Source organism: Actinomycetota bacterium (assembly GCA_014360645.1).
GTDB lineage: Bacteria > Actinomycetota > Geothermincolia > Geothermincolales > RBG-13-55-18 > Solincola_B.
Window position 1 is genome coordinate 115,343 of record JACIXD010000004.1, and the last position, 57,671, is coordinate 173,013.

52 protein-coding genes (2 of these 52 running past the window's edge) are annotated in these 57,671 nt (G+C 66.7%); 22 read left to right on the forward strand and 30 right to left on the reverse strand.

The genetic code is table 11. The features are described 5' to 3' along the window. Window positions 1-263, forward strand: partial view of an AMP-binding protein gene (locus H5T74_04665; GenBank protein MBC7229668.1) — the final stretch only. It extends 1,597 nt beyond the left edge of the window; the window shows 263 of its 1,860 coding nt (coding positions 1,598-1,860); its start codon lies off the left edge, out of view; it ends in the stop codon at window positions 261-263. Between the two features lie 19 nt (window positions 264-282). Further along, window positions 283-1,521 carry a thiolase family protein gene (locus H5T74_04670; GenBank protein MBC7229669.1) on the forward strand — a complete coding sequence of 413 codons (1,239 nt, stop codon included), beginning with the start codon at window positions 283-285 and terminating at the stop codon, window positions 1,519-1,521. Between the two features lie 213 nt (window positions 1,522-1,734). Here the strand turns inward: H5T74_04670 and H5T74_04675 are convergent, their stop codons facing one another. After that, window positions 1,735-2,070 carry a prepilin-type N-terminal cleavage/methylation domain-containing protein gene (locus tag H5T74_04675; GenBank protein MBC7229670.1) on the reverse strand — a complete coding sequence of 112 codons (336 nt, stop codon included), beginning with the start codon at window positions 2,068-2,070 and terminating at the stop codon, window positions 1,735-1,737. A gap of 589 nt (window positions 2,071-2,659) precedes the next feature. On the opposite strand from H5T74_04675, the gene trpE reads away from it, so the two are divergent. The 10 genes from trpE to H5T74_04725 all read left to right on the forward strand — a co-directional run bounded on the left by trpE (window position 2,660) and on the right by H5T74_04725 (window position 12,858). Continuing rightward, the gene (gene trpE / locus H5T74_04680; protein ID MBC7229671.1) at window positions 2,660-4,216 is read left to right on the forward strand and encodes an anthranilate synthase component I; all 1,557 of its coding nucleotides are present in this window, start codon (window positions 2,660-2,662) and stop codon (window positions 4,214-4,216) included. Next, window positions 4,213-4,791: an aminodeoxychorismate/anthranilate synthase component II gene (locus tag H5T74_04685; protein ID MBC7229672.1), complete on the forward strand. Its 579-nt coding sequence runs from the start codon at window positions 4,213-4,215 to the stop codon at window positions 4,789-4,791. The genes trpE and H5T74_04685 overlap by 4 nt, the downstream gene beginning before the upstream one ends. Further along, the gene (trpD, locus tag H5T74_04690) at window positions 4,788-5,864 is read left to right on the forward strand and encodes an anthranilate phosphoribosyltransferase (protein MBC7229673.1); all 1,077 of its coding nucleotides are present in this window, start codon (window positions 4,788-4,790) and stop codon (window positions 5,862-5,864) included. Before H5T74_04685 ends, trpD begins: the two co-directional genes overlap by 4 nt. Next, complete coding sequence (gene trpC, locus H5T74_04695; GenBank protein ID MBC7229674.1) at window positions 5,851-6,753, forward strand: indole-3-glycerol phosphate synthase TrpC; 903 nt, start codon at window positions 5,851-5,853, stop codon at window positions 6,751-6,753. Before trpD ends, trpC begins: the two co-directional genes overlap by 14 nt. After that, window positions 6,750-7,487, forward strand: coding sequence for a phosphoribosylanthranilate isomerase (locus H5T74_04700; GenBank protein MBC7229675.1), 738 nt, complete (start codon window positions 6,750-6,752; stop codon window positions 7,485-7,487). Before trpC ends, H5T74_04700 begins: the two co-directional genes overlap by 4 nt. A gap of 196 nt (window positions 7,488-7,683) precedes the next feature. Beyond that, the gene (gene trpB, locus H5T74_04705; protein MBC7229676.1) at window positions 7,684-8,895 is read left to right on the forward strand and encodes a tryptophan synthase subunit beta; all 1,212 of its coding nucleotides are present in this window, start codon (window positions 7,684-7,686) and stop codon (window positions 8,893-8,895) included. Between the two features lie 70 nt (window positions 8,896-8,965). After that, the gene (locus tag H5T74_04710; protein ID MBC7229677.1) at window positions 8,966-9,829 is read left to right on the forward strand and encodes a tryptophan synthase subunit alpha; all 864 of its coding nucleotides are present in this window, start codon (window positions 8,966-8,968) and stop codon (window positions 9,827-9,829) included. A gap of 435 nt (window positions 9,830-10,264) precedes the next feature. Continuing rightward, window positions 10,265-10,924 (forward strand): hypothetical protein, encoded by a 660-nt coding sequence (locus tag H5T74_04715; protein ID MBC7229678.1) that lies wholly within the window; start codon window positions 10,265-10,267, stop codon window positions 10,922-10,924. Window positions 10,925-10,984: 60 nt separating this feature from the next. Further along, window positions 10,985-11,428: a DMT family transporter gene (locus H5T74_04720; GenBank protein ID MBC7229679.1), complete on the forward strand. Its 444-nt coding sequence runs from the start codon at window positions 10,985-10,987 to the stop codon at window positions 11,426-11,428. A 122-nt stretch (window positions 11,429-11,550) separates the two neighbouring features. Further along, entirely contained in the window at window positions 11,551-12,858 is a 1,308-nt protein-coding gene (locus tag H5T74_04725; protein ID MBC7229680.1) for an MFS transporter, read from the forward strand. Window positions 12,859-13,051: 193 nt separating this feature from the next. Here H5T74_04725 and H5T74_04730 read toward each other — a convergent pair whose 3' ends face one another. The 17 genes from H5T74_04730 to H5T74_04810 form a co-directional block, all read right to left on the reverse strand. After that, window positions 13,052-13,528, reverse strand: coding sequence for a PaaI family thioesterase (locus H5T74_04730; GenBank protein MBC7229681.1), 477 nt, complete (start codon window positions 13,526-13,528; stop codon window positions 13,052-13,054). Between the two features lie 87 nt (window positions 13,529-13,615). After that, window positions 13,616-14,392, reverse strand: a complete 777-nt coding sequence (locus tag H5T74_04735) for a hypothetical protein (protein MBC7229682.1) — start codon at window positions 14,390-14,392, stop codon at window positions 13,616-13,618. Between the two features lie 271 nt (window positions 14,393-14,663). Then, window positions 14,664-15,890, reverse strand: coding sequence for a DUF2088 domain-containing protein (locus tag H5T74_04740; GenBank protein ID MBC7229683.1), 1,227 nt, complete (start codon window positions 15,888-15,890; stop codon window positions 14,664-14,666). Between the two features lie 341 nt (window positions 15,891-16,231). Next, window positions 16,232-16,543 (reverse strand): hypothetical protein, encoded by a 312-nt coding sequence (locus H5T74_04745; protein MBC7229684.1) that lies wholly within the window; start codon window positions 16,541-16,543, stop codon window positions 16,232-16,234. Between the two features lie 73 nt (window positions 16,544-16,616). Further along, the gene (gene purH, locus H5T74_04750) at window positions 16,617-18,161 is read right to left on the reverse strand and encodes a bifunctional phosphoribosylaminoimidazolecarboxamide formyltransferase/IMP cyclohydrolase (protein ID MBC7229685.1); all 1,545 of its coding nucleotides are present in this window, start codon (window positions 18,159-18,161) and stop codon (window positions 16,617-16,619) included. Window positions 18,162-18,301: 140 nt separating this feature from the next. Further along, window positions 18,302-18,919, reverse strand: coding sequence for a phosphoribosylglycinamide formyltransferase (locus H5T74_04755; GenBank protein ID MBC7229686.1), 618 nt, complete (start codon window positions 18,917-18,919; stop codon window positions 18,302-18,304). Between the two features lie 20 nt (window positions 18,920-18,939). Then, complete coding sequence (locus H5T74_04760) at window positions 18,940-20,013, reverse strand: phosphoribosylformylglycinamidine cyclo-ligase (protein MBC7229687.1); 1,074 nt, start codon at window positions 20,011-20,013, stop codon at window positions 18,940-18,942. Between the two features lie 118 nt (window positions 20,014-20,131). Next, entirely contained in the window at window positions 20,132-21,556 is a 1,425-nt protein-coding gene (purF, locus tag H5T74_04765; protein ID MBC7229688.1) for an amidophosphoribosyltransferase, read from the reverse strand. Between the two features lie 169 nt (window positions 21,557-21,725). Further along, entirely contained in the window at window positions 21,726-23,912 is a 2,187-nt protein-coding gene (gene purL / locus H5T74_04770; GenBank protein ID MBC7229689.1) for a phosphoribosylformylglycinamidine synthase subunit PurL, read from the reverse strand. Window positions 23,913-23,918: 6 nt separating this feature from the next. Continuing rightward, a complete protein-coding gene (purQ, locus tag H5T74_04775; protein MBC7229690.1) occupies window positions 23,919-24,617 on the reverse strand; it encodes a phosphoribosylformylglycinamidine synthase subunit PurQ in 699 nt (232 codons plus the stop codon). Between the two features lie 42 nt (window positions 24,618-24,659). Further along, window positions 24,660-24,902, reverse strand: coding sequence for a phosphoribosylformylglycinamidine synthase subunit PurS (purS, locus tag H5T74_04780; protein MBC7229691.1), 243 nt, complete (start codon window positions 24,900-24,902; stop codon window positions 24,660-24,662). Between the two features lie 131 nt (window positions 24,903-25,033). Next, the gene (locus H5T74_04785) at window positions 25,034-26,344 is read right to left on the reverse strand and encodes an adenylosuccinate lyase (protein ID MBC7229692.1); all 1,311 of its coding nucleotides are present in this window, start codon (window positions 26,342-26,344) and stop codon (window positions 25,034-25,036) included. A gap of 134 nt (window positions 26,345-26,478) precedes the next feature. Next, on the reverse strand, window positions 26,479-26,931 hold the full coding sequence (gene purE / locus H5T74_04790) for a 5-(carboxyamino)imidazole ribonucleotide mutase (GenBank protein ID MBC7229693.1): 453 nt from the start codon (window positions 26,929-26,931) through the stop codon (window positions 26,479-26,481). A gap of 71 nt (window positions 26,932-27,002) precedes the next feature. Continuing rightward, window positions 27,003-28,277: a phosphoribosylamine--glycine ligase gene (purD, locus tag H5T74_04795; protein MBC7229694.1), complete on the reverse strand. Its 1,275-nt coding sequence runs from the start codon at window positions 28,275-28,277 to the stop codon at window positions 27,003-27,005. A gap of 380 nt (window positions 28,278-28,657) precedes the next feature. Beyond that, window positions 28,658-29,071, reverse strand: a complete 414-nt coding sequence (gene rnk / locus H5T74_04800) for a nucleoside diphosphate kinase regulator (protein MBC7229695.1) — start codon at window positions 29,069-29,071, stop codon at window positions 28,658-28,660. A gap of 187 nt (window positions 29,072-29,258) precedes the next feature. Further along, entirely contained in the window at window positions 29,259-30,590 is a 1,332-nt protein-coding gene (locus H5T74_04805; GenBank protein MBC7229696.1) for an adenylosuccinate synthase, read from the reverse strand. Between the two features lie 204 nt (window positions 30,591-30,794). Beyond that, on the reverse strand, window positions 30,795-32,174 hold the full coding sequence (locus tag H5T74_04810; GenBank protein ID MBC7229697.1) for an NAD(P)/FAD-dependent oxidoreductase: 1,380 nt from the start codon (window positions 32,172-32,174) through the stop codon (window positions 30,795-30,797). 336 nt (window positions 32,175-32,510) lie between these two features. On the opposite strand from H5T74_04810, the gene H5T74_04815 reads away from it, so the two are divergent. Next, entirely contained in the window at window positions 32,511-33,584 is a 1,074-nt protein-coding gene (locus H5T74_04815) for a hypothetical protein (GenBank protein ID MBC7229698.1), read from the forward strand. A gap of 287 nt (window positions 33,585-33,871) precedes the next feature. On the opposite strand, the gene clpB is transcribed toward H5T74_04815, so the two are convergent. The 8 genes from clpB to H5T74_04855 form a co-directional block, all read right to left on the reverse strand. Continuing rightward, complete coding sequence (gene clpB / locus H5T74_04820; GenBank protein ID MBC7229699.1) at window positions 33,872-36,487, reverse strand: ATP-dependent chaperone ClpB; 2,616 nt, start codon at window positions 36,485-36,487, stop codon at window positions 33,872-33,874. Window positions 36,488-36,721: 234 nt separating this feature from the next. Beyond that, window positions 36,722-37,159, reverse strand: coding sequence for a MerR family transcriptional regulator (locus H5T74_04825; GenBank protein MBC7229700.1), 438 nt, complete (start codon window positions 37,157-37,159; stop codon window positions 36,722-36,724). Window positions 37,160-37,169: 10 nt separating this feature from the next. Then, window positions 37,170-38,303: a molecular chaperone DnaJ gene (dnaJ, locus tag H5T74_04830; GenBank protein MBC7229701.1), complete on the reverse strand. Its 1,134-nt coding sequence runs from the start codon at window positions 38,301-38,303 to the stop codon at window positions 37,170-37,172. A gap of 186 nt (window positions 38,304-38,489) precedes the next feature. After that, complete coding sequence (locus tag H5T74_04835; protein ID MBC7229702.1) at window positions 38,490-39,119, reverse strand: nucleotide exchange factor GrpE; 630 nt, start codon at window positions 39,117-39,119, stop codon at window positions 38,490-38,492. An 88-nt stretch (window positions 39,120-39,207) separates the two neighbouring features. Further along, window positions 39,208-39,675: an Hsp20/alpha crystallin family protein gene (locus H5T74_04840; protein ID MBC7229703.1), complete on the reverse strand. Its 468-nt coding sequence runs from the start codon at window positions 39,673-39,675 to the stop codon at window positions 39,208-39,210. 61 nt (window positions 39,676-39,736) lie between these two features. Next, window positions 39,737-41,575 carry a molecular chaperone DnaK gene (gene dnaK, locus H5T74_04845; GenBank protein MBC7229704.1) on the reverse strand — a complete coding sequence of 613 codons (1,839 nt, stop codon included), beginning with the start codon at window positions 41,573-41,575 and terminating at the stop codon, window positions 39,737-39,739. Between the two features lie 709 nt (window positions 41,576-42,284). Then, window positions 42,285-43,202, reverse strand: a complete 918-nt coding sequence (locus H5T74_04850; protein MBC7229705.1) for a UbiA prenyltransferase family protein — start codon at window positions 43,200-43,202, stop codon at window positions 42,285-42,287. A gap of 250 nt (window positions 43,203-43,452) precedes the next feature. Further along, window positions 43,453-44,055 carry a hypothetical protein gene (locus H5T74_04855; protein MBC7229706.1) on the reverse strand — a complete coding sequence of 201 codons (603 nt, stop codon included), beginning with the start codon at window positions 44,053-44,055 and terminating at the stop codon, window positions 43,453-43,455. Window positions 44,056-44,565: 510 nt separating this feature from the next. On the opposite strand from H5T74_04855, the gene sigH reads away from it, so the two are divergent. Together sigH and H5T74_04865 are read left to right on the forward strand one after the other, a co-directional pair. Beyond that, window positions 44,566-45,168: an RNA polymerase sporulation sigma factor SigH gene (gene sigH, locus H5T74_04860; protein ID MBC7229707.1), complete on the forward strand. Its 603-nt coding sequence runs from the start codon at window positions 44,566-44,568 to the stop codon at window positions 45,166-45,168. Between the two features lie 421 nt (window positions 45,169-45,589). Further along, window positions 45,590-46,924, forward strand: coding sequence for a 4-hydroxybutyrate CoA-transferase (locus H5T74_04865; protein MBC7229708.1), 1,335 nt, complete (start codon window positions 45,590-45,592; stop codon window positions 46,922-46,924). Between the two features lie 452 nt (window positions 46,925-47,376). On the opposite strand, the gene H5T74_04870 is transcribed toward H5T74_04865, so the two are convergent. Continuing rightward, entirely contained in the window at window positions 47,377-48,324 is a 948-nt protein-coding gene (locus H5T74_04870; GenBank protein ID MBC7229709.1) for a hypothetical protein, read from the reverse strand. 493 nt (window positions 48,325-48,817) lie between these two features. On the opposite strand from H5T74_04870, the gene H5T74_04875 reads away from it, so the two are divergent. Further along, window positions 48,818-49,192: a hypothetical protein gene (locus H5T74_04875; protein ID MBC7229710.1), complete on the forward strand. Its 375-nt coding sequence runs from the start codon at window positions 48,818-48,820 to the stop codon at window positions 49,190-49,192. Window positions 49,193-49,405: 213 nt separating this feature from the next. Here H5T74_04875 and H5T74_04880 read toward each other — a convergent pair whose 3' ends face one another. Continuing rightward, the gene (locus H5T74_04880; GenBank protein MBC7229711.1) at window positions 49,406-49,603 is read right to left on the reverse strand and encodes a hypothetical protein; all 198 of its coding nucleotides are present in this window, start codon (window positions 49,601-49,603) and stop codon (window positions 49,406-49,408) included. 144 nt (window positions 49,604-49,747) lie between these two features. Here H5T74_04880 and H5T74_04885 point away from each other — a divergent pair, with 144 nt between their 5' ends. From H5T74_04885 to H5T74_04895, 3 genes are all read left to right on the forward strand, one after another. After that, window positions 49,748-50,152: a hypothetical protein gene (locus H5T74_04885; protein MBC7229712.1), complete on the forward strand. Its 405-nt coding sequence runs from the start codon at window positions 49,748-49,750 to the stop codon at window positions 50,150-50,152. Window positions 50,153-50,247: 95 nt separating this feature from the next. Beyond that, on the forward strand, window positions 50,248-52,509 hold the full coding sequence (locus tag H5T74_04890) for an FAD-dependent oxidoreductase (protein MBC7229713.1): 2,262 nt from the start codon (window positions 50,248-50,250) through the stop codon (window positions 52,507-52,509). Continuing rightward, window positions 52,496-53,308 (forward strand): metallophosphoesterase, encoded by an 813-nt coding sequence (locus H5T74_04895; protein MBC7229714.1) that lies wholly within the window; start codon window positions 52,496-52,498, stop codon window positions 53,306-53,308. Before H5T74_04890 ends, H5T74_04895 begins: the two co-directional genes overlap by 14 nt. A gap of 72 nt (window positions 53,309-53,380) precedes the next feature. On the opposite strand, the gene H5T74_04900 is transcribed toward H5T74_04895, so the two are convergent. Beyond that, window positions 53,381-53,761: a response regulator gene (locus H5T74_04900; protein MBC7229715.1), complete on the reverse strand. Its 381-nt coding sequence runs from the start codon at window positions 53,759-53,761 to the stop codon at window positions 53,381-53,383. A 522-nt stretch (window positions 53,762-54,283) separates the two neighbouring features. Between H5T74_04900 and H5T74_04905 the strand changes: the two genes are divergently transcribed. Beyond that, window positions 54,284-55,732, forward strand: a complete 1,449-nt coding sequence (locus H5T74_04905; GenBank protein ID MBC7229716.1) for a B12-binding domain-containing radical SAM protein — start codon at window positions 54,284-54,286, stop codon at window positions 55,730-55,732. A gap of 186 nt (window positions 55,733-55,918) precedes the next feature. Beyond that, the gene (locus tag H5T74_04910) at window positions 55,919-56,644 is read left to right on the forward strand and encodes a DUF72 domain-containing protein (GenBank protein ID MBC7229717.1); all 726 of its coding nucleotides are present in this window, start codon (window positions 55,919-55,921) and stop codon (window positions 56,642-56,644) included. An 81-nt stretch (window positions 56,645-56,725) separates the two neighbouring features. On the opposite strand, the gene H5T74_04915 is transcribed toward H5T74_04910, so the two are convergent. After that, window positions 56,726-57,127, reverse strand: coding sequence for a hypothetical protein (locus H5T74_04915; protein MBC7229718.1), 402 nt, complete (start codon window positions 57,125-57,127; stop codon window positions 56,726-56,728). Between the two features lie 148 nt (window positions 57,128-57,275). On the opposite strand from H5T74_04915, the gene H5T74_04920 reads away from it, so the two are divergent. Continuing rightward, window positions 57,276-57,671 carry the beginning of a diaminopimelate epimerase gene (locus tag H5T74_04920; protein MBC7229719.1) on the forward strand. It continues 468 nt past the right edge of the window, so 396 of the gene's 864 nt are visible here — the first part of the coding sequence; its start codon is at window positions 57,276-57,278; its stop codon lies off the right edge, out of view.

Here is a 57,671-nt window from a genome sequence, read left to right on the forward strand (position 1 = left end):
ACCCCGCCGTCTTCGACGCCGCGGTGGTGAGTATGCCACACCCCGACCTGGGCGAGGTAGCGGTAGCCTGTGTGCAGCTGCACGAGGGGGCGGAGGCGAGTGAGGAGGAGATCCTGGCTTTCTGCCGCGAGTATGGCCTGCACGGCTACCTGCTCCCGGCCAAGGTGGAGATACTGGAGGAGCTCCCGCGACACATCGACGGCAAGATCATCAAGCGGGAGCTGGAAAAACGCTACTGGAAGGACGTGGAAAGAAAGGGCTGAGAGAAAAGGGGGAGGTTACATGGAGCTCAGGGAAGTGGTGGTGGTTGAGGCGGTGCGCACGCCCACCGGCAGATCCGGCTGGGCGGGGGCGGCGAAGGGCGGGGCGTTCTCCAACGTTTCGGCCCAACACCTGCTGGCGACCGCCCTGCGCGGGCTGGTGGACCGCGTGAAGGAAAGGGCCCCGGGCTTCGAGGAGGCGTCCATCGAGGACGTGGCGGTGGGCTGCCTGAGCCAGATCGGCGAGCAGGGCCTCAACGTGGGCCGTATCGGGGTACTCGCCGCCGACCTCCCGGAGGAGGTGGCGGGATGGACCTGCAACCGCTACTGCAACGCGGGACTGCAGGCCATCAACTCCCAGGCCCACGCCCTCATGTGCGGCGCGGGGGACATCGCCATCGCCGCCGGCGTGGAGAGCATGAGCCATTACGGCATGGGCTCGGACTTCCAGGTGGCGCTGCAGGCAGGCCTCCCGGTTTCCATCCACCCCCGGGCAATGGAAAGGGCCGCCCTCGCTCCCATGGGCGTAAGCGCCCAGATGCTCGCCGACCGCTACGACCTGAAACGCGAGGATATGGACCGCTTCGCCCTCTGGAGCCACCAGAAGGCGGTGCTGGCCATGCGCGACGTGGAGGAATACCGCAAGCGCGTGGTGCCGGTGGAGGTGGAGGGCGAGGATGGCGAGAAGAGGCTGGTGGAGTTCGACGAGCCTCCTCGCGCCCAGGCGGTGGACGACCCAGAGGCGGCGCTGGAGAAGATACGCTCCCTGCCGCCGCGCTTCCGCGACGACGGCACGGTCACCGCGGCGACATCGTCGGCCATCGTGGACGGGGCGGCGGCCACCATGCTCATGACCGCCGAGAAGGCCGAGGAGTTGGGGCTCGAGCCCATGGCCCGCATCGTCTCCACCGCCGTGGCCGGGTCGGAGCCCCTGATCATGCTTCTCGGCCCGGTCCCCGCCATGCGCAAAGCCCTGGAGAGGGCGGGCATCACCATGGAGGACGTGGGCGTCTTCGAGCCCAACGAGGCCTTCGTCTCCCCCGTGCTGGCCTTCTGCATAGAGTTCGGACTGGAGTTCGACGACCCGCGCATCAACCCCACCGGAGGGGCCTGCGCCATCGGGCACCCCATCGGGTGCACGGGGGTGCTCTACTTCACGGAGATGGTACACTACATGCGCCGGCATGGGGCGAGATACGGCCTCCAGACCCTCTGCGGAGGCGGCGGGGTGGGCATCGCCACGGTGGTGGAGAGGCCGTGAAAGGCGGTGCAACGGTCGCATAAGAACGATTCTCCACATAGACGGCCTTCAGTAAGGCGACCAGGGCCCAAAAACCGGGGCGGAACCGCCTCGTAAGGCATATTCTCTACCGTCGTTTTTGCATGGACTCCATGCATGGGTCGCCCATGCCGGGGAGATACAGCAACCACCGCACGGTCCGCTATCGCGGGCAAGGCGTGGGGACCTCCCGGTTCAGAGCGCGAAATGGTGGAAGGTGCAGGAAAAGACGGGTATGGTGTCCCCTCCCCCCGAGGCCACGACATAGGATCCCGCGCGGTCGGCGGGGCATACGGGTATTTCCTGTACGTAATCGGGGTAAAGGTCCGAGACCGAGGCGGGATAGGATCCGCATGAGGCGCCATAGGCGGCGGCCGCCGACTTCATGGTCCTGAGATTGGCCTGACAGACCTTGCTCTCGCTCGAATCGCGCGCGCTCAAGAACACGGGCACGGCGATGCCCACCAGGATGCCGACGATCAGGATGACGATCATCAGCTCTACGAGCGAAAAAGCGCCCTCTCTGTTCATCTGCCCATGCCGGTAGCAGGAAGCTCCTCCATCGAGTTATTGCATGTATCGGCAGCCGCGGCATGCAAATAAAGACCATCCCTGTCGACCTGTATAAACTCCCCGCAAGATCCCCTGCCGAATGCCGTCGGGATGCGCCCGGGTCCCTTTGACCATCACGGAAAAGCCATGTAAGAGCGGAGCGAGGGCGGCGTACCGCTCTCCCTTCGGCATTTGAGAGGCGGTGGCGTCCTCCCCACCCGGGTTAAACGGAGACAAAGGTGATATGATATGTCCGTTGATCGGAGCCGCCGTTTTCCTGAAGAACCCGTAAAAAGAATGTCCCATGTCCGGGGCTGACCCCATTGAGGTTGACAGGGGGCGGGGCTTGCCTTAAAATCCCCATCACTATGAACGGATCTATGCGCGACCTCCGATGGTGGTGGAGCCCCTCGTAGAGAGGGCTCCGGTCGTCGCGTACCATCACTCACACGTCAAGCAGGCCGTGAACCCTCTCTAGGGGTCACGGCCTCGGTCTTTCCCACCCTCACCAGGCCGTGTACCCGGGGTGCACGGCCTGAAATTTTATCGGGAGGTCAAGGAGGTAAAGATGGCGGACAAAAGCATCGCTCGAAACGGCAGAGTGGGCGGCAGGGGGATCTACCGCCCGAGCGAGGAGGAATTCGTGTCCCTGGCGCGGAGCCACCGCGTGGTGACGGTATCCCGGACGGTGAGCGCCGACACCGAGACGCCGGTGACGGCGTTTCTCAAGCTGGCCCGCGGAGAGCACGCCTTCCTCCTGGAGAGCGCGGAGGGGGGAGAGCGCTGGGGACGGTATTCCTTCATCGGCCGCGAACCCCAGATGGTGATGAGCTTCCGGGAGGGCGCCCTCGAGCTGCCCCGGGGAAAGGGGTCTCCGCTTGAGGGCGTCAACCCCGTCTCCTATCTCTGTGAGCTCATGGCCGGCTTCGGCTCCGCGTGGTGCGGGGAGGAACTTCCCTTCGCGGGAGGCGCGGTGGGATATCTCGCCTATGACCTCCTCCCCTACCTGGAAAACATAGAGCTGCACGCGCGAGGCGGCCTGGACGTGCCGGAGATGATGTTCATGCTCACGCGTTGCTGCGCCGCCTTCGACCATCTCACGGGGCGCCTGATCCTCCTGTGCAACGTGCATGTGGAGGAAGGAGGCCGCGACGACGTGCTGCGGGAGGAATACCGCCGGGCTATATCGGACCTGGAATCCATGGCACGGGACCTGGGCGCCGGCCCGCCGCACCGCGGCGCCGCGGAGGTCTACTTCCTCTCCGAGGAAGCGGATTTTAATGACGCGAGCTGCAACTTCTCCCGCGCCGAGTACGAGGCCGCGGTGGAGCGGGCGCGTGAATACATCCACGCCGGCGAGGCCTTCCAGGTGGTGCCCTCGCAGCGTTTCACCGTGCCCCTGCGCTGCTCCCCCTTTTCCGTCTACCGCAGCCTGAGGTCGGAGAACCCCTCCCCTTACATGTTCTTCCTCCGCTTCGGAGACCTGTACCTCATCGGCTCCTCGCCCGAGCCCATGGTCCGCCGCCGCGGAGACCGGGTGGTGATCCGCCCCATCGCCGGGACCAGGCCCAGGGGAGCGACGCCCGACGAGGACCGGAGGCTCGAGGAGGAGCTGCTGCGCGACGAGAAGGAGCAGGCAGAACACGTCATGCTCGTGGATCTCGCCCGCAACGACCTGGGTAGAGTGTGCGCCCCGGGATCGGTGCGCGTGGAGCGCATGATGGAGGTGGAGAGGTTCTCCCACGTCATGCACCTGGTGAGCGAGGTCAGCGGCCGGCTCCGTCCCGGCTGCGGCAACTTCGAGCTCCTGCGCGCCACCTTCCCGGCCGGCACCGTCTCGGGAGCGCCCAAGGTCCGCGCCTGCCAGATCATCGACGAGCTGGAAAAGGACCGGCGCGGCCCCTACGCGGGAGCGGTGGGGTACATATCCTACGGCGGAGACTTGGACACCTGCATAGCCATACGCACCATCGTGGCCAGGGGCGGCCTCGCCCACGTGCAGGCGGGAGGCGGGGTGGTGGCGGACTCCGTTCCCGCCCGGGAATACGAGGAGAGCCGCAACAAGGCCCGGGCGCTCCTCCGTGCCATACGCCTCGCGGAAGCGAGGGAGGGGGTGCTGGTATGAGCAGGGTGCTGCTGGTGGACAACTACGACTCCTTCACCTACAACCTCGCCCAAGCGCTGGAGGTTCTGGGAGCCGAGGTGGTGACGGTGCGCAACGATGCCGTTCCCGCCGGGGAGCTCCCCTCCTTCTCCCCCACCCATCTCGTCATCTCTCCCGGACCGGGGATACCCGCGGGATCGGGCGTCACCCTGGATGCGGTGCGGCTCTTCGCGGGACACATCCCGGTGCTGGGGGTCTGCCTAGGGCACCAGGCCATCGGCCAGTGCTTCGGGGCGCGCCTGGTTCGGGCTCCCCGGCCGGTCCACGGCAAGGTCTCCCTCATCGCCCACGACGGGGAGACCATCTTCCAGGGGCTGGCAAATCCCTTCCAGGCCACGCGTTACCACTCCCTGATGCTGACGGAGGTACGGCCTCCCCTTACGGTCAGCGCGCGTTCGGAAGACGGCTTGGTCATGGCGGTGAGGCATCGCGACCTCGGCATCGAGGGAGTGCAGTTCCATCCCGAATCCATCCTCACGCCGGAGGGCGGAAAGCTCCTGGCCAACTTCATCGCCATGGAGGTGAACGGAAGATGATCGCCGAGACCATCGCCAGAGTGGTGGCGGGGGAGCGCCTCAGCCGAGAAGAGGCCTATGCCGCCATGCTCCATCTCATGCGGGGAGAGGCCACCGACGCACAGATCGCAGCTCTCCTGACCGCCCTGCGCATGCGCGGAGAGTCGGCGCAGGAGCTCGCGGGCTTCGCCCGCGCCATGCGCGATTCCGCCACCGCCATAAGCCCCTCCGCGGCGCCGCTGGTGGATACCTGCGGCACCGGTGGGGATAGGCTCTGTACCTTCAACATATCCACCGCCGCCGCTCTGGTCGCCGCCGGAGCGGGGGTGTTCGTGGCCAAGCACGGGAACCGCGGCGTCTCCTCGGCCTGCGGGAGCGCGGACGTGCTGGAAGCCCTGGGCGTGAACATAGAGATGGAGCCCGGGGAGGTGCAGGAATGCATCGAGACGGTGGGGATAGGCTTCCTCTTCGCGCCCCGTTTCCACCCCGCCATGCGCCACGTCATGCGCGCCCGCCGCGAGATGGGCATACCCACCGCCTTCAACCTCCTGGGTCCGCTGGCCAATCCCGCGGGCGTGCGCTCGCAGGTCCTGGGAGTGGGGATGGAGGGCAGGGCTCCCCTGGTCGCGGAGGCCCTGGCGGAGATGGGGGCGCGAAGAGCCATGGTGGTGCGGGGCGAGGACGGTATGGACGAGCTCTCGATGACCTCCCCGAGCAGGATATGGGAGGTGAGGAACGGGGAGGTGCATGACTATGCATGTGATCCGCGCGAGCTGGGGATGGAGCCCTGCACCCTCGCTGACTTGGCGGGAGGAAGCGCTCTGGAGAACGCCCGCATCATCAGGGACGAGGTCCTGGCAGGCGTGAAGGGGCCGCGGCGCGACGCCGCGGTGCTCAACGCGGCGGCCGCCCTGGTGGTGGCAGGGAGAGCCGGGGACCTGGAGGAGGGCGTTGAGCTGGCGCGAAGGTCCATCGATTCCGGCGCGGCCCTGCAGGTGCTGGAAAAATGGATAGAGTTCGGGGAATCCCGCGCCTCTCGGGCAGAACATGCCGGCGCAGCGGGCGGGGAAGGGGGCCGGGATGTTCCTGGATAGAGCGGCCGCCCTCGCGAGGGAGCGCGTGGAGGCGGCCATGCGCCGATCCCCTCCTCGCCTCCTGCGGGAAGCCTGCGAGGAGCTGGAAAGTCCTCCCTCGCTCGCCGCGGCGGTGAGAAGGAGCGGCGGCGAGGGGGTAGGGGTCATCGCGGAGGTCAAGCGCTCCTCCCCCTCCAGGGGCTCCATCAGGCCGGGGCTGATGGTGGAGGAGCTGGTGAGGGCATACGAACGGGGCGGGGCGCGCGCCCTCTCCGTCCTCACCGAGCCCGTTTTCTTCGCGGGCAGCATGCGCGATCTGCATGAAGCGGTGCGCGCATCGAGACTTCCGGTGATGCGCAAGGATTTCATCGTACATCCATACCAGCTCCTGGAAGCCCGCGCCGCGGGGGCGAGCGCGGTGCTCCTCATCGCCGCTCTGCTGGACGAGAAAGGGCTGGCGCGCATGCTGGACGAGACCCGGCTCCTCGGGCTCGAGGCGCTGGTGGAGGTGCACGACGAGCGCGAGGCCGAACGCGCCCTGCGGGCCGGCGCGAGCATGCTGGGGATAAACAACCGCGACCTTCGTACCCTGCGCGTCGACCTGGATACCACCCGCAGGCTGGCCTCTCTGATACCCGCGGAGGCAGTGCTGGTCAGCGAGAGCGGCTATTCGCGCGCGGAGGAGTTCGCGGGCCTCGCAGAGCTGGGTGTGGACGCGGTGCTGGTGGGGGGACACCTGGCGGGCAGCGACGACCCCGAGGCCGCGCTGCGGGAGCTGGTGCGTCCCGCGCCCCCGTCCCCGTCCGACCCCTTCTCCGGAAGAGGCGGAGAGCGCCCGGGAGAGGCGGGCGCGCCAATCCGCGAGATCCGCGCTCCGGCGCGGCGGGACCATGGAGGTGAAGCGAGATGAGGGGAGACCTGATAAAGGTGTGCGGCATCACCCGCCCCGAGGACGCGCTGGCGGCTGCCGAGGCGGGCTTCCACGCCGTGGGTATGGTCTTCGCGGAGAGCCCGCGTCGCGTGGACCCGCGCATCGCGAGGAAGATCTCCTCCCTCCTCCCTCCCTCCGTGTACAGGGTGGGGGTATTTCTGGGACAGACGCACGCCGAGGTAAGGGGATTGATGGAATACTGCGGACTCGACCTGGCGCAGATCCACCGGGCGGAAGACACCGCCCTGCCCGAGCTCCTGGGGGAACGGGCGGTGGTTGCGCTGCGCCCACGCCGCCCGGAAGAGCTGGAGGACCTGGAGAGGTACCGCGGTTCGTACGCGGTGCTCATCGACGCCTGGCACCCCGAGCTAGCGGGAGGCACCGGCATACCCTGCGACTGGGAACTCGCGGCCCGGGCCGCACGCGAGGCGCGGGTCATCCTGGCCGGCGGGCTGAGTCCGGACAACGTGGCCGAGGCCATTGCCCGCGTGCGCCCTTTCGGGGTGGACGTCTCCAGCGGAGTGGAATCGTCGCCGGGCGTAAAGGACCCCCTCCGCCTCCGTCGCTTCGCACGCGCCGCCGGGGAGGCGTTCGCGACCCTGCAGGAGGAAGACCAACGGGAGAGGGAACCGAAGGGACGTGAAGGTGGTGGTGAAGGAAGGCGCGGCACCGCGCCGGACGCGAGGGGCGAGGGGCTCGCGCCCGCGAGATGAGGCCGTAGAGGAACGGAAAGAGCGGCGAAGTGGGGGTGAACTCTCAGGCCTGAGGGCGGCGGGGTCGGGCGGAACGGAAGGACATGGCGAAGAGGAGGAGGGGTTCGCGGCCCTGGGGCATAGAACCCTCGGGGCGGCGGGGTGGGGCGGAACGGAAGGACAGCGTGAAGAGGATATGAAAGGTCGTGGAAGGACGATGCAGACGGGAGAGAAAGAGAGGCATGAAGGCCTTGATTCGCGGGGGTGCTTCGGGGAGTTCGGGGGGAGGTTCGTGCCCGAGACGCTGATCGCCCCCCTGGTGGAGCTGGAAGAAGCGTACCTGCGAGCCCGGGAAGATGCCGCGTTCCAGCGCGAGCTCCACCTCTACCTACGGGATTACGCCGGCCGTCCCACCCCTCTCTACGAGGCACGGCGCCTCTCGCGAGAGCTGGGAGGAGCTACCATCTTCCTCAAACGCGAGGACCTGTGCCATACCGGATCCCATAAGATCAACAACACCCTCGGGCAGTGCCTGCTCGCCCGGCGCATGGGGAAACGACGGGTGATAGCAGAGACGGGGGCCGGCCAGCACGGGGTGGCCACCGCCACCGCCGCCGCCCTCCTCGGCCTGGAGTGCGAGGTTTTCATGGGAGAGAAGGACATGGCGCGCCAGGAGCTCAACGTCTTCCGCATGGAACTCCTGGGCGCCCGGGTGAGACCGGTGCGCGCCGGCTCGCGCACCCTCAAGGACGCGGTCAACGAGGCCCTGCGGGACTGGGTGTCCACCTCCGACCATACTCACTACTGCATGGGATCGGTGGTGGGACCTCATCCCTTCCCCTCCATGGTGCGCGACTTCCAGTGCGTGATCGGGCAGGAAGCGCGGGAGCAGCACCTGCAGCGCTGCGGCCGCCTGCCCGACTGCCTGGTGGCGTGCGTGGGCGGCGGGAGCAACTCCCTGGGCCTTTTCCATCCCTTCCTCCCCGACGGCGTGCGCATGGTGGGGGTGGAGGCGGGAGGCACCGGGTCGGGGCCGGGGAGGCACGGCAGCACCCTCTGTCTCGGCTCGCCCGGGGTGCTCCACGGCGCCCGTTCCTACCTGCTGCAGGACGAGGACGGCCAGGTGCTGGAAACACATTCCATCTCCGCGGGGCTGGATTACCCCGGCGTGGGCCCGGAGCACTCCTTTCTCAAAGAGAGGGGGCTGGCGGAATACGTGAGCGTGGACGACCGCGAAGCCCTGCGTGCCGTGGAGCTCCTCTGCCGCTGCGAGGGCATCCTGCCCGCCCTGGAGAGCGCCCATGCCGTGGCCTACGCGGCGGCGCTGGCCGCCGCCATGCCCAAGGACTCCTCGTTGGTGGTCTGCCTCTCAGGGCGCGGCGATAAAGACGTTGGCACGCTCATTACGGCGAGGGGGTGTGCGGGATGAAGCGCGTGGAGACGATGGCCGCAGTGGCATCGATCGTCAATGCCGTTCAGGGAGCAAGGGGGTACGCGGGATGAAGCGCGTGGAGGCGGCTCGCGGTTACGGCGACCGTCCGGACCGCATGTCGGACGAAGGGGTGCGCGGGATGAAGCGCGTGGAGGCGGCCTTTCGCGCCGCGCGAGGAAAGAGAGCCCTGCTCATCGGGTATGCCACGGCGGGTTTTCCGGACCTCGAGACCTCGCGCCGCATCTGCTCGTCCCTCCTCGAACACTGCGACCTCCTGGAGTTGGGCATACCCTTCTCCGACCCCGTGCTCGACGGCCCGGTGATCCAGGAATCCTCGAGCCGTGCCCTGGAAGCGGGATTCCGGGTAAGCGACGCCTTCGACCTGGCGAGGGAACTGCGTGAAAGGACGGAAAAACCCCTGCTGGCCATGACCTATTACAACCCCGTGCACCGCATGGGACACGAGGCGTTCGCGGAACGGGCCGCGCGGGCCGGGTTCGACGGCCTGCTGGTCCCGGACCTTCCCCTGGAGGAGGCGGGGGGCCTGCGGGCGGCGGCCGATTCCCGCGACCTCGCGGCCGTGCTCTTCGCCTCCATGAGCACTCCCGACGACCGCCTGCGCGACATCGCCGGGGCGACGCGCGGCTTCCTCTACTGCTTCGCGGTGAAGGGGACCACGGGCCTGCGGGAAAGTCTGTCCGCCGGGCTCGCTCCCTTCACGGCCAGGGTGCGCTCCCTCTGCGATATCCCCATCGCGCTGGGACTGGGCATCTCCAGCCCGGGGCAGTGCCGAGAGGCGGGCGAGCTGGCGGACGCGGTGGTGGTGGGAAGCGCACTGGTGAAGGCCTGCCTGGACGCCCTGGACAGCGGAGCCGACCCTGCCGCCGCCGCGGGCCGCCTGGCCGCCTCCCTGCGCGAGGCCCTGGGCTGAGAGAGGGGATGTGGACGTGCCCCGAGAGCTCAGCAGCGACAGGCGGGACAGCGCCTCCGCAGAACATCCGGGAGGGAGAACGCAAGCGCGGTCCGGGAACCCGGACGGCGCGAGCTCGCCTTGCTCCGCTCCTTCCCTCCACCTCCGCCGGCGGCACGGCAGACAGGCCGCCCGTAAGACTCCGCTCGCAATAAAGGCGTGGAAGGCGCTGCGGGGAGGGCGTGTGCCCGTGTGTTACCCGCCCGCCCCTGTGGTGCTCCCTGCCGTGGAACCGCGGGAGGTACGGAGGCTTCCTAAGAACGGCGGCCTTCGCAAGGGGCCGGCCGAGTGCCTGTGATCGGCTCGGTCCAGTGCGCGCAAGGTGCTCGGCGGCGCGGAACCCCATGGTCTCCGACGCCTGCTTCCTTTAACCGCGGCGAGCTCGATATACTGGAGGTGGCCGGCGAGGAGGGAGCCATCGGCCAACCGCTGAACATTCGCATGCGCTCGCTGGCGGGATCGGCGGCGGGCGGCTGGGAGGTCCCCCTGGACGCCTGGGCCTGGCGGCTCGACGAGCGCACCTGCGGGGGCGGCCCCTTCGTCTTCGACGACGGCTACCACAAGTTCTCCATCGCCCTCTACCTGCTGGGCGAGGCGGAAAAGGTCTTCGCCTGGATGGAGGCCCTGCCCCTGGGAGACGGGTTGTGCATGGACGCGCCGAGCATCTGCATCTGGAAGCACAAGGACGGCGCCCGTTTCGGCAGCATCGACTTCACCTGGGCCTACGACCTTTTCATCAGATCCGATTACTACTCCGCCGACGACCGCGTCGAGGTCACCGGCACCGAGGGCGTCCTGTGGGTGACGCGGGGCCACGGCAACATGCTGGACGTCCCACCCCTCCTCCTCTACCGCGAGGGGAGGCTCACCGCCTTCACCGACCTGGAGGCGGACTGGGGGGCGAGCTTCCGCGACGCCACCCGCCACCTCCTGGACGCACTGCGCGAGGGGAGCGAGGCCCACCTCACGCCGTGGGAGGGGCGCCGGGTGCTGCAGTTCGCCCTGGCGGCCATCGCCTCGGCGCGAGAGGGCGCGAGGTGCGTCCGGACGAGATAGGCTGACGCGCGCCGCGCGCGAGCGCCTTCGCGGCGGCGGGACACGAGAGGAGGGAGGGCCTTGAGCAAGACACTCTATTACCTGCTGGCCTTCGGGATGGGGCTGGTCATCGCCGCCCACCTGGCCATGAACGCCGACGTGGGCCAGAAGATCGAGAACGCCCGCGCCGCCAACGCCGCCTTCTGGACCATCGGGTCGGTGGTGGCCATCATCATCTGGCTGGCCAGCCCCGGGCGTTCCGCCATCACCAGGCTCAGGGACGTCAACCCCCTCCTCCTGCTGGCGGGGGCCATGGGGGCGGCCCTGGTGCTGGCCATCGCGGTCATCATCCCCAGGATCGGGGCGGGGCCTACCAACGTCATGCAGCTGGCGGGGCAGGTTATCGCCGGGGTCCTCATCAGCCATTTCGCCCTGTGGAGTTCCCCGGAGGCTTCCATCAGCGTCCTCAAGCTGGTGGGGGTGGCGGTGATGGTCGGCGGGGCCTACATGGCGGTGGCACTCTAGCGGGGAGGAAGAAGGCGGGCGGTGTTCAAATAATAACTAGACGGGTCCAGGTGGGCCGAGGCGCGGAGTCCCGTGCGGCGTAGGCGATCGGGCAAGGGCCGCGAGGCCGTATCGAGGGGGGAATGAACATGGAGGAGAACTCCGGGGTCGGGGGATACAGGACCTACGGCTACCGCTGGGTGGTGCTGCTGGCCTTCGGGCTGGTGCTCTGCGTACAGGCCTTCCTGTGGATCAGCTTCGCGCCCATAGAGAGCAGCGTGGAGAAGGTCTTCGGGGTGGGCTCGGGGCTGGTCCGGCTCCTGGCCTTGGTGGGGCCGTTGATGTTCGTGTTTTTAGGCTCCCTGGCGGGAGACTTGGCCGACCGGCGCGGCTTCAAGTTCACGGTGTCCCTGGGGGCAGTGGCGATCAGCCTGGCCGGGATCTTCAGGGCGGTGGTGCCGCACCTGGGCATCTCGGGGAAAGGGCAGTACTGGATAATACTGGTATGCCAGGCGGCGATCGGGGGAGGGGCGGTGTTCATCCTGGTGAACATGTCCAAGATGCCCATCAAGTGGTTCCTGGAGGAGGCGCGGGCCGCGGCCATAGGCATAGTCACCGTCTTCTTCTACCTGGGGTCCGCCGTGGGCATCCCCCTGGTGACGGCCATTGCCGGCATCCCGGAGGGCGCCACGGACCTCTCCGTGATGAGCGCAGGCGTCAACCGCGTGCTCACCGTCTTCGCCGCCGTCATGGCGGCGAGCACGGTCCTGTTCATCATCCTCGCACGCGAGGAGCCCCCCACCCCCTCCGGGCCGGTGCCGGAGGAGCAGAAGCTGGGGGTCTTCGCCGCCCTCGGGCGTTTCCTCGGCGCCCCCACCTTCCAGGCCTTGGCCCTGGTCTCGCTGATCGGCTACGGGGCCTTCGTGGGCCTCACCGTGACCATGGAGAAGATCATCGGGTACCACGGCTTCTCGTCCAGCTTCGCCTCCTTCGTCGCCAGCGCCCTCATCATCGGCGGCATCATCGGTGCCGGGATACTGCCGGGACTCTCCGAGAGGATTGGGCTCCGCAAGCCCTTTCTCATCCTCGCCGCGGCGGTGACGGTGCCCATGGGCTTCCTCATCGGTTTCGTGGGCGTGAAGGCGCTTAATCTGACGGGCGCCTTCTTCCTCGGTTTCTTCCTCCTCTCCGCCCTGCCGGTTACCTTCACCATCGTGGGGGAGATGGAGGAGATCGGACCCCTCTTCGCGGGGTCGGCGGTGGGCACGCTCATGGCCCTGGGCAACATAGGTTCCCTAGTCATACCCCTGGGGATGGAGGCGCTGAAGAGGAGCGCCGGGGAGACACCGGACTACCGCCTCTCCCTGGTGCTGCTGTTCGTGCTGGCGGTGCTGGGCATGCTGGTGGTCATCTGGCGGGTGAAGGAGACCGGCCCGCGCACCAGGAGATGAGCCCGTCCGCGTCAGTAGCGTGAACCAGTCACGGCATTATCGCGACCGCCCTTTCGACCACAGGTGAAGACAACGGCGGAAAGGCGTAAAGCCGCGGCGCAGCCCGATCCAGGCGTCGGAAAACGGGCCCGCAGGAGTTCATTCTCCGATCGGGCGAAAACCCTCGCCGGGCGCGCCGAGAAGAGATCCGCGCTCACCCTCCGAAATATTTCAGGTACTCCTCCGGGGTACGGATGAGGCGGAAGGTGGCCTGGGCCTGGGCCACCAGCGTGCCCGAGGAGTCCAGGACCTTGAGGTCCAGCGCCTTGTCCGCCCTTCCCTCCCGCCTGAACTCCTCCAGCAGGGCGGAGGCCTCTTCCTCCACCACCCGCGCCGTGCACCTCAACTCGCCGCGCGGGGGGTGCAGGTAACGGATGTTGAAGACGGTGTTCAGGACCATGACCTCGCGGGGATCCAGATAGCGCATGATGGCCATACCCCCCGCCGTCTCCGCCAGGCCGCAGATGGCGCCGGCGTGCACCAGCCCGAAGGCGTTGAGGTTGGAGGGGTTGTCCTCCATGACCAGGGTGACCCGTCCGTCCCCTTCGTCTATCTCCCGCAGGCGCATGCGCGCCTCCCGCGCGAAGGGGCAGGCCTGCTCCACCATCATCACCAGCATCTCTTTCTGCATTTACGTACTCCTCCAGTTCGCGCAACGAAGAACCTCCAGGGCATATTTTTCCCCTTCCCGGGCGGACCTAGCGTATCCCGCCGGTCGTCAAGCCGGCCCGGAGGACAGCCGGTACTGGAAGTACGCCGCCAGGATGAGCAGGTAGTAGGCGAGGTGCAGGAAGAAATCCGCCGGCTCGGTAGTGCTCATCATGCCCACGAGCCGGATATGGGCGGTGAGGATGGTCTGGACCATGATGCACACCAGGGCCAGGGAGATGAAGAGAAAGGGGCGCCCCGCCTCCCCCTTCCCGATGGTGACGGCCATGAACGCCACGATGCAGAGCGCGGCAACCTGTACCACCAGGGCGAAGATGTCGGAGATCCTCACCCCCGGAGACACGTCGCTCGCGGCCAGGGGCACGATGAGCACGAACAGGGTCACCGCCGCGAAGACCACCAGGGAGGGCAGCACGGTGGTCGATGCCGAGCGCGCGAACTCGAAGCCCTGCCTCTTGAAGCCCACATACAGGCTGCCTATCACCACCAGCACGGGGATGAAGACGAGGATGAAAAAGACGAAGATGAGGTCGGGGGAAAAGACGTCCCTGCCGGCATAGGCGTTGACCGTCTCCATGACCACGGGGATGACGTTGATGGCCACCGCCACCGTTATCCAGTACCAAAGGCGCATGGGCAGCGTACCCCGTCCCAGCCTCGGCAGCAGAAGCCCCGAGGCGCCCAGGAGTATGAAGATGAGGGCGAGGCGAGCGGAGAAAACGGGACCGCCCAGGGACTCTCCCGCCCGCATGCTCACCAGGTACATGATCGCCGCCGACGCCAGCACGGCGCTGGCGAGCGCCAGCAGGGCGCGCATCTTCCTCAAACCTCATCCTCCTCACGTTCCAGAGCCCGGGGGCAGTTACGACGTCCGTTCATCCGGCATACCGCCTCTCGTCGCTTACGACTTCATGGTCGCTGGCCTCGAGCGGCGGCGACCTCCCGGTCACCGGATCCGTCACAGGCCTGAAATTACTATCGGGAACCGAAGCGCATCACTACAGCAGGCCAGGCAAAACGCAAGGCGCAGGACAGCGCGCCAGCCTCCTCCCGGACCCGTAGGCCTTCACTAGCCAGCGGCCTCGGCGGCGACGGGCTCAGGCGAAATACTGCATGGTGCCGTCTGGGATCACCGCCACGGAGGCCTCGCCCGGGAACTCCTCCTCCAGCAGCGCGAGGGTCTCATCCCAGGTGCGGGTAACGGTAACGCACTCCGCGGGGGCGAAGAGGTCGCACATGGTCCTGTCGGGATAGCGAGAGCAGACGATGAGCCTTATTCCCTCCGGAGGCGGCCCCATGCGCATGTAGTATTCCCCGCCGTATTCCTTGCCGAAGCTCCGGATGAGGTAGTGGCATATCTGTCCCTCCGGGCTGTTGACCACGAGCACGACGGCGCCGCGGGCGTAGTTCACGCTCATCATGGACATGAGCATGCAGATGGCCATCTCGTTGTACTTGGCATAGGCGTTGGCGACCACGATGTCTTTGCCCGGTGCGGGCTTGGTGGCGTAATGCTCCCTCGCCGCCTTCACCCCTACCTCATATTCCGCCAACGGGTCCCCCACGAAGAGGTCGGTTATCTCGCCGCGGGCGTTGACGAGGGCGTCCACCTTGACCTGCAATCCCGACATCCTGGTCACCTCGGCGATCGCCGCGTACATCACGTTGCCCTCCGTCTTTCCCAGGCCCATGGTCTCCGGCCCCCGCAGGGCTACCTCGCGATGGAAAGCCTTGATGGTCTGCACCCCGCTTATGCCCGGCAGGATTATCTTCCCCCCGCCCCCGAATCCCACATGCACGTGGGGGGTGATGCATCCGATACCGATACGCAGGTCGCAGAACATGAACTCGCGGTTGATGTACACGGGAATGCCGCTGGGGCTCTCCCCCAGGTACTCGCAGTTCTCGTAGGGATTGTGGTTGTAGACCGGGAACCGCTCCACCACCTCGTCTCCCAGCTTTTTGCGGAAGCCGATGTTGTCCATGGCCCCGTGCATGCCCAGGGCGGGGATGAAGCGCACGTTGTCGTCGGGGATGCCCGCCTTCTGCAGGGCTTCCAGGATATGGGGCAGGACCACCTTGACGGGGGTGGGACGGGTCATGTCGTCGAAGACTACGGCCACCTCGCGCGCACGCGACGCCAGCTCCCGCAGGGCGGGAGAACCTATAGGCTCCTCGAAGGCCCGGGCCAGGCCTCGAGCGTCCAGGGCGGGCTTTCCGAAGCCCGGGGGCTCCAGGACCTCGACATCCCAATGGTCCGGGAAGCTCAAAGGCATGGGGCGGTTCCCGTACCACAGCATATCCGACACTTCCACCTTTTTCATGCCCGGACTCCTTTCCCCGGCGAGGGATATCCGCCGCTCACCCTATTCTCACCGCGCCGCATGCGCCCGGGCGGGCGGGCCGCCGCGGTGCCCGCTGGGCAAGGGCCTTCTCGCCGCCCGACCCCTTCCAAGTCCGCGTTCCAAAAAGAAATGCGGAGCCATTTTGCCTTGCGCCGCATGCGCCCGGGCGGGCGGGCCGCCGCGGTGCCCGCTGGGCAAGGGCCTTCTCGCCGCCCGACCCCTTCCACGTCCGCGTTCCAAAAAGAAATGCGGAGCCATTTTGCCTTGCGCCGCATGCGCCCGCGCGGGCCGGAAGGCCGCGGTCGCCATGGGTCGACACGTCAAACCCAGCGCGAGCCCTCACCTCCGCCGCGCTCCGGCGAGCGCGACTGCCTTTTCCTGCCCTCCCGCACCTGGTGGTACTCGAAGAGAATGGAGGCCAGGACCACGAGGATGCCCACTATCACCAGCGCCACCAGCAACACGGAGGTATAGCCGGCGGGCTTGGAGCGCTGGTACTGCTCGTAGATCTCGCCGCCTTGGTGCGCCGCCTCGGTCTTCTCGTGGTTGGCGATGCCCCAGAACACCGCCGCCAGGAGAACCAGCAGCGCCGCGAGGATGACGAGGCGCACGGCCAGGAAGAACCTGCTCATGGCACCATGTTACCCTATAAGGCACCGGTCTCGCATGTTTCTCTCTCGCTTACGGGCGTGGGCATGCCCGGCATCAATGGCGGAAGTGGCGCTTCCCGGTGAGCACCATCACCAGCCCGCGGCGCCTTATCTCCTCGAAGGTCTCCTCGTCCCGCATGGAGCCCCCGGGCTGGATGAAAGCCTCCACCCCCGCCTCCGCCGCCATGACCACGGAGTCGGGGAAGGGGAAGAAGGCGTCGGAGGCGCACACCGAGCCGCCCGCCTTTCCCCCGGCCTTGCGCAGGGCGAGGTGGGTGGAATCGAGCCGGCTCATCTGGCCCGCCCCGATGCCCACCGTGGCCCCGTCCCTGGCCAGCACTATGGCGTTGGAGCGGGTATGCTTGGCCACCTTCCAGGCGAACACCAGGTCCTCCCACTGCCCCGGCGTGGGGCGCCTGTCGCCCACGTACTCCACGCCGCTGAGGTCGTCTTCCCCGGCGTCGTAATCCTGCACCAGCAGGCCGCCGTCCACCCGCTTGAGGTCCTTGAGCAGGTTGAACGGCTCTCTCTCCAGGGGAAGGCGCAGGAGGCGGATGTCCTCCTTGCGCTGAAGTATCCTGCGCGCGTCCTCGTCGTAGTCCGGGGCTATCACCACCTCCACGAAGATGGAGTCGATGAGCGCGGCGGTATCCGCGTCCACGGGCCGGTTGAGGGCCATGACGCTCCCGAAGGCGCTCACCTCGTCGCACTCGTAGGCCCGCCTCCAGGCGTCGGCCAGGCGGTCGGCCACCGCCACCCCGCAGGGGTTGTTGTGCTTGATCATCACCACGGCGGGGCGCGGGAACTCCTTCACCAGGGACCAGGCGGCGTCGGTGTCCAGGACGTTGTTGAACGACAACTCCTTGCCGTGGAGCTGCTCGGCGAAGACCAGTGCCGTGGAGGGCGCCCCCACCTCCTGGTATAGGGCTCCCCTCTGATGGGGGTTTTCCCCGTAGCGCAGCATGGACTGCTTCTTGAAGACCAGGTTCAGGGTGTCCGGGAACTCCTCGAAGGCCCCCGAGAGGTAGGCGTAGATGGCGGCGTCGTAGCCCGCGGTGTGACGGAAACCCTCCGCCGCCAGGGACTTGCGCGTCTCCTCCGACAGCCCCCCGCCGTTGCGGCGCATCTCCAGCAGCACCGAGGAGTAGCGCTTGGGATTGGTGACCACCGCCACGGAGGCGAAGTTCTTGGCCGCGGCCCGGATGAGGGTGACGCCCCCGATGTCGATCTGCTCCACCGCCTGCTCCAGCGTGGTGCCGGGCTGGGCGATGGTCTCCGCGAAGGGATAGAGGTTCACCACCACCAGGTCAATGGGCTTGATGCCCAACTCCTCTAGCTGTCTCATGTGCTCGGGGTTGGAGCGGTCCGCGAGGAGGGCGGCGTGGATATGGGGATGCAGGGTCTTGACCCTACCGTCGAGCATCTCAGGGAAGCCGGTGATATCCGCTATGGGGATGACCTCTATGCCCTCGCCGCGCAGCCGGGTCTCCGTGCCCCCGGTGGAGATGATCTCCACCCCCATCTCCCGCAGCTCCCTGGCGAGCCCCACGATCCCCGCTTTGTTGGACACGCTGATGAGCGCCCGCTCGATCCTGGCCATCGACCGTACCCCCTATCGCACTATGCTCCCGGGAAGCGTACCCGCTCCCCTTTTCCAACAAACGCCATCAAGCCTCCGGCATCTCCACCTGCCTGCCTTCCACGAAGGACCACATGCCCGGGCTCAAAGAGGACGGCATGTCAACCGTCCAGTATCTCCACCCGCCTGCCTTCCACCCTTAGCCTCCCCTCGCAGAAGTACCGGATGGCCTCCGGGTAGAGCCGGTATTCCACCTCGTGTATGCGCCGGTGCAAGGTCTCCTCATCGTCTCCCGGCAGCACGGGGACGGCGTCCTGCAGGATGATGGGCCCGGTGTCCAGGCCCTCGTCCACGAAGTGCACGGTGACGCCGGTGACCTTCACCCCGTAGGCCAGGGCATCGGCGACCCCGGAGGTGCCGGGGAAGGAGGGGAGCAGCGCGGGATGGATATTCATGATGCGGTTGCGGAAAGCGGCCACGAACTCCGGGCCCACTAGGCGCATGAAGCCCGCCAGCACCACCAGGTCCACCTCGCGCTCCTCGAGGATGCGGACCAGCTCGCGGTCGTATGAGGGTCGGTCCGGGAAGGAGGCGGGGTCCACGAAGAGGGCCTCGAGTCCGAAGCGGCGCGCGCGCACCAGCCCGTATGCCTCCTCCACGTCGCTTATGACCACGGCGATGCGCGCGGGCAGGGAACCCTCCTCGATGCGGCGCGCGATGTTCTCGAGGTTGGTGCCGGAGCCGGAAATGAGCACCCCCAGCCTGCAGGGCTCGGGCATGTCGCCGTCCCTCCTTTTCCTCAGCAGGTCAGCCGAATGCCGCCGCCGCCTTCGCAGACGTCTCCGATGCGCATGGCACGGTAACCCTCCAGTCCCAGGAGGTGGATGGCCTGGCGGAAATCCCCCAGGTCCACGACCACCACCATGCCGATGCCCATGTTGAAGGTCCTGAACATCTCCACCTCGTCTATGCCCCCCATGTCCCTCACGATCTTGAAGATGCTGTGGGGATGCCAGGTGGTGGTGTCGATGACCGCGTCCACGCCGGAGGGGAGCACCCTCGGGACGTTCTCGATCAACCCTCCCCCCGTCACGTGCACGATGCCCTTGACGTCCACCTCCCCGAGCAGGCGGAGGATGCCGGGAGCATAAATCTCCGTGGGGGTGAGCAGCTCCTCCCCCAGGGTGCGCGCGAGGCCGCGCAGGCGGTCGCCGGGGTCGAAGTCGTTCGTCTCGAAGAACACCTTGCGCACCAGGGAATAGCCGTTGGAGTGCAGCCCGCTGCTCATGATGCCCAGGATGGCGTCCCCCGGCACGATGCGCGAGCCGTCGATGATCCTTTCTTTTTCCACCACCCCCACGGCGAACCCCGCCAGGTCGTAGTCGTCCTCCTCCATGACCCCGGGATGCTCCGCCGTCTCCCCGCCGATGAGGGCGCACCCGCAGCGTCGGCAGCCGCGCGCGATCCCCGCCACGATGCTGCGCACCTTCTCGGGGTCCACCCTGCCCATGGCCAGGTAGTCGAGGAAGAACAGGGGCTCCGCCCCGCAGGTCACGATGTCGTCCACGCACATGGCCACCAGGTCCACCCCTATGGTGTCGTGGCGGTCGAGCATCTGCGCCACCTTGAGCTTGGTCCCCACGCCGTCCACCGCCGAGACCAGCACGGGGTCGGAATAGCCCTTGAACCCGGCCGCGAAGAGCGCCCCGAAGCCCCCCAGCCCCGAGAGCACCTCGGGGCGGAAGGTGGAGGCCGCCTCCTCCCTGATCAGCTCCACAGCGCGCGCGCCCGCCTCGATATCCACCCCGGCGCCCGCGTAGGTGAGTGGACGGCAGGCTTCCCCGCCGTTGTTTTTTTTGTCTACTTCTTCCATTTCCGCCTTTCCCCGCTTCCTCTTCCTCTGCCCCCGTTCCTGCCCTTCCTCCGTCCCGTGTCCCTCGTTCCTCCGATCCCCGCGCGGCACCCGGGTGCGCCCCGCCCGCTCGGCCGCGTCACTCTCCGTCCGTCCCCACCCTCTCCGTCTCCAGCCTGCACTTGGCCATCTTGACGTCCTCGGGCACGGGGATGGGATAATCGCCGTCGAAGCAGGCGAGGCAGAACTCCTCGCGCGGACGGCGCGTCGACCACACCAGGTTCTCCATGCTCAGGTAATGCAGGGTGTCGGCCCCGATGAACTCCCTTATCTCCTCCACGCTGCGGGTGGACGCGATGAGCTCCTTGCGGATAGCGGTGTCGATGCCGTAGAAGCAAGGGTACATGTCGGGAGGGGAGCTGATGCGCATGTGCACCTCCCTGGCTCCCGCGTCCCGGAGCATCCTCACGATCTCGCGCGTGGTGTTGCCCCGCACGATGGAATCGTCCACCACCACCAGGCGCTTTCCCCTGATGTCTCCCACCAGGGGGTTGAGCTTCAGGCGCACCCCCAGCCTGCGGATGGCCTGGGTGGGCTGGATGAAGGTGCGCCCGATGTAGCGGTTCTTGATCAGCCCTTCCCCGAAGGGGATCCCCGAGGCCTGGGAGTAGCCGATGGCCGCCGGCACGCCGGTGTCGGGGATGGGCATGACCACGTCCGCCTCCACCGGGGCCTCGTCCGCGAGGCTCATCCCCATGTGCTTGCGCGCATGGTAGAGGTAGGTGTCGTACATGATGGAGTCGGGGCGCGCGAAGTAGATGAACTCGAAGATGCAGAGGGACGGCTTGCGCGCCTCCATGAAGCGCTCGAACCTCAGGCCGTCCTCGTCGATCACCGCCATCTCCCCGGGTTCGATCTCCCGCATGTACTCCGCCCCGATGATGTCCAGGCCGCTGCTCTCGCTGGAGATGGCGTATCCGTCACGGTATGCGCCCACGCAGAGAGGCCTGATGCCGTAGGGGTCCCGGAGACCTATGAGGCGCTTCTCGGTGAGTATGGCCAGGGAATACGCCCCCACCAGGCGGGGCATGACCTCCTTCACGGCGTCCACGATGTCCTCGGCGGGGGAGCGGGCCAGCAACACCGCGATCACCTCGGTGTCGGAGGTGGAGCGGAAGCGCACCCCCTCCGCCCGCAGCTCCTCGCGCAGCTCCACGGTGTTGATGAGGTTGCCGTTGTGGGCCACGTACACGGACCCCCGGCGGCGCGGCACCTGCACCGGCTGCGCGTTCTCCCAGAAGGAGGACCCGGTGGTGGAATACCTGACGTGGCCGATGGCCATGTACCCCTTGAGGTTGTTGAGGTCCCGCTCGCTGAAGACCTGCGAGACCATGCCCATGTCCTTGAGCATGAGGCTCTCCCTGCCGTCCGACACCGCGATGCCGGCGCTCTCCTGGCCGCGGTGCTGCAGGGCGTAAAGGGCGTAATAGGTCAGCTTGGCGACATCGTCCTCGCGGGTGTAGATGCCGAAGATGCCGCATGCCTCGTTGCGTTCGAAGGCCACCTTATCTCATCGCCTCTCTCGTCTCTCCGTTCGCCGCCTCGTTTCCGCTGATCCCGCCGAACCCGTTCTGGGCTGCCGTATCCGCCGCCGCTTTCTTGCCGTCACACCGGGGCTCCGCAGTGCCGCCCGGGTGGGGGCCCAGGGGCGGCGGCGTGAACGCCTCCCGCCTTCAACCCCGCATGATCCTCTCCAGGGCCTCCTCCCTGACGCGGTCCATCTCCTTCACTTCCAGGTCTATCCAGTCGTTGACGGTCAGGTGGTCTCCTCCCGTCCTGCCTAGGACCTGCAGGGGCACCCCCCTCGACGCGGCCAGCTTGCGCAGGGCGGGAAGCCCTTCCTCGCGCAGGGTCACCACGAACCGCGACTGGCTCTCGGAGAACAGCCAGGACACGGGCGGGAGCTCCGTCTCCACCTCTATCCTCGCTCCCATGCCCCCCGCGCAGCAACACTCCAGGAGGGCCACCGCCGCGCCGCCCTCCGAGCAATCGTGGGCGGAGAGGATGATATCCCTGCGTATGCCCTCGATGCAGGTCGCCTGCACGCCCTTCTCCAGGCTCAGGTCCAGACGCGGGGGGCGGCCTGCGGCGATACCGTGCACCAGCCACAGGTACTCGGAGCCGCCCAGCTCATCCAGGGTCTCCCCCAGCATGACCACCAGCAGCCCCTCCTCCGGGAAGGCGATGTCCGTGCGCTTGGCCACGTTGCCGATGAGCCCCACCATGCCGATCACCGGCGTGGGATAGATGGCGGTTCCGAAGGATTCGTTATAAAAGCTCACGTTCCCGCTCACCACCGGCAGCTCCAGGTAGCGGGCGGCGTCGGCCATGCCGCGCACCGCCTCCCTGAACTGCCAGAATATGCCAGGTTTTTCCGGGTTGCCGAAGTTCAGGCAGTTGGTGAAGGCCATGGGGACGCCTCCCGATGCCACCACATTGCGCGCCGCCTCCGCCACCGCGATCTGGGTGCCGGTGTAGGGATCGAGATAGACGTAGCGGGAGTTGCCGTCGCAGGACACCGCCAGCGCCTTGCTGGTCCCCTTGATGCGCAGGACCGCGGCGTCTGAGCCGGGATAGGCCACGGTGTTGAGCTGCACCATGTGGTCGTACTGTTCCCACACCACTCGCCTGCTGCAGAGGTTGGGACCTCCCACCAGCCGCAGCAGGGTCTCTCCATGGTCGCCGGGGTGCCGCAGGGAGGAGAGGTCGAAGGCTTGTACCTCGTCGAGGTATCCCGGCCTCTCCGAGGGGCGGTCATAGACCGGCCCGCTGGCTAGGGTGGAGGCGGGCACGTCCACCACCTTTTCCCCGTGCCAGTATATCTGCAGGGCGTCGCCCTCGGTCACCTCGCCTATGACCGCGGCGTTCAGCCCCCACCTGCCGCAGACCGCCAGCACCTCCTCGAGGTGCCGCGGTTCCACGATGGCCAGCATGCGCTCCTGGGACTCGGAGATCATGATCTCGAAGGGCTCCATATCCTCCCGCAGGGGCACCTTCTCCAGGTCGATGCGCATGCCCACCCCGCCGCGCGCCGCGGTCTCGGAGCAGGCGCAGGAGATGCCGGCGGCGCCCAGGTCCTGCAATCCCACCAGGAGCCTTCTGTCCAACAGCTCCAGGCATGCCTCGATGAGCAGCTTCTCGGTGAAGGGGTCTCCCACCTGCACGCTGGGCCGCTTCTCCTGGCTCTTCTCGTCGAACTCCTGCGAGGCGAGGATGGAGGCGCCACCGATGCCGTCGCGCCCCGTGCGGTTGCCCAGGAGCACCACCGCGTTGCCCACCCCGCTGGCCTGGCCGCGGATGAGGTCCTCCTTGGACATGATCCCGATGCACATCACGTTGACGAGGATGTTCTCGTCGTAGCAGGGGTCGAAATAGATGTCCCCTCCCACCGTGGGGATGCCCAGGCAGTTCCCGTACCCGGCGATGCCCGCGATCACCCCTCCGAAGAGGTAGCGGGTGCGCGGGCTGGCGGGGTCGCCGAAGCGCAGGGGGTCGAGGCAGGCTATGGGCCGGGCTCCCATGGTGAAGATGTCGCGCACGATGCCCCCGATGCCGGTGGCCGCTCCCTGGTAGGGCTCCACGGCGCTGGGGTGGTTGTGGGACTCCATCTTGAAGGCCACCGCCAACCCTCCCCCGATGTCTATCACCCCCGCGTTCTCCCCCGGGCCCTGAAGCACGTAGGAAGCGCGGGTGGGGAGCTGCGCCAGCACCGCCCTGGAGCTCTTGTAGGAACAGTGCTCGCTCCACATGAGGGAGTACATGCCCAGCTCCACCTTGTTGGGCTCCCTGCCCAGCAGGCGCACGATGTCCCGGTACTCGTCCTCGGTCAGACCCAGTTCCTCGTATAGCTCCGCCATGATGCCACCCTACCCCTTTCCCCGGTGATGCGCCATGATGGACTCCCATATGACCATGCCGTCGGTGCTCCCCAGCAGCTCCTCGGATGCGCGCTCCGGATGGGGCATGAGGCCGAAGACGTTGAAGCCCTCGTTGCATATGCCGGCGATGTTGTCCGCAGCCCCGTTGGGGTTGGCCTCCTCGCTCACAGCGCCCTCCGGGTCGCAGTAACGCAGGATGATCCTTCCCTGCTCCCGGAGCTCGCGCAGGGTGTCCGCGTCCGCGGTGTAGTTGCCCTCGTTATGGGCGATGGGGATGCGCAGAACCTGTCCCTCCGCGGCGGCGTTGGTCCAGGGCGTGGAGGCGTTCTCCACCCGCAGGTGCACGAAGCAGCAGATGAAGTGGAGGCAGGTGTTGCGGAGCATGGCCCCGGGCAGCAGTCCCGCCTCTAACAGGATCTGGAAACCGTTGCAGATGCCGATGACCAGCCCGCCCTCGCGGGCGTACCCCGCCACCGCCTCCATGACCGGGCTGAAACGGGCGATGGCCCCGCAACGCAGGTAATCGCCGTAGGAGAACCCGCCCGGCAGCACCAGGCAGTCGTAGCGCGAGACGTCGGTCTCCTGGTGCCAGACGTAATCCACGTCCTCCCCCAGGACCTTGTCGATGACGTGGTGGCAGTCCATCTCGCAGTTGGATCCGGGAAAAACGACCACTCCGAACTTCATCTGGCTCCTCTCCTCCGCGTTCACTCCTCGAGGCCGCGTCGTTCAGCGCTCTATCTCCACCCGGAAGTCCTCGATGATGGGGTTGGCGAGGAGCCTCTCGCACATCTCCTGCACCCGCGCCTCCGCGCGCTCCGCGTCCACCCCCTCCAGGCGCAGGGTGATGTACTTGCCGATACGCACCTCGGAAACCTCTTCGAAACCCAGGGACCTGAGCGACCCCAGGGTCGCCTGCCCGGCGGGGTCAAGCACTCCCTGCTTAGGCGACACGAAAACAGATACCTTCAATCCCGTCTCCTCCTCCTCCGATCTCCTCGAGACCTCCGCGCGTGCCCCGGCGGCCCCGGCTCCTCGACGGCCCACAACGGTCCTGCCCTGCCCCGGCGGACGGGCCCCCGCTCCTGAGTTCGAGGTCTCCCTCAGGGGCCCCGCAGGTCCAGGGCCTCCAGGCGGGCGAAGACCTCTCCCAGGTTGCGCAGTTGCCTTTCCAGGTCGAAACACGCCTCGAGCTCCTCGCCGCCGAGGCGGGACGCCACCTCGGGGTCGGCGGCCAGGAGGGCGCGGAAGTCCCCGCCCTCGTCCCAGGCGCGCATGGCGTTGCGCTGCACCAGGGCATAGGCTTCCTCGCGCGTAAGCCCCCTGTCCACTAGGGCGAGCAGCACGTTCTCCGAAAAGATAAGGCCGCGGTTGAGCTCGAGGTTGCGCCGCATGTTCTCGGGGTAGACCTGCAGGCCCTCCACCACGCCCCGGAACTTCACCAGCATGTAGTGGAGCAGGGTGGTGGAGTCGGGGATGATCACCCTCTCCACCGAGGAATGCGAGATGTCCCTCTCGTGCCACAGAGCTACGTTCTCCATGGCGGCCATGGCGTTGCCCCGCAGCACCCTCGCCAGACCGCAGATGCGTTCGCAGAGGATGGGGTTGCGCTTATGGGGCATGGCACTGGACCCCTTCTGCCCCCTGCGGAAGGGCTCCTCGACCTCCAGTACCTCGGTCCTCTGAAGGCCCCTGATCTCCAGGGCGAACTTCTCCAGGCTGGAGCCGGCGATGGCGATGGCCGCCAAATACTCGGCGTGGCGGTCGCGCTGCAGGACCTGGGTGGAGACCTCGGCCGGCTTCAGCCCCAGCCTCTCGCAGACATAGGCCTCGACCCAGGGGTCGAGGTGGGCGTAGGTCCCCACCGCCCCGGAGATCTTGCCGCAGCTCACCGCCTCGCGCGCCCTCTCCAGGCGCCCGATGTCCCGTGCTGCCTCAAAGGTCCAGAGGGCGAACTTCATCCCCAGGGTCATAGGCTCCGCATGCACCCCGTGGGTGCGCCCCACCACCACGAGGTCCCGGAAATCCAGCGCCCTCTCCTTGAGGGCGGCGGCGAGGGCACGCGCCTCGGACAGGATGAGGTCCATGGCCTCGCGCATCTGCAGGGCGAGCCCGGTGTCCAGGACGTCGGAGGAGGTCATGCCGTAATGGATGAAGCGCGAGCTCTCCCCCACGTTCTCCGCCACGTTGGTGAGGAAGGCGATGACATCGTGGTGCACCATCTCCTCGATCTCGCGCACGCGCTCGGGATCGAAGGCGGCCCGCGACCTTATCTCCTCCAAAGCCTCCGGGGGGACCTCCCCCCGCCGCGCCCTGGCCTCCACGGCCAGGATCTCGATGTCCAGCCACTTCCGGAGCTTGTTGTTCTCGCTCCATACCTCGGCCATCTCCGGCAGGGTGTAGCGCGGGATCATCTCTCCGTCCCTCCCGGAGCAAAGCGGCCGCGCGCGGTACCCACAAAAGGTGCCATATTACCAACCTTTTCCATGCATCTCGCCCGGCACAAGTCTATTATGCACCATGGAAAACGCCGCTGACAGGGGCTTTTTCAGGCCTCCGCCATGCGCCTGCGGTACTCCGCCAAGGCCGAGGCCACCGCCTCGTGTTTCAGGGCCAGGATGGAGCACGCCAGCAGGGCCGCGTTGGCGGCCCCATCTATGGCCACCGCGGCCACGGGCACCCCGCGCGGCATCTGGACGATGGAGAGCAGCGCGTCCAGCCCCCCCAGGTCCGGCGAGGAGATGGGGATGCCGATCACCGGGAGGGCGGTCAGGGAGGCGATGACGCCGGGCAGGTGGGCCGCCTTCCCCGCGGCGGCGATGAAGACCTCCACGCCCTCCCCGGGCGCCTCGCGCACGAACTCCCTCAGCTTCTCGGGCTGGCGGTGGGCGGAGATGACCGCCTTCACCACCTCCACCCCCATCCCGGCGAGGACCTCCTCTGCCGGCTTTACCTTCTCCGCGTCCGACCCGGAGCCCATGAGCAGGGCTACCTTAGGCACGCCCATGTTCCCGATACCTCCATGTGCTCACTTCCTCCACCATCATCTCCGACTCACGCTCCCCCGCCTCATCAGGACCCGAAGGCGCGCAGGGCGATGTCCCCGCGGTAATAGATATCCCGGAAGCCGATCCTCTCCACCGCCTCGTAGGCCTTCGCGCGCGCGGCGGCGAAATCCGTTCCCAGGGCGCTGACGTTGAGCACGCGCCCCCCGTCGGTGAGTACCTCGCCTCCCTCCCCCAGGCGCGTGCCGGCGTGGAAGACGGTGACTCCCTCCAGGGCTCCGGCCTCCTCCAGGCCGCTTATGGGGTAGCCCTTCGCGTATTCCCCGGGGTAGCCCCCGGAGGCGACGACCACGGTGACGCATACCTCTTTTTTCCAGTTCAAGCCCATGCCGGAAAGGCGGCCCTCCACCACCGCCAACATGGCCTCCACGAGATCGCCCTCCAGCCGGGGAAGCACCGCCTGGGTCTCCGGGTCGCCGAAGCGCACGTTGAACTCCAGCACCCTTGGGCCCTCGGCGGTGAGGATGAGCCCGGCGTAGAGTATGCCCCGATAGCGGATGCCGCGCGCGGCCAGGGCGCGGGCGGTGGGCCGGAGTATCTCCTCTACCGCGCGCCGGTAGTCCTCCTCCGAGAGCACGGGCACGGGGGAATAGGAGCCCATGCCGCCGGTGTTGGGCCCGGTATCGCCGTCGCCGGCGCGCTTGTAGTCCTGGGCGGGGGCCATGGGCAGGATGTCCTCGCCGTCCACGAAGGTGAGGATGGAGACCTCCTGGCCCTCCAGGAACTCCTCGATGAGCACCTTCTCACCCGCCGCCCCGAAGGCGCGGTCCACGAAACATGCCTTGAGCGCCTCGTAGGCGGCGCGGTCGTCTCGGGCGATGACCACCCCCTTGCCCGCGGCCAGCCCGTCCGCCTTGACCACGAAGGGAGGGCTGCTTTTCCTGATACAGGCCTTCGCGCTCTCGAAGTCCGTGAAGACCTCCGCCTTCCCCGTGGGCACCCCGGCCTCCAGCATCAGCCGCTTGGCGAAATCCTTGCTCCCCTCCATCTGCGCCGCCTCGCGGTCAGGACCGAAGACCGCCAGCCCCCGGGCCTGGAAGGCGTCGACGATGCCGGCCACCAGGGGGGCCTCGGGCCCCACCACCGTGAGGTCTATCTTCTTCTCGGCCGCGAAGGCGGCCAGGCCCTCTACGTCCTCTGCCTTTATGGCCACGCACTCGGCGAGGGCGGCCATGCCCGCGTTCCCCGGCGCGCACCAGATGCGGTCCACCAGGGGTGACTGCGCGATCTTCCAGGTGAGGGCGTGCTCGCGCCCCCCTCCTCCCACCACCAGAACCTTCATGCATACCTCCCCGTGGTCGCCCGGGCTACACCTCTATATTTTATGGAAGGCGGTGACAATCCTGCCCAATCCCTCAATATGTCCCCACTCAGCATCGATGGACATCCGATTTTGAAAGGCCGGTGGGAATGAAAACCCTTGGCTGCTCGGATCAAACGCCCGGGGCGTTCGGAATCCCGCATTCTCGAACCGAACGGATGACCGACGCAGCCGCGACGCAGAGGTGAACGGCCGGAAGGCCCACGCGAGAACCAGGCATATGCCGGAGGGTACCCCCGCGGCCAGGAGGGGTTCTCCCGGCCTTATGGCGACCTCTCGGAAACGCGGTGGCTCGGCCATTTTCGCGCCAGAGGGAAAAGTGTCCTCGCTTACATGCGAGATCAGAGGTCGAAATCCCCCGCCGCCTCGGGCTGGTAGAGGATCTCCAGTATCTCCAGCCTCCTCAACCCGGCCGGGACCTGCCACTCCAGGGCGTCTCCGACCCTGTACCCCAGCATGCCCGTGCCCACCGGCGCCAGTATGGATATCCTGCCCTGGTCTATGTCCGCGTCCTGGGGGAAGACCAGGGACAGGGTCATCTCCTCGCCCGTATCCACATCCTTCAGGCGCACCCTGGAGTTCATGGTGATGACGTCGCCCGGTACCTCGTCCGACTCAACTATATTGGCCCGGGTAAGCTCCTCCTCGAGGTCTTTGAGGTAGGCGCTGATGCCGCCCTCCGCTCTCTTCTCCGCCATGAGCTTGTTCAAGCGCTCGAGGTCGAACCGGGTTATGAATATGTCCCTCTTCTTCATGTCTTCCTCCTTAAGCCTTTGGGGGATTCGAGAGCGAGGGGACAGCGGCCAACGCGGTCATTATGGATGATATTAAAAACCACTTCGCCGGGTGGTTGCCTTTCGGCCATACAAGCCGGACCCCTCGGAAAACAACCGCCTGCCGGAACATCCTCCGAGAGCCGCGGGAGAAGGCCAGGCCGCCGACCTACAGCGGGAGGTCGTCCTGGAAGAGGAAGCGGCTCTGGGAGAGTGGTTGCCCGCTCCCGTCCAGGAGGATGGTCTGTTGCCGGGAGGGACCGACGGAGACCAGAGAGATGGGTACCCCGGAGCGCGAGGAGATGAAGTCCAGGTATCTCCGCGCCTCCGCCGGGAGGTCGTCCAGGGTACGCGCCTCCGATATATCCCTCTTCCACCCCGGCATCTCCTCGTACACCGGCTCGCATGCTGCGAACACCCCGGAGAGCTGGGGGAACTCCTCCATGACCGTGTCCCCGTAACGGTAGGCCACGCAGACCCTCAAGGTGTCGAATCCCGAGAGCACGTCCAGCTTGGTGACGGCCATGCTGGTGAGGGAGTTCAGGCGCGCGGCATAGCGCAGGATCACGAGGTCGAACCACCCGCAGCGGCGGCGGCGCCCGGTGGTGGTGCCGAACTCGCGTCCCACCTCCTGCATGGCGCTGCCGATCTCGTTGTCCTGCTCGGTGGGGAACGGCCCGGCGCCCACGCGGGTGACGTAGGCCTTGGTCACCCCGATGACCTCGTCGATGTCCCCAGGACCCACCCCCGCCCCCGCGCAGGCCGCTCCGGCGACGGTGTTGGAGGAGGTCACGAAGGGGTAGGTGCCGTGGTCCAGGTCGAGCATCAGCCCCTGCGCTCCCTCGAAGAGGACGTTCTTTTCCTCCCGCAGGGCTTCTTTGACCAGCAGGGAGGTATCCGCCAGGCAAGGCCTCAGGCGGCGGGCATAACCTTCATAGGCGTCGGCGACCTCCTCCGCGTCGAGGGCCGGTGCTCCGTAGACGCAGGAGATGAGGCGGTTCTTCTCCTCCACCGCGGCCCGGACCTTCTCCCGGAAACCCCTCTCGTCCAGCATCTCCTGCATGCGCAGACCCACGCGGGCCGCCTTGTCGGCATAGGTGGGGCCTATGCCCCGCCGCGTGGTGCCCAAACCTCCCTCGCCCCGCCTGTCCTCCATCAGGCCGTCGAGCGCCTCGTGGCTGGGGAGGATGAGGTGGGCGTTGTAGGAGATGCGCAGGCGCTCAGCGTCCACGTCCAGGGAGGCGAGGTTGTCCATCTCCGCGACGAGCACCCCGGGGTTGACGATGACCCCGTTTCCGATCACCGGGACGATATGGGGATAGAGGATGCCGGAGGGGATGAGGTGCAGCTTGAGGGTCTCTCCGTCATAGACGATGGTGTGTCCGGCGTTGTTGCCGCCCTGGAAGCGCACCACCATGTGCATGTCGTCGGAGAGGAGGTCGATGACCTTCCCCTTGCCCTCGTCTCCCCACTGGGTTCCCACCACCACGATCCCGGGCATGGCCTATCTCTTCTCTCTTCTCGCCTGCTTGTCCGATCCCCACACGGAGAAACATTATACCACTTGCGGGGGATTGCGTGGTTCGGGGACAGGGAAACGCTCTTACGGCCTGGAACGGACGATCGCCTTCCCCGAACATGCCGGGAGACGCGTGTTTCGGGGACGGAAGAAGGGGACAAGACGCGCAAGCCCTTCACCGGGGGTTCAGCGGCCCGAGGATGCGAGGATGGAACGGGCGGCGACTATCCCCGAGGCGGAGGCCTGCACCAGGCCGCGGGTGATCCCCGCCCCGTCCCCTACGGCATAGAGGCCGGGGACCTCGCACTGCAGGTCGGCGCCCAGGCCGGGTCGCGAGGAATAGAACTTCACCTCCACCCCGTAGAGCAGCGTGTCGCGGGAGTTGAGCCCCGGGCACAGGCTGTCCAGGGCCTCCAGCATCTCCAGGATGTCGCTCACGTAGCGGTAGGGCAGCGCGAAGCTCAGGTCCCCGGGGACGGCGTCGGGAAGGGTGGGACGCACGGAGGAGCGCGCGATGCGGTGCGGCGTGGACCTCCGCCCCGCCAGGAGGTCGCCCAACCTCTGGATGATGATGCCCTCCCCCAGCAGATTGGCGAGGCGGGCGATGTACTTGCCGTAGGCGATGGGCTCCCGGAAGGGCTCGGTGAAGGTGGTGCTGACCAGGAGGGCGAAGTTGGAGTTCTCGGTGCGGCGCTCGCCGTAGGAGTGCCCGTTCACGGTGAGCACGTCCCCGTAGCGCTCCACGCAGACCTGACCGTAGGGGTTCATGCAGAACACCCGCACGCGGTCCTCGAAGCGGCGCGTGAAATAATGGATCTTCGGCTCGTAGAGGTCGAGGGTGAGGGGCTCCAGAACCGGGGCGGGTACCTCCACCCGGATCCCGATGTCCACCTGGTTGTTCTGCACCGCGATCCCCAGCCGCCGCATCTCCCCCGCCAGCCAGTCCGCGCCCTCGCGCCCGGGGGCCACCACCACGCGGGGGGCGTGTACAACCTCGCCCGCCCCGGTGCGTACCCCCTTCGCCCTGCCGCCCTCCACGAGGAGGGATTCCACCGGGCTCCCCGTCCTGATCTCCACCTTTTCCGCCAGGAACTCCCTCATCCTCACCAGCAGTTCCCGGCAGCGCTCCGTGCCCAGGTGCCGGAAGGGACATGGGGTGAGGACGAGACCGGAGAGGACCGCCTTCCTCCTCCACCCGTCCACCTTCTCCGCGTCGTCGCCGTAGACCCGGCGCGGCGCGCCGAACTCCAGGTAGAGCTGATCCACGCGGTCGATGAGGTCCCGCAGCATGCGGGTGCCCACGTACTCCTCCAGCCATCCTCCCACGGCGGGCGAGAGGGACAGCTTGCCGTCACTGTAGGCGCCCGCGCCCCCCCAGCCGCTGGTGATGGCGCAGGTGGAGCAGCGCCGACAACTGCCCTCGCGAGCGGGGCAGTCGCGCTTCTCTATGTCCGGCCCCTTCTCGAGCATGAGCACGCGCAGGCCGTCCCTCTTCACCAGCTCGAGGGCAGCGAAGATGCCGGCGGGGCCGGCCCCCACGATGATGACGTCATATTCCTCGGCCATGTCCGCCTCCGATTGTAACATCGGAGAGGCGGGAACGCGGGTTAAGGGCCGGTCCCGCCGGGCACGGCGGGGTGATGCCGTTTCTTTGTGGAAGACCTCTCCTTCCCTGTGCCGAGAGCGGCCGGGGCCGCTCCCACCAGGCGCGGCAGGGTGCCACGCGGAGAACGGGCGCTTAAGCGATCCGGTTCACGGTGACGATATATGAATACAACATGCCGTCCGCGGTGGAGCATCCCGGGGAGCCATCCCCTGGATCCCACGCGGGTTGGCGCGGGTTCGACGCAGGTACGGATCCCGCGAGGCGCGGGAGCAACCAGAGATCGTCCGGGAGGGGAAATGGACGTCATCGAGAGATGCGGCGAGTGCGGCGTGCCGGACAGGTTCCACCAGCTCCACAGGTGGCTCACCAACGGCGACATCGTACAGGCCGCCAACCAGCAGGCACGCATGGCCATGGTCGAGTGCGATACCGTCGACGACCTCTTCCGCGCCATCGGAGAGGCCATAGGCGTGTCCATCGACCACATGGTGATCAACATCATCGCCCGGGGCACGCAGATGTACATGGACTCCCTCACACCGCCCGCGGTGAAGGAGATGATCCGGAGCAAGCAGATGGACATACGGGTATTCTCCCAGGGGGTGATGGACATCTGCCACGCCATCGGCTACGGAAGGTACGAGTTCATGGACTACCGCTACGAGAACGACGCGGATGATTTCTGCCGCATCAGCATCTTCAAGCCCTTCTCCATCCTGGAGACCTCGGGGGCCTTCGCGGGGGTCATCGCCTCCTCCGTGGGCGGGGAGCACTCCGTGACCTACGAGGAGGTGAGCCCCGGCCTCTTCGAGCTCACCACCACCTGGACCACCTACCCTGAGGTACTCAAGGAGCGCCTCCAGCTCAACCTCTACGCGCCCGTGGCCGGAGACCTGGAGCTCGAGAGGTGTCCCCTCTGCGGCACCCCCACCCTGCTCGCCTCCATGTGCGAGTGGGACCTGGAGAACGGCGTCATCACCAACCGCGATAACGGCTGCCGCATGACCGTCCTGGGCCCCGGGCTCATGGACTCGGTGTTCGAGGCCCTGGAGTGGGAGCTGGGCGATGAGATACCGCGGCTGGTGGTGGACGCCCAGCGCCGCCTGGTCAAGGAGGGGTTAGCCCCCATCGACTTCTCGCGGCCCGTGGAGGAAGTGCGTCGGCACCTGGCCGTACGCGGCCTGGGGAACCTGCGCGAGTTCGCCATGGGCGCGGGAGGCGCCTCCCTGCATCTCGACAACCCCTGCATGCGGCTGCCCCTCGTCGGCCTGGTGCAGGGGAGCTTCGAGCGGATTTTCGGGACGGACTCCGAGGTGGAATGGGAGGTGTCCGGCGAGAACGCCCTGGTCATCGCGGTAAAGCCGCGGTAGGAACCCCGAGACCCATTCGACCGATGACGACTGTCGATACTGCGCTCAAGTCGTGAGTGAAGCCACGACGGGAATCCCGATGCTCTTTCGCCTCGCGGCACGGGCTCAGGCACGCTTTCATCGCGGCATCATCCTGACCGTGCGCCTGGACCCCGCGGCACGGGTACGGGAAGGCCCGCGCCCTTGAACGGCCGAGGGGCCCGTGAAAGCGGACCCCTCATCTATCTTCAGCGCGGCCCGCGGGCCGCGGCTATTCCGGCCGGTGTGGGCACGCCCCTTTCACAACTTCACGCCTCGGCATATACCGAGGCCCCGGCGCGGGCGAAGGCGAACCGGCCGTCGGCGTCCACGTCCACCTCGATGAGGTCGCCCTCGGCGAACTCCCCCTCCAGCAGGCGCCGGGCCAGGCTGTCCTGGATCTCCCTCTGCATGACCCGCTTGAGGGGACGCGCGCCGTAGTTGGGGTCGAAGCCCTCGGAGGCCAGCACCTCCTTGGCGTGCTCGGTGAGGCGGATGTCCAGCTTGCGGTCGGCCAGCCGGGCGCGCAGGTGGTCGAGCTGGATGTCCACGATCTGCTTGATCTCCTCCATGCCCAGGGGATTGAAGACGATGATCTCGTCCAGGCGGTTGAGGAACTCGGGGCGGAAATGGGCCTTCAAGGTGTCCATCACCGCCTCCCGCACCTCGTCGCGGTCCCTCCCCGCCATGTCGGCATAGAGATGGCTGCCGAGGTTGGAGGTCATGATGATCACCGTGTTCTTGAAATCCACCGTGCGCCCATGCCCGTCCGTCAGCCTGCCGTCGTCGAGGATCTGCAGCAGCAGGTTGAAGACGTCGGTGTGCGCCTTCTCGATCTCGTCGAGGAGGATGACGCTGTAGGGCCGGCGGTGCACCGCCTCGGTGAGCTGGCCCCCCTCCTCGTAGCCCACGTAGCCGGGGGGCGCGCCGATGAGACGGGAGACGGTGTGCCGCTCCATGTACTCGCTCATGTCCAGGCGCACCATGGCCTTCTCGTCGTCGAAGAGGAACTCCGCCAGGGCGCGCGCCAGCTCCGTCTTCCCCACCCCGGTGGGCCCCAGGAAGAGGAAGGACCCGATGGGGCGGTTGGGGTCCTGCAGGCCCGCCCGGGCCCGCCGGATGGCGTTGGATACCTTTTCCAGGGCCTCGTCCTGGCCCACCACGCGGCGGCGCAGCCGCTCCTCCATGTGGATGAGCTTCTCCACCTCGCCCTCCAGGAGCTTGGACACGGGGATTCCCGTCCAGGCCGACACCACCTCGGCGATGTCCTCGTCGTCCACCTCCTCCTTGAGCATCTTGCGGTCCTTCTGCAGCTCCTGCAGGCGCCGGTTCTCCTCCTCGAGCCGCGCCTGCAGCTCGGTGGTCTCGCCGTAGCGCAGGCGGGCCGCCTTCTCCAGGTCGCCCTCGCGCTCCGCCTTCTGCTCCTCGATCTTCACCTGCTCCAGGCGCTCCTTGAGCTCGCGGATGCGGGCGATGCACTCCTTTTCCGCCTGCCAGTGGGCCTTCATCTCCGAGCTCTTCTCCTTCAGCTCGGCCAGCTCCGCCTCCAGCTTCTCCAGCCTCTCCTTCGAGGCCTTGTCCTTCTCCTTCCTCAGGGCCTGCTTCTCGATCTCCAGCTGCTTGATGCGCCGCTCCACCTCGTCGATCTCGGTGGGCATGGAGTCGATCTCGATGCGCAGGCGCGAGGCCGCCTCGTCCACGAGGTCGATGGCCTTGTCGGGCAGATAGCGGTCGGAGATGTAGCGGTCCGAGAGCACCGCCGCCGCCACCAGGGCGGAGTCCTGGATGCGCACCCCGTGGTGCACCTCGTAGCGCTCCTTCAGCCCCCTGAGGATGGCGATGGTGTCCTCCACGTCGGGCTCGCCCACGAAGATGGGCTGGAAGCGGCGCTCCAGGGCGGCGTCCTTCTCGATGTACTTGCGGTACTCGTCCAGGGTGGTGGCCCCGATGGCGTGCAGCTCCCCCCGTGCCAGGGCGGGCTTGAGCATGTTGGAGGCGTCCACCGCGCCCTCCGCCGCGCCCGCTCCCACCAGGGTGTGCATCTCGTCGATGAAGAGGATGATCTCCCCCTCCGCCTCCGTGATCTCCTTGAGCACCGCCTTGAGGCGGTCCTCGAACTCGCCGCGGTACTTGGACCCCGCCACCAGAGCCCCGATGTCCAGGGCCACCACCCGCTTGTTCTTGAGGCCCTCGGGCACGTCGCCCTCCACGATGCGCTGCGCCAGGCCCTCCACGATGGCCGTCTTCCCCGTCCCCGGCTCCCCGATGAGCACGGGGTTGTTCTTGGTGCGCCGGGAGAGCACCTGCATGACGCGGCGGATCTCGGCGTCGCGCCCGATCACCGGGTCGAGCTTGCCGCGGCGCGCGAGGTCGGTGAGGTCGCGCCCGAAGCGCTCCAGGGACTGGTAGCGCCCCTCCGCCTCAGGATCGGTGACCCGCTGGCTGCCCCGCACCTCGGCCAGGGCCTTGAGCACGCGGTCGCGGTCGATGCCGTGGGCGCGCAGGATGCGCGCCGCCTCGCCCTTCTTCTCCTCGGCCATGGCCAGAAAGACGTGCTCGGTGGAGATGTACTCGTCCTTCATGGCGTCGGCCTCGGCGAGGGCGGCCTCAAGCAGCGCCGCGAGCCCCGGCGAGATCTGCACCTGCCCCACCGCGCCGGTGACCCTGGGCAGCCCGTCCAGGGCCGCCTCCACCTCGGAGGCCAGCATGCCGCCGTCGGCTCCCAGCTTCGCCAGCAGGGCGGGGACGGTGCCCCCCTCCTGGCGCAGCAGAGCCAGGAGAAGGTGCTCGGCCTCCATGAACTGGTGGTGTCTCTCCCCGGCGATCCTCTGCGCATCGGTCAGGGCTTCCTGGGCCTTAACCGTGAATTTGTCAAACCTTACCATATATCATCACCTCTCCTCGGGGCCGGTCCCCGGCTTCCGGACGCTCGGACCGCACGCAAAGCGGCTCTCTTCCCGCCGCGGCTCCCGCATCCGTTCTCCGTGGAGCGGCTCCCTTCGTGTTTTCCCTTTCCTCGTCTTCCTCTTTCTCTCCTGGCGGCCTCCCGCCCCTCCTCGGGCGATGCGCGATCCCGGCCGCCCCGCCCGTGAGCGCTTCGCGACCATCCGCCCTCTGACTCAGCGGGGTGGACGGCCGGCCATACTGCGGAAAGGGTTCATATCGCGCCTCAGCACGATGGCCCCCCGGCTCACGGGCACGATGTCGTTGCGGAAGCTCTCGCGCACCTCGCGCACCCGCTCCTCGACCTCGCGCCGCATGGCCTCCATCTCCCTCTCCATGGAGAGGATGCGCTCGCGCATGGCCTCCATGCTGCCGCGCATCTCCAGGATCATCTTCACGCCGGCCAGGTTGACCCCCCTCTCCTGGGTGAGCTCCTGTATGAGCCGGCATCTCTCGATGTCCGCCTCCGAGTAGCGCCGGCGGTTGCGCACCCGCTGGGGGCTGATGAGCCCCTTGCGCTCGTATATGCGCAGGGTCTGGGGGTGCACGTCCGCCAGGCGGGCCGCCACGCTTATCACGTAAACCGGCTCATCGCTCGCCTTTTTCGCGTCCATGTTCCATCACCTACTCCTCCAGGAAGGCCCGCGGGTTCTCCTTCTCCAGCTCCTGGAGCTTCTTCAGCAGCTCCCTCTCCTTGGCGGTCACCTTCTTGGGCACCACCACGCGCGCGGTGACGATCATGTCGCCGTGCCCCTTGCCCCTGGGCTTGGGCGCCCCCTTGCCCCTGAGGCGGAACCTCCTGCCGTCCGCGGTCCCCGCGGGTATCTTCAGCTTCACCTTGCCGTGCACGGTGGGAACCTCCACCGTGGTCCCGAGCGCCGCCTCGGCGAAGGTCAGGGGCAGGTCCAGGAGGATGTCTGCGTCCTTGCGCCTGAAATACCGGTGCGGGCGCACGTGGACGTTCACGTAGAGGTCCCCCGGTGGCGCGCCCAGCGGGCCCGCCTCTCCCTTGCCGGGGAAGCGCACCTTGCCGCCGTCGTTTATCCCCGCCGGGATCTTCACCTTGATGTTGCGGGGCATCTCCCTGACCCCCGTGCCCCCGCACTTCCCGCAGGGGTTCTCGATCACCGTTCCACGCCCGCCGCACGTGGGGCAAGGCCGCGAGAAGGCGAACAGCCCCTGGTTCTGCGAGACCGACCCCCGGCCTCCGCAGTTGGGGCAGGTCTTGGGCAGGGTGCCCGGCCTGGCCCCGCTTCCCCTGCATTCCGGGCAGGCGCTCTTCGCCGTCACCGTGAGGGGAACGGTGACGCCGGACAGCGCCTCCTCGAAGGATATGGTGACGTCGGCGGAGATGTCCCTGCCCCGCGCGGCCTCTCTGCGGCGCCGCGTGCCCGCGCCCGTGCCCATGCCCCCGAAGAGATTGAACAGGTCACCCAGGTCTCCCAGGTCGCCCTGGTAGGTATAGGTGCGCGAACCCGGACGCCCGCCGAAGGAGCTGAAATCGAAGGGTCCGAACCCGGGTCCGGGGCCGCCGCCCATGAACATCCCGCCCGCGTCGTACTGCTTGCGCTTCTCGGGGTCGGAGAGGACCTCGTAGGCCTCCGATATCTCCTTGAACTTCTCCTCGGAGCTCTTGTCCCCCGGGTTGGCGTCGGGATGGTATTTGCGGGCAAGCTTGCGGTAGGCATCCTTGATCTCCTTCTGGGACGCCTTCTTATCGACTCCCAGTACCTGGTAGTAATCCTTGTTCCCGTTCACCTTCCGTTACCTCTCTCGCAAGTATTCGACAGGGCTTCCCGGCCGGGCGCGCCACGTCTCCGCCTGCCGGTCGCGGAAGTCCAGCCCGCAGATCGTCTCCCGGGCCGCGGACCTCCGTGCCGCGCGGTTCCCTCCGCGGCCCTCGCCCCTTGCCTGTGAGGCGCCGGTATCCCGGACCTGCCCCGCTCACTCGCATTTGCTCACCGTGGCCCTGGCGGGACGCAGCAGGCTGCCCTTGTACCGGTAGCCCTTCTGGTGCACCTCAACCACCGTCTCGTCCTCGTGGTCGTCGCTCACCACCGCCATCACCGCCTCGCACTCCTCGGGGTCGAAGGGGTGTCCGTGGGGGTTTATCTCCTCCAGCCCCTCCCTCTTCAATATGGACATGAGCTGCTCGTGGACCATGGCCACGCCGCGCGCCAGGGCGTCGTCGCGCCCCTCGCACGACTGCAGCGCCTTCTCCAGGTTATCGATAACGGGAAGCAGATCCGCGATGAGGGAACGGTTCGCCGTCTCGATGATGCGCGATTGCTCCCTGATCATCCGCTTCCTGTAGTTGTCCAACTCTGCCCTCTGCCTCTGGGCGTCATCCAGGTACTCCCGCGCCTTGCGCTCCGCCTCCTGGAGCCTGCCCTCGAGCGTGATGATCATCTCCTCCAGCTCCTTCTTGGTGAGGTGGTGCAGCTCGCGGCGCCGCTTCTCGGAGCCCTCGTCCTCCCGCGGGGCCTCCGCGGCTCCTTCCGCAGTCCCCTCCGGGCTCACCGCCTTCTCCTCTTCTCTTTCCTCTTTTTTCCTATCCCTCTTGTCCTCGCTCATCCTCTACCACCTCTCTCAGACCCCCGTCCTCACGGCTGGGGCTGGACCGCCGCCCAGCCCCAGCTACCAGGACCTCTTTCGGGAGGGATTATTCCTTTTTCTCTCCCTCCACCTTGATGGGGATCTGCTTCGGCTTGGCCTCCTCCGCCTTGGGCATCTCGATCTTGAGCACGCCGCCGGAGACGGAGGCAGTGACCTTGTCCGCGTCCACCTTGCGCGGCAGCGGTATGTTGCGCTCGAAGTAACCGTAGGCGCGCTCGATGCGGTGGTAGTTCTCCTCCTTCACCTCGTTGGAGAACTTCCTCTCGCCCTTGACGTGCAGGATATCGTCCTCCAAAGAGATGTCGATATCCTTGGCGTCAAGGCCGGGCAGCTCCACCTCGACGGTGAGCTTGTCGTCGCTCTCGTACATGTCGAGGGCGGGCGCCCAGGTGGCCGCGGTCTCCACCGCCGCCGGCGACTCCACTCCCCTGAAGAAGCTGCGCCGGAAGAGGCGGTTCACCTCGTCCTGCAGGTTCATCAGGTCCCGGAATGGATCCCATCTCACGATCGCCATTTCCCTCACTCCTTTCCTGCTTTTTTATTTTCAAGGGGGAGGCGCGGGGCGCCTCCCGACCTTACATCTCCTCGTACTCCGCCTCGTCTATGACCTCGCCCTCGGCCTCCTCGGTGGCCCCGTAGCTGCCGTCTCCCTCCGGCCCCACGTGGGCCCCTTCCGTCTTGGCCTGGGCGTACATGTGCTCGGCCAGCTTGTAGGAGGCCTGCATGAGGATCTCCGTTTTGCGCCGGATGTCGTCGATGTCGTTCCCCTTGAGGGCCTCCTTGACGTCCTCCAGCGCCTTCTCTATGGCCTTGCGGTCATCGGGGGACACCTGCTCGCCGAGGTCGCGCAGGCTCTTCTCGGTGGTGTACACCAGGCTGTCGGCGTTGTTGCGCACCTCGGCCTCCTCGCGCCGGCGCCTGTCCTCCTCGGCGTGGGCCTCGGCGTCCTTCACCATGCGCTCGATCTCCTCCTCGGTGAGCCCGCTGGAAGCGGTGATGGTAATCTTCTGCTCGTTGCCCGTGGCCAGGTCCTTGGCCGATACATGCAGGATGCCGTCGGCGTCGATGTCGAAGGCCACCTCGATCTGTGGCACCCCGCGCGGCGCCGGCGGTATGCCCACCAGCTGGAAATTGCCGATGAGCTTGTTGTAGGCCGCCATCTCGCGCTCACCCTGATAGACCTTGATGTCCACGCTGGTCTGCCCATCCGCCGCAGTGGTGAAGATCTCGCTCTTGCGCGTGGGGATGGTGGTGTTGCGCTCGATGAGCTTGGTGAACACGCCACCCAGGGTCTCGATGCCCAGGGACAGCGGGGTCACGTCCAGGAGCAGGACGTCCTTCACCTCGCCCTTGAGCACCCCGGCCTGGATGGCGGCGCCCATGGCCACCACCTCGTCGGGGTTGATGCCCTTGTGGGGTTCCTTGCCCCCGCAGAGCCTGCGCACCAGGTCCTGCACCATGGGCATGCGCGTGGAACCGCCCACCAGGATGACGTGATCGATGTCCTTGGGCTCGAGGTTGGCGTCCTTGAGCGCGCGCTTGAACGGCCCCACGCACTTCTCCAGCAGGTCCGCGGTCATCTTCTCGAACTCCGCCCTGGTCAGGGTCATGTCCAGGTGCAAGGGACCCTCCGGAGTGGCGGTGATGAAAGGAAGATTGATGTTGGTCTGGGTGGTGGTGGAGAGCTCTATCTTCGCCTTCTCCGCCGCCTCCTTGAGCCTCTGCAAGGCCATCTTGTCCTCGCGAAGGTCGATGCCGTTCTTGGCCTTGAAGTCCTCGGCCATCCAGTTGATGATGCGCTGATCCCAGTCGTCGCCGCCGAGCTGGGTGTTGCCCGCGGTGGACTTGACCTCGAAGACCCCGTCGCCGATGTCCAGGATTGACACGTCGAAGGTGCCCCCGCCCAGGTCGAAGACCAGGATGGTCTGGTCGTTCTCCTTGTCCAGGCCGTAGGCAAGGGACGAGGCCGTGGGCTCGTTGATGATGCGCAGCACGTTGAGCCCCGCGATACGCCCCGCCTCCTTGGTGGCCGTCCTCTGGGCGTCGTTGAAGTAAGCGGGCACGGTGATCACCGCGTCGGTGATCTTCTCCCCCAGGTACTCCTCCGCGTCGGCCTTGAGCTTCTGCAGGATCTTGGCGGAGATCTCCTGCGGGGTGTACTCTTTGTCCCCGAGCTTCACCTTCTCCGTGGTGCCCATCTTCCTCTTGATGGACATCACGGTGTTCTCCGGGTTGGTCACCGCCTGGCGCTTGGCCACCTGGCCGACCAGCCACTCCCCCGTCTTGGAGATGGCCACCACCGACGGGGTAGTGCGTCCGCCCTCGCTGTTGGGGATGACGATGGGCTCCCCGCCCTCGAGCACGGACACCACGGAGTTGGTGGTACCCAGGTCGATTCCCACTGCTTTCGCCATTTTCCTCTTCCTCCTTCTTTATTTCATCGCGCTGTCTTTGGTCTTATCACACTTTAGCGCAAGTTAAATATAATTCCTTACAACATTATTGTCAAGAGTTTTTACAGAATTCATGTTACATTCAAAACAGGCTCTGAGCTGGTATTTTGAAGTAAGCGCCCGCACTGATTCCGCCTTTTCATCCCGGACGCGGCGCCTGACGACGGCCTCAAGGGCTCGAACGCGCCCCGGAGGCCTTCCCCAATGCGGGATGCGGCACATGCGGCACCTCCCCCGGCCGGGCACGAGTCGCTCCTACTCGTTCACGGGGAGCCCCCGGCGACCAGGGGGCGCGGTGACGGCCGGCGGCGGAAACGCGGGTTCTTCACGGGATCCCCCGGCACCCGGGGGGATGTTACGGGAAGCGGCAAAGGCCCATGTTGTCCCGGGAGCCCCCGGCGACCAGGGGGCGCGGTGACGGCCGGCGGCGGAAACGCGGGTTCTTCACGGGATCCCCCGGCACCCGGGGGGATGTTACGGGAAGCGGCAAAGGCCCATGTTGTCCCGGGAGCCCCCGGCGACCAGGGGGCGCGGTGACGGCCGGCGGCGGAAACGCGGGTTCTTCACGGGATCCCCCGGCACCCGGGGGGATGTTACGGGAAGCGGCAAAGGCCCATGTTGTCCCGGGAGCCCCCGGCGACCAGGGGGCGCGGTGACGGCCGCCTTCTCGCTACCCCAGAGCCGCGTTCACGGCATAGACGAAGCAGAAGACCAGGAGGGCGGCGATGGGGTAGACCAGGAGGCCGGCGTTGAAGCGTATGTGGGGGGGTTTCCACAGCAGGTGCATGCCCGCGGTGAAGACGATGGCCCCCGGCAGCGCCAGGGCGAAGAAGAGCTTGAAGGTCCAGGCGATGGGGAGGGTGAAGTTGTAAACCGCCACCGGGATGAGCAGGACGCACATGGGGATCATGGCCTTGAGCATGGCGTCCGCGCCGAAGACCACGCCGGAGGTGCGAAAGCCCGCCGCCTCGTCGAAGGGCACGTCGTTGGCCACGCTGGGGATGTAGAGGGTGGCGGAGAAGAGAAAGCCGAAGGAGAGCGGCCAGAACCCCGGCCAGGTCCCGGGCAGTAGGGCGTTCCATCCCGCCACCAGCAGGATCACCGCTCCGAAGGCGTTGGTGGCGATGTCCAGCACCGGTTTCGCCTTGAGGCGGAACCAGGGATGGGAATAAAGGATGCCCAGGATGACCACGGAACCCACCATGAACAGGGCGTACCACGCGTTGACCAGGAGGGAGAAGAAAATACAGCCCGCGCCCGACAGCAGGAAGAGCAGCGCCGTCTCGAGCCTGCCCATCTCCCCCGTGGCGAAGGGCTGGTCGGACATATGCAGGTCTCCCTTGTACATGTCGTTGTGCAGGCGGTCCGATTCCACATCGGCGTAGAAGTTGAGCGAGCTGGAGAAGAAAGAGCCGCACAGGAAGCCCAGGTACATGAGGGCTATCTTATAGCCGGCCAGCCTGCCCCCTTCCGCCGCCGCGGAGGCGAAGCCCAGGGTGGTGGGGAAGATGTATATGAACATGGTCTTCATGCGGAAGAGTATCCAGTACTTGCGCAGGTAAGCCTCGAGACGCGGCCTTATCTCCAATTCGCCCTCCTTGCACCCGGACGTCACCTTAAAGTAAAACAGATGAGCCGCAAGCGTTCAACAAGCGCCGATAATGGGAAGATATCCCTTACCTCCTGTCGAGTTGGCCCGGTTTGTCCGGATGGCGATGTGGTCTCCCGCTCTTCAAACCGGAAAGCGCCTGCCGTATCGAAACGGCGTCATCGGCCCGCAGCCGCCCGGGGCCGCCGCTCCATGCCCGCGGCGAGGCCCTGCCCCGCCCCCTCGCGCCCTACAGGAAATCGCCGGCCTTCTTGAGCACCTCCCAGAAGATCCGCGAAGCTTTCTCGTCCCCCTCCACCCTGGCGACGTCGAGGTCGAAGAGGAAGGTGGTCGCGGAGAGGGTGAAGGAATCCCCCGCCCTGGGATCGGCGGGGACCGCGCCGCCCAGGGCGTCCCGCAGGGCGACCGCCGCCACCCTGCCCGACACCACCACCAGGCGCGGGCCGACCAGGTGCAGCTCCTCGGCGAGATACGCCGAGCACCTCTGCACTTCCTTGCGCGTCACGCGGGCCGCGGGGCAGCGCAGGGCGGTGGATAGATAGACCGACTCCGCGTCCCGGCCCCAGAGCTCACGCGTTCCGGCATAAACCGTCTCCCGCCACGAACCCCAGGGGTTGGACGAGGAGGCGCCGGGGCCCGGCATCCCGGCGAGGAGGAAGAGGACGGATCCCGGCTCCCCCCGACCGGGTATGCCTCCACCCCTTCCCGGGCAGAGCCTGCACTCGCGCACGGCGCGGCGGAGCGCCACCAGGTCCGCGCGCAGCTTGGCCCTCACGGCCGCGGCGACCTCTCCGCCCCCGACCTCTTCGGGACGCGCACCCGAATCCCTCATAAGGAGGCCTCCTCATCCATGCGCTCACCATGGCGTCGCAGGCCCGCGGCCCCATCCGGAGCGGAGCCGCCTCTCTCCCTCTCTTGCACGGCGCCGGGAACAGTATACGCCCGCGTTCCGCCCATGGGCAGCGTACGTCCATCCACGCCCCCATCCCGCGTCCGGCGAACCCGTGCCCTACCGGAGCTTCGCGAGCCCCCGCGCGGATGCCGTTCGGCCCGGCATAATCCTCCCTCTCCTCTTTTCCTCCCTCTCCTCCTTTTCTCCCTGACCGCCGCCAGGCGGCTTCCGCGGCCGCGCGCCCCTCGACTCCTCCGGACGCACCTGCAGAGCAGCGATACAGCATGTTGTGGAATCAACATCAATTATTCCACAAAATGTTGACATGTCCTATATATATGGTTTATCATATCCCAAAATATACAACATGTGGGCTCAGAGCGAGGAGGGGATGGCTTGCCAGTAAGGGAAAAGACCAGGCCTTACTATCTGGAGATCTCCTATGACGAGATGAGCGACGAGGACCTCATCGCCCAGACCAGACGCGGGGATTCCCGAGCGCTGTCGTACCTGCTCAACAAGTACCAGTACCTTGTCCACGTGAAGGCAAAGTCATATTTCCTGGACGGCGCGGAGCACGACGATACCGTGCAGGAGGGCATGATCGGCCTCTACAAGGCGATCAGGGACTACAAGTTCAACGACATCTGCTCCTTCCGTTCCTTCGCCGTTCTCTGCATCACGCGCCAGATCATCACCGCGGTAAAGACCTACACCCGCAAGAAGCACAATCCCTTGAGCTGCTACCGCCCCCTGGAGGCCAGCGTCTTCGACGAGAGCGGAGACCTCGTCTATTACGCCGGGGGGAACATCGCCACCAAGGCCGAGGACCCGTTGGACATCTTCATCTTCGAGGATGAGGTTTCCAGGATCATCCATATCCTGAGGGAAAAGCTGAGCGGGCTGGAGTGGAATGTCCTGGTCTCCTATCTCGAGGGAAAGAGCTACCGGGAGATCGCGGACGAGATAAACCGCGATACCAAGGTGGTGGACAACGCCCTCTGCCGCATCAAGGCCAAGATAAAGAACCACGTGGAGCCCCTGCTCAACTGAAGGGAAGCCCCTCCCCGGCGGCCGCCGCCGCAGCGCGGGCGTTGACGACTCCAGGGTGACGGCAGATGCCCTCTGCGACGTAAATAATAGCAAGCAGCGATTAACACTTTACATCTTGTCTTGACGCTCTTCCCGGGTTAAAATCTTTCCGGCCCTCTCGGCGGGACGCGAGGGGGCGAAAAGAATCGCGGTAGAGAACGGCGATGACGCGGGAGCAGGGATTGCAGCATTACACGCCGCACGGCCATTGCGCCTATGCCGTGTATCCAGATCCTCATGGCACTCGGGTATCCCTTTACGACGACGTCGATCCCCGGGCTATCTCCTGCGCCGGCGAACCCGACGGAACTTCCGCGGTCACACATGACGGTAAATTGGCTGCGAGGGAAAGCGATCGGAACGTGTAACGGGAGGGAGAGAGATGAACAAGTGGGAAGAGGAGTACAAGCGCAAGCTCACCACCCCCGAGGAGGTCGCCAAGACGGTGAGGGACGGGGACAGGCTGTTCTGCGGCAGCGGGTCCTGCGCCCCCGACGCCATTCTTAGCGCCCTCTTCGACCGGGCGGAGGAACTCCACGACGTTTCCTTCGGGGGCCTCATCATGCTCGCGCCCACCTACAAGATCCTCAAACTCGAGCTCTCGAAGCACATACTGTTCAACAACCTCTACGCCACCCCCCTGGACCGCCAGGCGCTGCACGAGGGGATCAGCGTGCACACCCCCTTCCATTTCTCCGACCTCCCGCGCCTGGCGTCGGAGTACGCCGGATACCGCAAGGTGTTCACGCAGGTGGGGCCCATGGACCGCCACGGCTACATGTGCGCGGGCGTGTCGGGGAATTTCCTGGACGTGCTGCACAAGCTGGACGAGCTGGTGGTGGAGGTGAACGAGCACCAGCCCACCGTGCACGGTGCCAACTTCTACCATATATCCCAGGTGAAGGCGGTGGTCGAGAACCATCATCCCCTTATCGACCTGCCGCCCGACCCCATCACCGACACCGACCGCGCCATAGCCGAGAACATCGCCAAGTACATCAACGACGGCGACACCATCCAGCTGGGCATCGGGGCGGTGCCCAACGCCATCGGCGAATGCCTGTTGGAGAAGAAGCACCTGGGATGCTACACGGAGATGATTCCCGACGCCATCATGAAACTCTTCGAGGCGGGGGCGCTGGACAACACCCGGAAGACCTTCTTCCCCTACCAGTTCAACGCCTTCTTCGCCGCGGGATCCACGGAACTCTACAAGTGGCTGGACGACAATCCCATGATCTACTTCAGCCCCATCAGCTTCAACAACGACCCCAACAACGTGGCCAAGAACGACAACATGGTGGCCATCAACGCCACCCTGGAGATAGACCTCACCGGCCAGTGCTGCTCGGAGTCCATCGGGCACCTTCAGTACAGCGCCACCGGCGGGCAGGTGGATTTCACGCGCGGCGCCTACATGGCCAAGGGAGGCCGCGCCTTCATCGCCACCCACTCCACCACCATAGACAAGGCGACGGGAGAGCTGGTCTCCAAGATCGTGCCCCGGTTGAAGCCCGGGGCTGCCGTCACCCTCACCCGAACCGACGTCATGTACGTGGCCACGGAATACGGGGTGGTGAACCTCAAGGGCAAGACCCTCAGGGAGAGGGCCAGGGCGCTCATCTCCATCGCCCACCCCGATTTCCGGCCTGAGCTCATCCGCTACGCCAAGGACGTCAAGTATTTCGTCTTCCCGGAACACGAGATATTCGACTGAGCGGTCATCCGGAAAAAGCGGGACCGGGGGCGGAGCCGCCGAGCCGGCTCTGCCCTTCAGCGTCCATGGATAAGGCGTCGGCTCGACGGGCTTTCTATCGTTTCTTCTCCCTGCCCCCCTGCGGCCTGCCCGGACGGGCCGCCCCGGCCCTGCCGCCCCATGGAGTCCCTTTGGCCTCCCGTCGACCGGCGAACCTCCGATGATCCCCGCCTCTTCGACTCAGCGTCTCTGCCTTTCAGCATCCATGGATAAGGCGTCGGCTCGATGGGCTTTCTATCGTTTCTTCTCCCTGCCCCCCTGCGGCCTGCCCGGACGGGCCGCCCCGGCCCTGCCGCCCCATGGAGTCCCTTTGGCCTCCCGTCGACCGGCGAACCTCCGATGATCCCCGCCTCTTCGACTCAGCGTCTCTGCCTTTCAGCATCCATGGATAAGGCGTCGGCTCGACGGGCTTTCTATCGTTTCTTCTCCCTGCCCCCCTGCGGCCTGCCCGGACGGGCCGCCCCGGCCCTGCCGCCCCCGGGAGTCCCTTTGGCCTCCCGCCTTCCCGAGGGCCTTCCGGAACCGCCCTCGCGGGCGGGCTCCCGCTTTCCGCCCCTTTCCTTCTGTTTCTTCCTTTTCTTCTCTTCTTCCAGGATAAGGTAATACATACGGTTGAAGGCGGCGGCCACAAAGGCCGTCCTCCCTCCTTCCAACAGGGACATGCTCACGAGCAGGAGGGCGAAGATGAGGCCGGGACCAGGCACATAGTAGGCGGCGAAGGAGGCGCCCAGGAAAAGGGTGCGGACCACCAGCTCCGGGACGATGAACAGCACCACCGCGTCCCGGTACCTCTCCCGGACCAGGGCATAGCTGGCACGGAAGACCTCCTCTATCTTTTCTCCCCCCTCCAGGCAGATCATCTGGGGCACCAGGACGAGCAGCACCATCACCAGGTCGGCCGCCAGATAGCTGAGGTAGAAATGCACCAGGGTGAGCGCGAAAAGGCTGCCCGCTCCCACGCCGCCGCTGAGGAGGAAGCTCAAGGCCAGGCTCACCAGCATCTGGGCGGCCATGAAGGCGAAGACCGCCACCACCCCCATGACCAGTCCCGGCAGCAGGGCGGGCCGCGCGCGGGACCGCATGCGCGCGTAGGCTTCGCCGTAGCCGGGTGCTCCGTCTCGGCGGTAGAGGAAAACCGCCATGCACCAGAAGAGGAACTGTGCGCAGAAACAGGCGCTGTATCCCGCGGTGAGGAGGAGGATGTACCAGCGCGCCGGCGCCCCGGGCACCAGGAAATAGAAGAGGAAGACCAGCGGCACCGCGGATGCGGATAGCAGCAGCCACATGAGCGGGCGCGCCCACACGTCCCTCGCGGCTCCCGCGAGGATGTCCCGCACGGGGCTCTTCGCGCTGCCCGACAACGCCCCCTCCTCTCTCTTTCCCTCTCGCGTCAACCGTCCCGCCCCGCATGCGGCGGGGCACGCGTCGGCGCCTCCCTCCACGCGCAGGGAAACGCTACCTAAAGATAAGCAGCGCCGCTCGCAGCGTCAACCGAGAACGCCCTCCTCCGACGAACGCTCCCCCTCCTCATCCGGTTCCCCCTTCTACAGCCGTGCTTCCAGGGGCGGCTGTAAGGGCGGCCCCGCGTTCCCGCCGCCTCTCCCCGCCGGGGATCCCGGGAAGACGAGGCGGGCCGCGGCCGGGGCCGGCAAGGAAGGCCCGGCGCACCCCTCTGCCCGCCGCGTGAAGTGCCGCGCGCGCGGGGAGGTGGCGGGCGGTTTATAATACACCTGTCCGCGCCGTGCGTCCCGCGGCCGCGCGGCGGCGGGCGGGGAGGCTGGAGCCGCTCCGCGGAAACCGTGGCGGAAAACCGCTGCGCGGGGCCGCGGAAACAAGCGAGGAGGTGGCTGTATCGTGAACGGGCCCGAGGGAGAGAAGCAGGCTCAGAAGGTGGGGGCGCTGCTGGGCGCCGTAGCGGCGCTGGTCATCCTGCGCCGCCTGAGGAAGCGCCGCAAGGCGAAGAAGCTGCTCAAGCAGCGGGCGAAGGCCAGGGCGAGGCTCGCGGAGCAACGCAGGAAGGAGCAGGAGGCGGCCCGCAAGGGCAAGGGCCGAAAGGGGCGCGAGAAGGGCGGCAAGGAGAGGTCGATGGTACAGCAGCTGGTGCGCTTCGCGGTGTTCCAGTTCCTGAAGAAGCTCATCATGCAGCAGATCAAGCAGATGGAGGTCGACCTGGGAAAAGGCAGGCTGGGAAAGCGCATCGTGGAGGCCACCGAGGGCTCCACGTCCTGAGCACGGGCCTGCCCTCCGCACCGGCTTGAGAAACGTCGGGTAGCCCGACCGAGGAGGGAACGGCGGCGGCAACGCAGTGGGGCCGCGGGGCCGTCACCGAGGTCAACACGCGGAATAGAGGAGCTGCTTCCGTGGAGGAAGGCAGGGTGCCGGAACGGGCTTCGCGCTGACCACGCATGCTCCGTTGCGCCCGCGGGAGCGGGCAGGGCGCCCTCAGGCCTGGAATCCCGTGGGCGGCTTTGACTTCTCCGCCGTCTCCAGGATGAGGCGGTAGGCGCGCTCGTAGAGCTGGAAATAGGCGTCCGCCTCACGATACCTCGAGCGCTCTTCCTCGCCCGCGAACTCCAGGTACCTGCTCACCAGGTCCAGCGCCACCTCCGCCTGGGTCTTGGAGAGAAAACCGTCGGGCATGCTCTTCTCCTCCTCGAGCCGGGACTCGCGGCCGACCCTCTCGGGCGCCCCGCCGCGGTCTCGGCAAGTATCAACGCCTCCTCGGGCTGGATTATAATCGTTTCATCGCCTGCGTGAAACGCGTGCGGGACGGAGGAGCTGGAAATGGAGGTCTCCCTGGCGGCGGTGGCGTTCTTCTTTCTCCTGGGCGTGCTCGTGCTCCTCTATGCCCTCAACTTCCGGAGACGAGCCCTGGTCATGGGGGAAGAACACCTCCGCGCCGCCCTCTCCCGCACCGTCTCGAGCGGTGAGGAGGCCACCGGGAAGGAGCTCCTGGAAGGAGCGCGGGAGCTGGACAGGAGGCTGCGGCGAGCCTACATCGCCGTCTTCTCCCTGCTCTTCGTGGACATGGCGTCCTGCGCCGTCCTCACCTTCACTTCCACCCTGCCCGCCCTCTCCCTCGCCCTCTCCGGCTCATGCGTGTTCCTGGTCGCCCTGGCCGTCTCCATCAGCCTGCTGCGGGACATCCCCCGCGCCGCGGTGGCCGGTCTGGAGCGGGAGGGAGCTTGACGGCAAAGGGATGCGGCCCGGCCATGGGGTATATTTATCATGGCCGGACATGGACCGGAACCGGCGAGAACACGTCCCTCAAGGAGGTTTGAGGTATGCGTAGGAAGGGCTTGTTGCGTTTCTTGCTCGCGTGTACGGCATGGCTTGCCCTTCCCGTGCTGGCCTATTTCGAGCTCGTGAGGTGGGGAGCCCTGGCCGGGCTCGCGGTTTTCCTGCTCTTCTTCCTGCTCATGCCCGCAGGGAGGAGGTGGGGGATCCTGCAGGCCTTCTCCCTCCTCTTCTTCCTGGTGGCCGCGGCGGCCTCGCTGGTGCTAGGGAAGGACATCTCCACGCGTATCCCCAACCTCCTGGCCGGCGGCTTCGCCTGCCTCACCATCATGGCGGGATACGGCGCCCTGGAGGGCGTCCTCTTCCCCGCCCATTACCTCTACCTGGATTACCCGGACAGCATGCGTGAGAGCCCCATCCTGCGCCGCGCCTTCTGGGTCCTGACCCTGGTCTGGGACGGACTTTTCCTCCTCGGCCTGGCGGCGAACATCACCGCCATGCTGGCCCTGCGCGGCGATACCTCCATATCCGTCGCCTGCATCGCCTCGGGAGGCATATTCGCGGCGGGCATAGCGGCGACCCCGGTCCTCGCCGTCATCCTCCCCCGGCGCATGGAAGCGGGCCTGGTGGAAAAGAGCCCTCTGGCGGTCAGGTGGACGCCGACGGTCCTGGAGCCCGGGCGCGCCCTGCGCGGGAACGAGTACGACGCGGCGGTGGTAGGCGCGGGCATAGGCGGGCTGGCCTGCGCCTCCCTGCTCTCCCACAGCGGCATGAGGGTGCTGGTGGCGGAGAGGTCCCGCCTGGTGGGGGGATACTGCCAGACCTACAACTGGGAGGGATTTCCACTCAACTCCGGGCCCACCATGCTCACGGGAGGAGCCGAGGGCGGGATGTTCCGCGGCCTGCTCGCGCGCCTTGGGCTGGAGGAAGAGATACCGCTGCGCAGGCTGGAGTGGGGGTTAGCGGACGGCAGGATCGCCCTGCGCCTGGGGGCGGGGGGCGACGAAGACCTGGACAAGCTGGGAAAGAAGTTCCCCTCCTGCCGCGACGGGCTGCTGCGGCTGTTCAACGACCTGCGGCGCTTCCGGGGGGAGTTCAGGGACCGCCCCGACCCCCTCACCTCCCCTCTTCCCTCCAGCCTGGAGGAGTACCATGAACAGTTCGTGCGCCATCCCGTCTCCGCCTTATGGCAGAACCTGAGCTTCCAGGACATGCTGGACGAATACCTTCCGGGGGAACACCTGGCGTCCCTGCTGGGGAAGACGGCCTCTCTTCTGGGGGGAGAGGCGGAACGCTTCCCGGCCTACGAGGGCGCCCGGCTGCTCTGCGCGCTGTTCATCGACGGCATATATTATCCGCGCCGCCATTTTTCCCATCTCAGCCAGAGGCTCGCCGCGGTAGTGCGCGACGCGGGGGGCGAGGTGCTCACCTCCTGCGGCGCGGAGGAGGTGCTGGTAAAGGGAGAGGGCGCGCATGCCGTGCCCATAGGGCTGCGGCTCGCCGACGGCACCCAGGTGAGATCGGGCGTGGTGGTGCTGGACACCGACCCGCGGCGGGCGGTGAGCGGCCTGCTCCAGCCTCGCCACCTCGGAACGGAGCTGCTCAAGGAGATGCAGAAGCTGCGCCCTTCCGACTCCGCCTTCGTCCTCCACCTCGTCTTCCAGGAGGACCTGCGCATCCCGGAGAGGGTCTTCTACTTCCCTCCCAGGCCGCGCCGCGTGCGCACCGGCGACACCTACATGAGCATCGATTCCATCATCCTCTCCAAGGAGCCGTGCACGGTGAGGTCGAATCCCGGTTATGTCCTCATGGCGCGGATAAACGTCCCCGGCCACTGCTACCACGCCTTCGACGACGAGGCAAAGGGAGGTGAGCTGGGTTCGGAGCTCACCGCGGTGATCAAGGAGGAGATAGCGGCCATACTCCCGGCGGTGAAGAAGGCGGTGAGGGAGTTCGTGACCACGCCCGCGCACTTCGGCCGCCTGACCTCCAACGGCCAGGGTTGCGCCTTCGGGTTCGCTCCCCTGGTCACCCAGTGGTATTACCGCCGCCCCGGGCCGCGCCTCCCCCTTGCCAACCTCTACCTGGTGGGCGCCTGGAGCCGCTTCGGGGGAGGCGTCGAGGGGGCTCTGTTGAGCGGGGTGATCGCGGCGCGCGAGCTGTGCGGGGAGAACCCTTACGGGGGAGCCCTGGGCACCGCCACGGCGTCGGGAGCGGCTGAGCCGGCGGAGGTCGAGGAGAGGCCCGTACCGGGGCGCTTCCCGCGCCGGCGCAAAAAAAGCTCGGGGGGAGAGCATGGCGGAGAATGACCGGCGCTTCCTGGTGGCACAGGTCTCCGACCTGCACTGCGGAGACCCGCGCTTCGACCGCCGGCTCATGCTCGGCTGCATCGAGGCCGTAAACCGGGAGGCGCCCGACCTCCTGGTGGTGGCGGGCGACCTGACCGTCGAGGGTTACCGGGAGCAGTTCGAGGAGGCGAGGGAATACCTCGCCATGTTCGCCTGCCCGCGCAAGATAGTGATCGCCGGCAACCACGACTGCCGCAACGTGGGATACCTGCACTTCGAGGAGTTGTTCGGCCCCCGTATCACAAGCCTGGAGTTCGAGCACGGCGCCGCCTGCGGCGAACACCTGAGCGGGCTGGTGAAGGTGGTGGCGGTGGACTCCAACAAGGCGGACATAAACGACGGCGAGGTAGGCCGGCACAACTACCGCTTCATCGAGGAGAGCTTCTCCGTGCAGGCCTCCTTCAAGATCTTCGTGCTCCACCACCACCTGGTGCACATCCCGGGCACGGGGCGGGAGCGCAACATCGTCTGGGACTCGGGCGACGTGCTGCAGGTGCTGCGCGACCTGCGGGTGGACATCGTGCTCAGCGGGCACAAGCACGTCCCCTACGTGTGGCCGCTGGCGCGCATGTACCTCATCACCTCGGGCACCGCCTCCACCTGGAGGACGCGCGGGCACACGCCCCCCTCCTTCAACCTCATAGAGATCGACGCCGAGGAGATAACGGTGCACGAGGTCTCGCCCGCCGACGGCGCCCGGCGCACCGTCGCCTATCCCCGCTGGTGGTGCCACGAACGTTTCGCCGGCTATGTCCACTGACGGGCCGCATCCCCGGTACCGCCGGGACGGCTGCGTCAAGGGCGGGCAAGGCCTCGGACGTCTCGCAGGCGTTCAGCCCGAACCGACCTCCTCCCCCAGGAGATCGCGGACCTTCTGCAGCAGGTCCCCGAAGACATAGGGTTTGGCGATGTATCCGGCGGCCTGCAGCTCCCTGGCCTTTTCCAGATCCTCGGGACGGTTCTTGACCGTGGAGACGATGACGGGGATGCCGCCGGTGGCGGGGTCCTCCCTGAGCTCCTCCATGATCTCCCACCCGCTCTTCCCCGGCATGAGGATGTCCAGGACGACGAGGTCGGGCTTTCCCCGCCGGCAGAGCTCGACCGCCGCTGCGCTGTTCGAACAGCACAGCACCTCGTACTCCTCCTTCTCCAGCTTTCGCCGCAGCATCTCCACGATGGCCTCGTTGTCGTCTATGATCGCGATCCTCGCCATCACCTCATCCCTCCGTCTCCCCTTCCGGGACACCCTTCAAGCCGGACACCCCGGCGGTCCCCGCCCCGCGCGCCATGCGCCGGTCCCTGCCGGCGGGGTCGGGATACCCGGCCCTCCGCACCCACCCCCATCGGTGCCGCCTGTGCTCGCCGCGGCGGAAACGCTCCGCCCGCGGACTACGATCTCTCCCGCCTTATATTCTTTTTTTCGGCTCCGGGTGGGAAAAGTTGACCGCCGAGAGCGTCCGCGAAGACCGGCCTCCCCCCTCCCCGCGCGATCGGCATCCCGCGCACGGAGGCTGGAGGGAGCGATGCAAGGCAGGGTGGGGCGGGTCCCGGGACCGCGGTTCCGGCGGCGCACGGAACAGCCGGGACGCCGCGGAAACGGCCGGGCTCTCCGGGGCCCGGAAAAGCGAGGGGGACGCCGGTTGTTACGCGCCGCCCGGTAAGGGTATATAGTTATAGGGAATCTTGTAAGGGATAGCATCAGATTTCATGCTTGCGCCGAAGAGAGGGGAATGACTTGAAGATCGCTCTTATCGAGCCCAAGGCTCCGGGTGTCCACGTCTATGCCAAGTTCAAGCTGCCGCGCCTGGGGCTGCCCCTGCTGGGAGCCATGCTGGAACGTGAGCTGGGGATAAGACCTACCATCTATTTCCAGGAGCTGAGCGGCCTGGACTGGGACGAGCTGGCCGAGTGTGACCTGGTGGGCATCTCCACCATCACCCCCACCGCCCCCGAGGCCTTCTCCATCCTCGAGCGCATCAAGCAGCGCAGCAACACCCCGGTGGTCATGGGCGGTCCCCATGTGACCTTCCTCCCCCTGGAGGCCCTGGAGAGAGGCGCGGATTACGTCATCCGGGGCGAGGGGGAGTTCTCCTTCCTGGAGCTGGTCAAGGCCTTGGACGGGCGGGGGGTGGCGCTGGAGTCCATCCCGGGGCTCTCATACCGCATGGGCAGCCGCGTCTACCACAACCCGGAGGTGCCCCGCGTGGAGCACCTCGACGACCTGCCATGGCCCGACCTCACGATGATCAAGAACCACGAGAAGATCCGCATCCTCCCCGTGATGACCAGCCGGGGATGCCCCTACAACTGCAAGTTCTGCTCCGTGACCAAGATGTTCGGCAGGCGATACCGCTTCCGGGACACCGCGGATGTCCTGGACGAGCTGGAGGCCTTGCACCGCGTCAACCCCCGGGCCAGCTTCTTTTTCTACGACGACAACTTCACCGCGCGGCCCTCCCGCACCAAGGACCTCTTACGGGGGATGATCGAGCGCGGCATCAAGGCGCGGTGGACCGCCCAGGCCCGCGTGGACGTGGTGAAGGACACCGAGATGCTCGAGCTCATGCGCGACAGCGGGTGCATGTTCCTCTACTTGGGGCTGGAGTCCATCAACCCCAGAACCCTGGAAAGCTACCGCAAGGAACAGACGGTGCAGGACATCGCGGAAGCGGTGAAGATATTGCACTCCTACCGCATCAGGGTGCACGGCATGTTCGTGCTGGGCTCCGACGAGGACGACCTGGACACCATAAGGGAGACGGTGCGCTTCGCACGCAGCCTCAAGATAGACACCGTGCAGTTCCTGGTGCTCACCCCCCTGCCGGGCACGGAGACCTATGAGGAGCTTTGGCGCCAGGGGCGCATCTTGGTCGAGGACTGGTCGAAGTACAGCGGCCACCACGTGGTCTTCAGTCCCTCGAAGATGACCCCCTACCAGCTGCAGAAAGAGGCTTCCATCCGCTCCATGCGGCGTTTCTATTCCCTCTGGCAGTGCTGGAAGCTCGGGCTGCGCTTCCGCTGGTGGGATTTCGTCATCTACGCCTACGCCCACCACTCCATAAGCCGCTGGCGCTCGCTGAACCGGGAGTTCCTGCGCGACCTCAAGCACAAGCACTTCCGCCTGCGGCCCCGCTCGCCCCTCCCCCCCGTGAGCGACCTTGGTCACGACACCGGGGGGACCTGAGACCGGCTCACCGGCGGCAACGGGTCCGGGGGTCGTTATCGGGCCGGGGGAAGGAAGAACCTGGTTTATCTGGAATTCTTCCTATAGAATCGTTATGGATGCCATATACGCGGGCCGGGCGGATCATGCGTGACGAGCCCGAGCCCGGAGAAACGGGGAAACGGAAGGCCTTGCTGAGGTGCTGAGTTGGAGCTCAAGGTAGGTTGCTGCGGATTCCCCCAGGCCCGCCAGATCTATTACGAGACCCTGCCCCTGGTGGAGCTCCAGAAGACCTTCTACCAGCTGCCGCGGGTCAAGACGGCCCAGAAATGGCGTCAAGAGTCCCCGCCCCATTTCGAGTTCACCCTCAAGGCTTGGCAGCTCATCACCCACCGGCCCTCCAGCCCCACCTACAAGCGCCTCACCCATCCCATACCCGAGGAGTCCCGTGATGCCTACGGCTCCTTCAAACCCACGCCGGAGAACTTCGCCGCCTGGCGCGAGACCCTGGAGGTGGCCACGGCTCTGGACGCGGAGATCGTCCTCTTCCAGACCCCTGCGACCTTCACCCCCGGTCCCAAGAACATCGCCCAGATGCGCGAGTTCCTGTCCACCATAGAGCGCGGCAGGCTGCAGCTGGCCTGGGAACCCCGCGGCCAGTGGGATGCGGAGGAGGCGGGGAGGATCTGCCGCGAGCTGGACCTGTTGCACGTGGTCGACCCCTTCCGGGGTCGGGAGAAGGCCGGGCAGATCATCTACTGGCGCCTGCACGGCATCGGCAGCTACCGGCACCGTTACACCGACCAGGAGCTGGGGAAACTTGTGACCATGCTGCGCAGGAGCAAGAAGAAACGCGCCTACGTGCTCTTCAACAACATCAACATGTGGGAGGACGCCCAGCGCCTGCTGGAGCTGTGGAGACGACGCTCCTGAGGAAACCCCCTTCAGTCCTTTTCCGCCGGACGCACCCTCGCCCCGTTCGTAGTCCGCGGCATATGTCAAGTCTTAGAACCTTCAGTCCTCCTCCGCCGGACGCACCCTCGCCCCGAGCTCGGTCACGAAGGAGCGGGCGTCCTCGAGGCAGGCGGCGGATGTGAGGGGATCCGCCTCCACCTCCCCGCCGGAGACGCGCCGGTAGAGGTCGGCGACGATGGCGAGGGAGCGCTGGTTCTCCTTGCTCAACCCCAGGTGCGGAAGTATCCGTCCCTGGAAGGCCGCCACCACGTCACGCCAATCCGATAGGCCCTGAGCGGTGTCGAGGGCGGCACGGGCGGCATAGAGCATGGCCAGGAAGGAGCTGGCGACGACCTCTTCGCCCATGCCCGCCAGCAGGAACTCCCCCGCCATGGCCAGGACCATGTCCGCCTGCTCCAGCCAGTCCACCGCCGGATCGTCGAACTCGAAAACGCCGACCACCGCGCCTCCTCCCGCGGGCAACCCGTGCGTGTCGACCCTTGATCGTTCCAAGCCTCCCGATTCTCCGCTCGCGACCCCTTTCTAACTTATAATGTGGGAGGTGGGCGAGGTCAAACGCCGCCGCGGTTCCGGCCCCGAAAGGAGAGCGATGGAGTTCTTCAAGTACCACAGCCTCGGCAACGATTTCATCCTCATCGACGCCCTGCGCTCGCCATTGCGCCTCTCGCCGGCGGAGATCCAGATGCTCTGCCACCGTCACTTCGGCATCGGCGGCGACGGGATCCTGGTCATGGAGCCCTCGCAGAGGGCCTTCTGCCGCATGGTCAACTACAACCCCGACGCCAGCCAGGCGGAGACGAGCGGCAACGGCCTGCGCTGCCTGGCCAAGCACCTCTACGAGACCGGGCTCTACCCCCACCGGGAGATGGAGGTGGACACCGCGTCGGGGGTAAAGAAGCTGCGCGTGCGCGTCGCGGGAGGTAAGGTGAGCTCGGTGGAGGTCAACATGGGCCGTCCCGATTTCCGCCGCTCATCCATCCCCATG

Coding starts and splice junctions, on each gene's coding strand:
- H5T74_04700 (MBC7229675.1), top strand. CDS start 6,750: ATGAGGGGAGACCTGATAAAGGTGTGCGGCATCACCCGCCCCGAGGAC.
- trpD (MBC7229673.1), top strand. CDS start 4,788: ATGATCGCCGAGACCATCGCCAGAGTGGTGGCGGGGGAGCGCCTCAGC.
- H5T74_04895 (MBC7229714.1), top strand. CDS start 52,496: ATGGCGGAGAATGACCGGCGCTTCCTGGTGGCACAGGTCTCCGACCTG.
- clpB (MBC7229699.1), bottom strand. CDS start 36,487: ATGGTAAGGTTTGACAAATTCACGGTTAAGGCCCAGGAAGCCCTGACC.
- H5T74_04900 (MBC7229715.1), bottom strand. CDS start 53,761: ATGGCGAGGATCGCGATCATAGACGACAACGAGGCCATCGTGGAGATG.
- H5T74_04885 (MBC7229712.1), top strand. CDS start 49,748: ATGGAGGTCTCCCTGGCGGCGGTGGCGTTCTTCTTTCTCCTGGGCGTG.
- H5T74_04865 (MBC7229708.1), top strand. CDS start 45,590: ATGAACAAGTGGGAAGAGGAGTACAAGCGCAAGCTCACCACCCCCGAG.
- H5T74_04810 (MBC7229697.1), bottom strand. CDS start 32,174: ATGGCCGAGGAATATGACGTCATCATCGTGGGGGCCGGCCCCGCCGGC.
- H5T74_04755 (MBC7229686.1), bottom strand. CDS start 18,919: ATGCCCGAGCCCTGCAGGCTGGGGGTGCTCATTTCCGGCTCCGGCACC.
- H5T74_04725 (MBC7229680.1), top strand. CDS start 11,551: ATGAACATGGAGGAGAACTCCGGGGTCGGGGGATACAGGACCTACGGC.
- H5T74_04730 (MBC7229681.1), bottom strand. CDS start 13,528: ATGCAGAAAGAGATGCTGGTGATGATGGTGGAGCAGGCCTGCCCCTTC.
- sigH (MBC7229707.1), top strand. CDS start 44,566: ATGAGCGACGAGGACCTCATCGCCCAGACCAGACGCGGGGATTCCCGA.
- trpC (MBC7229674.1), top strand. CDS start 5,851: ATGTTCCTGGATAGAGCGGCCGCCCTCGCGAGGGAGCGCGTGGAGGCG.
- H5T74_04675 (MBC7229670.1), bottom strand. CDS start 2,070: ATGAACAGAGAGGGCGCTTTTTCGCTCGTAGAGCTGATGATCGTCATC.
- H5T74_04815 (MBC7229698.1), top strand. CDS start 32,511: ATGGACGTCATCGAGAGATGCGGCGAGTGCGGCGTGCCGGACAGGTTC.
- H5T74_04760 (MBC7229687.1), bottom strand. CDS start 20,013: ATGGAAGAAGTAGACAAAAAAAACAACGGCGGGGAAGCCTGCCGTCCA.
- H5T74_04825 (MBC7229700.1), bottom strand. CDS start 37,159: ATGGACGCGAAAAAGGCGAGCGATGAGCCGGTTTACGTGATAAGCGTG.
- H5T74_04785 (MBC7229692.1), bottom strand. CDS start 26,344: ATGATCCCGCGCTACACCCTGCCGGAGATGGCCGAGGTATGGAGCGAG.
- purD (MBC7229694.1), bottom strand. CDS start 28,277: ATGAAGGTTCTGGTGGTGGGAGGAGGGGGGCGCGAGCACGCCCTCACC.
- H5T74_04880 (MBC7229711.1), bottom strand. CDS start 49,603: ATGCCCGACGGTTTTCTCTCCAAGACCCAGGCGGAGGTGGCGCTGGAC.
- H5T74_04745 (MBC7229684.1), bottom strand. CDS start 16,543: ATGAGCAGGTTCTTCCTGGCCGTGCGCCTCGTCATCCTCGCGGCGCTG.
- H5T74_04840 (MBC7229703.1), bottom strand. CDS start 39,675: ATGGCGATCGTGAGATGGGATCCATTCCGGGACCTGATGAACCTGCAG.
- H5T74_04685 (MBC7229672.1), top strand. CDS start 4,213: ATGAGCAGGGTGCTGCTGGTGGACAACTACGACTCCTTCACCTACAAC.
- trpE (MBC7229671.1), top strand. CDS start 2,660: ATGGCGGACAAAAGCATCGCTCGAAACGGCAGAGTGGGCGGCAGGGGG.
- H5T74_04710 (MBC7229677.1), top strand. CDS start 8,966: ATGAAGCGCGTGGAGGCGGCTCGCGGTTACGGCGACCGTCCGGACCGC.
- rnk (MBC7229695.1), bottom strand. CDS start 29,071: ATGAAGAAGAGGGACATATTCATAACCCGGTTCGACCTCGAGCGCTTG.
- purQ (MBC7229690.1), bottom strand. CDS start 24,617: ATGAAGTTCGGAGTGGTCGTTTTTCCCGGATCCAACTGCGAGATGGAC.
- H5T74_04805 (MBC7229696.1), bottom strand. CDS start 30,590: ATGCCCGGGATCGTGGTGGTGGGAACCCAGTGGGGAGACGAGGGCAAG.
- H5T74_04890 (MBC7229713.1), top strand. CDS start 50,248: ATGCGTAGGAAGGGCTTGTTGCGTTTCTTGCTCGCGTGTACGGCATGG.
- H5T74_04740 (MBC7229683.1), bottom strand. CDS start 15,890: ATGAAAAAGGTGGAAGTGTCGGATATGCTGTGGTACGGGAACCGCCCC.
- purH (MBC7229685.1), bottom strand. CDS start 18,161: ATGGCCAGGATCGAGCGGGCGCTCATCAGCGTGTCCAACAAAGCGGGG.
- trpB (MBC7229676.1), top strand. CDS start 7,684: ATGCAGACGGGAGAGAAAGAGAGGCATGAAGGCCTTGATTCGCGGGGG.
- dnaK (MBC7229704.1), bottom strand. CDS start 41,575: ATGGCGAAAGCAGTGGGAATCGACCTGGGTACCACCAACTCCGTGGTG.
- H5T74_04835 (MBC7229702.1), bottom strand. CDS start 39,119: ATGAGCGAGGACAAGAGGGATAGGAAAAAAGAGGAAAGAGAAGAGGAG.
- H5T74_04670 (MBC7229669.1), top strand. CDS start 283: ATGGAGCTCAGGGAAGTGGTGGTGGTTGAGGCGGTGCGCACGCCCACC.
- H5T74_04855 (MBC7229706.1), bottom strand. CDS start 44,055: ATGAGGGATTCGGGTGCGCGTCCCGAAGAGGTCGGGGGCGGAGAGGTC.